General features: G+C 46.4%; 59 protein-coding genes and 1 pseudogene (1 of these 60 cut by a window edge). 32 read left to right on the forward strand and 28 right to left on the reverse strand.

The features are described from left to right. Both ACTF5U_RS01710 and ACTF5U_RS01715 read left to right on the forward strand, forming a co-directional pair. Positions 1 to 126, forward strand: a pseudogene (locus ACTF5U_RS01710) (threonine synthase); the annotation flags it as partial. Further along, positions 127 to 645 carry a hypothetical protein gene (locus ACTF5U_RS01715; protein WP_438969905.1) on the forward strand — a complete coding sequence of 173 codons (519 nt, stop codon included), beginning with the start codon at positions 127 to 129 and terminating at the stop codon, positions 643 to 645. Here ACTF5U_RS01715 and ACTF5U_RS01720 read toward each other — a convergent pair. The 6 genes from ACTF5U_RS01720 to rph form a co-directional block, all read right to left on the reverse strand. Then, entirely contained in the window at positions 636 to 1,289 is a 654-nt protein-coding gene (locus ACTF5U_RS01720; protein WP_438969906.1) for an MOSC domain-containing protein, read from the reverse strand. The two genes, ACTF5U_RS01715 and ACTF5U_RS01720, sit on opposite strands and share 10 nt — an antisense overlap. Beyond that, positions 1,290 to 1,580, reverse strand: a complete 291-nt coding sequence (locus tag ACTF5U_RS01725; RefSeq protein WP_438969907.1) for a hypothetical protein — start codon at positions 1,578 to 1,580, stop codon at positions 1,290 to 1,292. Positions 1,581 to 1,614: 34 nt separating this feature from the next. Further along, positions 1,615 to 2,775: a radical SAM family heme chaperone HemW gene (gene hemW, locus ACTF5U_RS01730; protein ID WP_438969908.1), complete on the reverse strand. Its 1,161-nt coding sequence runs from the start codon at positions 2,773 to 2,775 to the stop codon at positions 1,615 to 1,617. A 1-nt stretch (position 2,776) separates the two neighbouring features. Beyond that, the gene (locus ACTF5U_RS01735; protein ID WP_438969909.1) at positions 2,777 to 3,412 is read right to left on the reverse strand and encodes a hypothetical protein; all 636 of its coding nucleotides are present in this window, start codon (positions 3,410 to 3,412) and stop codon (positions 2,777 to 2,779) included. A gap of 63 nt (positions 3,413 to 3,475) precedes the next feature. Continuing rightward, the gene (gene rdgB / locus ACTF5U_RS01740) at positions 3,476 to 4,081 is read right to left on the reverse strand and encodes an RdgB/HAM1 family non-canonical purine NTP pyrophosphatase (protein ID WP_438969910.1); all 606 of its coding nucleotides are present in this window, start codon (positions 4,079 to 4,081) and stop codon (positions 3,476 to 3,478) included. Next, positions 4,078 to 4,797: a ribonuclease PH gene (gene rph / locus ACTF5U_RS01745; RefSeq protein WP_438969911.1), complete on the reverse strand. Its 720-nt coding sequence runs from the start codon at positions 4,795 to 4,797 to the stop codon at positions 4,078 to 4,080. The genes rdgB and rph overlap by 4 nt, the downstream gene beginning before the upstream one ends. Before the next feature lie 124 nt (positions 4,798 to 4,921). On the opposite strand from rph, the gene ACTF5U_RS01750 reads away from it, so the two are divergent. The 10 genes from ACTF5U_RS01750 to ACTF5U_RS01795 all read left to right on the forward strand — a co-directional run bounded on the left by ACTF5U_RS01750 (position 4,922) and on the right by ACTF5U_RS01795 (position 13,798). Continuing rightward, a complete protein-coding gene (locus ACTF5U_RS01750; protein ID WP_438969912.1) occupies positions 4,922 to 5,776 on the forward strand; it encodes a YicC/YloC family endoribonuclease in 855 nt (284 codons plus the stop codon). A gap of 204 nt (positions 5,777 to 5,980) precedes the next feature. Next, positions 5,981 to 6,592: a guanylate kinase gene (gmk, locus tag ACTF5U_RS01755; protein WP_438969913.1), complete on the forward strand. Its 612-nt coding sequence runs from the start codon at positions 5,981 to 5,983 to the stop codon at positions 6,590 to 6,592. 49 nt (positions 6,593 to 6,641) lie between these two features. After that, positions 6,642 to 6,902: a DNA-directed RNA polymerase subunit omega gene (rpoZ, locus tag ACTF5U_RS01760; RefSeq protein ID WP_438969914.1), complete on the forward strand. Its 261-nt coding sequence runs from the start codon at positions 6,642 to 6,644 to the stop codon at positions 6,900 to 6,902. Between the two features lie 5 nt (positions 6,903 to 6,907). After that, positions 6,908 to 9,064 carry a RelA/SpoT family protein gene (locus ACTF5U_RS01765; RefSeq protein WP_438969915.1) on the forward strand — a complete coding sequence of 719 codons (2,157 nt, stop codon included), beginning with the start codon at positions 6,908 to 6,910 and terminating at the stop codon, positions 9,062 to 9,064. Positions 9,065 to 9,100: 36 nt separating this feature from the next. Beyond that, positions 9,101 to 9,490, forward strand: coding sequence for a RidA family protein (locus tag ACTF5U_RS01770; RefSeq protein WP_438969916.1), 390 nt, complete (start codon positions 9,101 to 9,103; stop codon positions 9,488 to 9,490). Positions 9,491 to 9,515: 25 nt separating this feature from the next. After that, positions 9,516 to 11,600, forward strand: coding sequence for an ATP-dependent DNA helicase RecG (gene recG, locus ACTF5U_RS01775; protein WP_438969917.1), 2,085 nt, complete (start codon positions 9,516 to 9,518; stop codon positions 11,598 to 11,600). A 15-nt stretch (positions 11,601 to 11,615) separates the two neighbouring features. Continuing rightward, a complete protein-coding gene (locus ACTF5U_RS01780) occupies positions 11,616 to 12,158 on the forward strand; it encodes a chorismate--pyruvate lyase family protein (protein WP_438969918.1) in 543 nt (180 codons plus the stop codon). A 5-nt stretch (positions 12,159 to 12,163) separates the two neighbouring features. Then, the gene (gene ubiA, locus ACTF5U_RS01785) at positions 12,164 to 13,030 is read left to right on the forward strand and encodes a 4-hydroxybenzoate octaprenyltransferase (RefSeq protein ID WP_438970010.1); all 867 of its coding nucleotides are present in this window, start codon (positions 12,164 to 12,166) and stop codon (positions 13,028 to 13,030) included. Next, on the forward strand, positions 13,027 to 13,527 hold the full coding sequence (locus ACTF5U_RS01790) for a hypothetical protein (protein WP_438969919.1): 501 nt from the start codon (positions 13,027 to 13,029) through the stop codon (positions 13,525 to 13,527). The genes ubiA and ACTF5U_RS01790 overlap by 4 nt, the downstream gene beginning before the upstream one ends. A 28-nt stretch (positions 13,528 to 13,555) precedes the next feature. Then, on the forward strand, positions 13,556 to 13,798 hold the full coding sequence (locus tag ACTF5U_RS01795) for a hypothetical protein (protein WP_438969920.1): 243 nt from the start codon (positions 13,556 to 13,558) through the stop codon (positions 13,796 to 13,798). Between the two features lie 6 nt (positions 13,799 to 13,804). On the opposite strand, the gene ACTF5U_RS01800 is transcribed toward ACTF5U_RS01795, so the two are convergent. The 4 genes from ACTF5U_RS01800 to ACTF5U_RS01815 are packed head-to-tail and all read right to left on the reverse strand — an operon-like array spanning position 13,805 to position 16,654. Beyond that, entirely contained in the window at positions 13,805 to 14,389 is a 585-nt protein-coding gene (locus tag ACTF5U_RS01800) for a hypothetical protein (protein ID WP_438969921.1), read from the reverse strand. A 20-nt stretch (positions 14,390 to 14,409) separates the two neighbouring features. Further along, complete coding sequence (locus tag ACTF5U_RS01805) at positions 14,410 to 14,838, reverse strand: potassium channel family protein (RefSeq protein WP_438969922.1); 429 nt, start codon at positions 14,836 to 14,838, stop codon at positions 14,410 to 14,412. Then, positions 14,839 to 15,903 (reverse strand): DUF484 family protein, encoded by a 1,065-nt coding sequence (locus ACTF5U_RS01810; protein WP_438969923.1) that lies wholly within the window; start codon positions 15,901 to 15,903, stop codon positions 14,839 to 14,841. 37 nt (positions 15,904 to 15,940) lie between these two features. Beyond that, positions 15,941 to 16,654 (reverse strand): ComF family protein, encoded by a 714-nt coding sequence (locus ACTF5U_RS01815; protein ID WP_438969924.1) that lies wholly within the window; start codon positions 16,652 to 16,654, stop codon positions 15,941 to 15,943. A 43-nt stretch (positions 16,655 to 16,697) separates the two neighbouring features. Between ACTF5U_RS01815 and bioB the strand changes: the two genes are divergently transcribed. From bioB to ACTF5U_RS01845, 6 genes are read left to right on the forward strand one after another with little or no spacing between them, the layout of a single operon-like run. Continuing rightward, positions 16,698 to 17,705, forward strand: coding sequence for a biotin synthase BioB (gene bioB, locus ACTF5U_RS01820; protein WP_438969925.1), 1,008 nt, complete (start codon positions 16,698 to 16,700; stop codon positions 17,703 to 17,705). Positions 17,706 to 17,719: 14 nt separating this feature from the next. Then, entirely contained in the window at positions 17,720 to 18,895 is a 1,176-nt protein-coding gene (gene bioF / locus ACTF5U_RS01825; RefSeq protein ID WP_438969926.1) for an 8-amino-7-oxononanoate synthase, read from the forward strand. After that, the gene (gene bioH / locus ACTF5U_RS01830) at positions 18,885 to 19,646 is read left to right on the forward strand and encodes a pimeloyl-ACP methyl ester esterase BioH (protein ID WP_438969927.1); all 762 of its coding nucleotides are present in this window, start codon (positions 18,885 to 18,887) and stop codon (positions 19,644 to 19,646) included. Before bioF ends, bioH begins: the two co-directional genes overlap by 11 nt. After that, positions 19,639 to 20,532: a malonyl-ACP O-methyltransferase BioC gene (gene bioC / locus ACTF5U_RS01835; protein ID WP_438970011.1), complete on the forward strand. Its 894-nt coding sequence runs from the start codon at positions 19,639 to 19,641 to the stop codon at positions 20,530 to 20,532. The genes bioH and bioC overlap by 8 nt, the downstream gene beginning before the upstream one ends. After that, entirely contained in the window at positions 20,529 to 21,194 is a 666-nt protein-coding gene (gene bioD, locus ACTF5U_RS01840; RefSeq protein WP_438969928.1) for a dethiobiotin synthase, read from the forward strand. Before bioC ends, bioD begins: the two co-directional genes overlap by 4 nt. Then, positions 21,194 to 21,877, forward strand: coding sequence for a transglutaminase-like cysteine peptidase (locus tag ACTF5U_RS01845; protein ID WP_438969929.1), 684 nt, complete (start codon positions 21,194 to 21,196; stop codon positions 21,875 to 21,877). Before bioD ends, ACTF5U_RS01845 begins: the two co-directional genes overlap by 1 nt. On the opposite strand, the gene ACTF5U_RS01850 is transcribed toward ACTF5U_RS01845, so the two are convergent. The 3 genes from ACTF5U_RS01850 to ACTF5U_RS01860 form a co-directional block, all read right to left on the reverse strand. After that, positions 21,874 to 22,530 (reverse strand): glutathione S-transferase, encoded by a 657-nt coding sequence (locus ACTF5U_RS01850; RefSeq protein ID WP_438969930.1) that lies wholly within the window; start codon positions 22,528 to 22,530, stop codon positions 21,874 to 21,876. The two genes, ACTF5U_RS01845 and ACTF5U_RS01850, sit on opposite strands and share 4 nt — an antisense overlap. Before the next feature lie 75 nt (positions 22,531 to 22,605). Further along, positions 22,606 to 23,220, reverse strand: a complete 615-nt coding sequence (locus tag ACTF5U_RS01855) for a PilZ domain-containing protein (RefSeq protein WP_438969931.1) — start codon at positions 23,218 to 23,220, stop codon at positions 22,606 to 22,608. A 197-nt stretch (positions 23,221 to 23,417) separates the two neighbouring features. After that, entirely contained in the window at positions 23,418 to 24,827 is a 1,410-nt protein-coding gene (locus tag ACTF5U_RS01860; protein WP_438969932.1) for a PhoH family protein, read from the reverse strand. Between the two features lie 771 nt (positions 24,828 to 25,598). Between ACTF5U_RS01860 and ACTF5U_RS01865 the strand changes: the two genes are divergently transcribed. Then, positions 25,599 to 25,844 (forward strand): VF530 family DNA-binding protein, encoded by a 246-nt coding sequence (locus ACTF5U_RS01865; protein ID WP_438969933.1) that lies wholly within the window; start codon positions 25,599 to 25,601, stop codon positions 25,842 to 25,844. Positions 25,845 to 25,883: 39 nt separating this feature from the next. Here ACTF5U_RS01865 and ACTF5U_RS01870 read toward each other — a convergent pair whose 3' ends face one another. Further along, the gene (locus ACTF5U_RS01870; RefSeq protein ID WP_438969934.1) at positions 25,884 to 27,608 is read right to left on the reverse strand and encodes a protein kinase domain-containing protein; all 1,725 of its coding nucleotides are present in this window, start codon (positions 27,606 to 27,608) and stop codon (positions 25,884 to 25,886) included. A 127-nt stretch (positions 27,609 to 27,735) separates the two neighbouring features. On the opposite strand from ACTF5U_RS01870, the gene ACTF5U_RS01875 reads away from it, so the two are divergent. Further along, entirely contained in the window at positions 27,736 to 28,062 is a 327-nt protein-coding gene (locus ACTF5U_RS01875) for an MGMT family protein (protein ID WP_438969935.1), read from the forward strand. A gap of 42 nt (positions 28,063 to 28,104) precedes the next feature. Beyond that, positions 28,105 to 28,995, forward strand: coding sequence for an EamA family transporter RarD (rarD, locus tag ACTF5U_RS01880; RefSeq protein ID WP_438969936.1), 891 nt, complete (start codon positions 28,105 to 28,107; stop codon positions 28,993 to 28,995). Here rarD and ACTF5U_RS01885 read toward each other — a convergent pair. Beyond that, positions 28,992 to 29,462, reverse strand: coding sequence for an Lrp/AsnC family transcriptional regulator (locus ACTF5U_RS01885; RefSeq protein WP_438969937.1), 471 nt, complete (start codon positions 29,460 to 29,462; stop codon positions 28,992 to 28,994). The two genes, rarD and ACTF5U_RS01885, sit on opposite strands and share 4 nt — an antisense overlap. 307 nt (positions 29,463 to 29,769) lie before the next feature. Here ACTF5U_RS01885 and leuA point away from each other — a divergent pair, with 307 nt between their 5' ends. From leuA to ACTF5U_RS01930, 9 genes are all read left to right on the forward strand, one after another. After that, positions 29,770 to 31,476, forward strand: a complete 1,707-nt coding sequence (gene leuA / locus ACTF5U_RS01890) for a 2-isopropylmalate synthase (RefSeq protein WP_438969938.1) — start codon at positions 29,770 to 29,772, stop codon at positions 31,474 to 31,476. A 229-nt stretch (positions 31,477 to 31,705) separates the two neighbouring features. Continuing rightward, complete coding sequence (locus tag ACTF5U_RS01895; RefSeq protein WP_438969939.1) at positions 31,706 to 32,131, forward strand: hypothetical protein; 426 nt, start codon at positions 31,706 to 31,708, stop codon at positions 32,129 to 32,131. Between the two features lie 184 nt (positions 32,132 to 32,315). Further along, entirely contained in the window at positions 32,316 to 32,783 is a 468-nt protein-coding gene (locus ACTF5U_RS01900) for an LEA type 2 family protein (protein ID WP_438969940.1), read from the forward strand. A gap of 24 nt (positions 32,784 to 32,807) precedes the next feature. After that, on the forward strand, positions 32,808 to 33,770 hold the full coding sequence (locus ACTF5U_RS01905) for a sensor domain-containing diguanylate cyclase (protein WP_438969941.1): 963 nt from the start codon (positions 32,808 to 32,810) through the stop codon (positions 33,768 to 33,770). 155 nt (positions 33,771 to 33,925) lie between these two features. Further along, positions 33,926 to 35,632, forward strand: coding sequence for a potassium/proton antiporter (locus tag ACTF5U_RS01910; protein WP_438969942.1), 1,707 nt, complete (start codon positions 33,926 to 33,928; stop codon positions 35,630 to 35,632). A gap of 300 nt (positions 35,633 to 35,932) precedes the next feature. Beyond that, the gene (locus tag ACTF5U_RS01915; RefSeq protein WP_438969943.1) at positions 35,933 to 38,038 is read left to right on the forward strand and encodes a methyl-accepting chemotaxis protein; all 2,106 of its coding nucleotides are present in this window, start codon (positions 35,933 to 35,935) and stop codon (positions 38,036 to 38,038) included. Positions 38,039 to 38,186: 148 nt separating this feature from the next. Next, positions 38,187 to 41,885 (forward strand): methionine synthase, encoded by a 3,699-nt coding sequence (metH, locus tag ACTF5U_RS01920; protein ID WP_438969944.1) that lies wholly within the window; start codon positions 38,187 to 38,189, stop codon positions 41,883 to 41,885. Next, positions 41,885 to 42,088 (forward strand): SlyX family protein, encoded by a 204-nt coding sequence (locus ACTF5U_RS01925; protein ID WP_438969945.1) that lies wholly within the window; start codon positions 41,885 to 41,887, stop codon positions 42,086 to 42,088. Before metH ends, ACTF5U_RS01925 begins: the two co-directional genes overlap by 1 nt. A 6-nt stretch (positions 42,089 to 42,094) precedes the next feature. Next, positions 42,095 to 44,125 carry a tRNA(Met) cytidine acetyltransferase TmcA gene (locus tag ACTF5U_RS01930; RefSeq protein WP_438969946.1) on the forward strand — a complete coding sequence of 677 codons (2,031 nt, stop codon included), beginning with the start codon at positions 42,095 to 42,097 and terminating at the stop codon, positions 44,123 to 44,125. Here the strand turns inward: ACTF5U_RS01930 and ACTF5U_RS01935 are convergent. Genes ACTF5U_RS01935 through rluC form a run of 9 tightly spaced genes read right to left on the reverse strand, consistent with a single transcriptional unit; the run spans position 44,106 to position 50,903 of the window. Next, on the reverse strand, positions 44,106 to 45,305 hold the full coding sequence (locus ACTF5U_RS01935) for a permease (RefSeq protein ID WP_438969947.1): 1,200 nt from the start codon (positions 45,303 to 45,305) through the stop codon (positions 44,106 to 44,108). The two genes, ACTF5U_RS01930 and ACTF5U_RS01935, sit on opposite strands and share 20 nt — an antisense overlap. 32 nt (positions 45,306 to 45,337) lie before the next feature. Beyond that, a complete protein-coding gene (locus ACTF5U_RS01940; protein ID WP_438969948.1) occupies positions 45,338 to 45,685 on the reverse strand; it encodes a Rieske (2Fe-2S) protein in 348 nt (115 codons plus the stop codon). Further along, a complete protein-coding gene (locus tag ACTF5U_RS01945; RefSeq protein WP_438969949.1) occupies positions 45,682 to 46,545 on the reverse strand; it encodes a PfkB family carbohydrate kinase in 864 nt (287 codons plus the stop codon). Before ACTF5U_RS01945 ends, ACTF5U_RS01940 begins: the two co-directional genes overlap by 4 nt. 40 nt (positions 46,546 to 46,585) lie before the next feature. Further along, the gene (locus tag ACTF5U_RS01950; RefSeq protein ID WP_438969950.1) at positions 46,586 to 47,233 is read right to left on the reverse strand and encodes an adenylate kinase; all 648 of its coding nucleotides are present in this window, start codon (positions 47,231 to 47,233) and stop codon (positions 46,586 to 46,588) included. A 44-nt stretch (positions 47,234 to 47,277) separates the two neighbouring features. After that, positions 47,278 to 48,129 (reverse strand): HDOD domain-containing protein, encoded by an 852-nt coding sequence (locus tag ACTF5U_RS01955; RefSeq protein ID WP_438969951.1) that lies wholly within the window; start codon positions 48,127 to 48,129, stop codon positions 47,278 to 47,280. After that, entirely contained in the window at positions 48,126 to 48,266 is a 141-nt protein-coding gene (locus ACTF5U_RS01960; protein WP_438969952.1) for a hypothetical protein, read from the reverse strand. Before ACTF5U_RS01960 ends, ACTF5U_RS01955 begins: the two co-directional genes overlap by 4 nt. Continuing rightward, positions 48,266 to 49,249 carry a S49 family peptidase gene (locus tag ACTF5U_RS01965; protein ID WP_438969953.1) on the reverse strand — a complete coding sequence of 328 codons (984 nt, stop codon included), beginning with the start codon at positions 49,247 to 49,249 and terminating at the stop codon, positions 48,266 to 48,268. The genes ACTF5U_RS01960 and ACTF5U_RS01965 overlap by 1 nt, the downstream gene beginning before the upstream one ends. Positions 49,250 to 49,287: 38 nt before the next feature. Further along, on the reverse strand, positions 49,288 to 49,950 hold the full coding sequence (locus ACTF5U_RS01970; protein ID WP_438969954.1) for an HAD-IA family hydrolase: 663 nt from the start codon (positions 49,948 to 49,950) through the stop codon (positions 49,288 to 49,290). Further along, a complete protein-coding gene (rluC, locus tag ACTF5U_RS01975) occupies positions 49,947 to 50,903 on the reverse strand; it encodes a 23S rRNA pseudouridine(955/2504/2580) synthase RluC (RefSeq protein WP_438969955.1) in 957 nt (318 codons plus the stop codon). Before rluC ends, ACTF5U_RS01970 begins: the two co-directional genes overlap by 4 nt. Positions 50,904 to 51,428: 525 nt before the next feature. Between rluC and ACTF5U_RS01980 the strand changes: the two genes are divergently transcribed. Further along, complete coding sequence (locus tag ACTF5U_RS01980) at positions 51,429 to 53,996, forward strand: Rne/Rng family ribonuclease (protein WP_438969956.1); 2,568 nt, start codon at positions 51,429 to 51,431, stop codon at positions 53,994 to 53,996. After that, complete coding sequence (locus ACTF5U_RS01985; protein ID WP_438969957.1) at positions 53,980 to 54,273, forward strand: hypothetical protein; 294 nt, start codon at positions 53,980 to 53,982, stop codon at positions 54,271 to 54,273. Before ACTF5U_RS01980 ends, ACTF5U_RS01985 begins: the two co-directional genes overlap by 17 nt. On the opposite strand, the gene kdsB is transcribed toward ACTF5U_RS01985, so the two are convergent. The 4 genes in view from kdsB to msbA are tightly spaced (at most 9 nt apart) and all read right to left on the reverse strand, a layout consistent with a single transcriptional unit that may run on beyond the window. After that, complete coding sequence (gene kdsB, locus ACTF5U_RS01990) at positions 54,241 to 54,996, reverse strand: 3-deoxy-manno-octulosonate cytidylyltransferase (protein WP_438969958.1); 756 nt, start codon at positions 54,994 to 54,996, stop codon at positions 54,241 to 54,243. The two genes, ACTF5U_RS01985 and kdsB, sit on opposite strands and share 33 nt — an antisense overlap. After that, positions 54,997 to 55,176, reverse strand: coding sequence for a Trm112 family protein (locus ACTF5U_RS01995; protein WP_438969959.1), 180 nt, complete (start codon positions 55,174 to 55,176; stop codon positions 54,997 to 54,999). Beyond that, complete coding sequence (lpxK, locus tag ACTF5U_RS02000) at positions 55,169 to 56,152, reverse strand: tetraacyldisaccharide 4'-kinase (protein ID WP_438969960.1); 984 nt, start codon at positions 56,150 to 56,152, stop codon at positions 55,169 to 55,171. The genes ACTF5U_RS01995 and lpxK overlap by 8 nt, the downstream gene beginning before the upstream one ends. 9 nt (positions 56,153 to 56,161) lie before the next feature. Beyond that, positions 56,162 to 57,069, reverse strand: the 3' portion of a protein-coding gene (msbA, locus tag ACTF5U_RS02005; RefSeq protein WP_438969961.1) for a lipid A export permease/ATP-binding protein MsbA. It continues 847 nt past the right edge of the window; the window shows 908 of its 1,755 coding nt (coding positions 848-1,755); the start codon falls outside the window, past its right edge; the stop codon is at positions 56,162 to 56,164.

Below are 57,069 nucleotides of genomic sequence, written 5' to 3' on the forward strand. Positions count from 1 at the left end.
ACGCTGACGGGCCATGGTTTAAAAGACCCTGATACGGCAATTAAACAAAGTACCTCTTCTGTTGTCACTGTGAATGCAGAACTGGATGCCGTTCGTGATGCCATTATGAATAATATGGCCGATTAAATGACGACTGTACCGGAGCCGACTGAGCAGGAAATCATTGCGGCAAAACGACCGCATGATATTTTTCTGAGTAATCTGATCGGTAATCATATTCTTGTGTTTACTGCAGTTGCAACGTTCGGCCCGAGCTATATTCAGTATATGATGTTAGTGCCGTTTTTCTCATTTTCGGCACTGGCATATACTTTTTACCGTTCTAGTCAGCTAAAGCGCGAAGACAGTGAATTTGTCTGGGTACACTGGCAGGTAGCACGGCGGTGGAGTACCTTTTTCTTCATGATTCTTGTGCTATTGGTCACTGTCTCTACGCTGGGTTGGCTGGGGAAAACGCATTTGGGCATGATGAAAGAAGCCGTCTATGCAATGATCGGTGGTTTGGGCTTATTACCCACCTTGGTGAGCGTGCTAGTGCTGATTGTGATTGAGTCAGACTCCTTGCATCATGCGCGAATGGGGACGGTTCCTAAATGGGCATTACGTCGTTTCTTAGGGATTGAACCCGAACCGACTCAAGACTGAGCGAGTCTTGTTTCTACTTTTTCCCGCCATTCCATTGATAAAGCATCAATTTTCAGAGCACGCTGGAGTCTTCGACGTTTTTCATCTGCGGGCATAGTCTTGTCAAAATAGGCTTTGAATAACTGCTGAACAGTCAGTTCTTCAGGATCGGCTGCAATGCGATATACAGCGTCGCCGGCCCCGACTGAACCGGTTTCAATCACTCGGAAATAAATACCGGTGGCCGCATTTTCAACAAACAGGCGTGGCATCTCGTTCAGTTCAAATGCGAGACCTAACTTGAAGCAGGGAACACGTGGTTGGGTAATCTCGAGCAAACTCTGGCCCACCTGAATCTGATCGCCGATACATAAAACGGTTTCATCAAGCCCATCAATTGTCAGGTTTTCACCAAACTTGCCAAAGGGTAAATTATCTAAAGCCAGCTTGTTTTGCCAGAATAAATAATGATCACTGGAAAATCCATAAACGGCCTTGTGCTCACCACCATGGTTTTTTAAGTCCACCTGCTGATCGCCTTTAAGGTTCAGCGGCGTCACAGTAATTCGCTCATGGACAGCTTGTTTGAAAATACCGGTTAAGATTGTTTTATCTTTGTATTGAACCGGTTTGGGCAGAGAGATGTTGACGGAGCGGACTTTCACTTATCGATTAATGACAGAATGAATCACTTTGTCATATTCAAAGAAAACGTCAAATTCACCATATTGCCAGCGTGAAATAGGTGGCTCACCCACAGCAGGAAACTTTTCTGTAGGCTGACCAAATTTTTGTTCGACCTGTGACATATTCATGCCTTGGGTGGGGCGAATGACGCCAGCGCTGTTATTGGGTACGTCATAACGTGGGTCAGCGATAGAGATAACTTCTGCTTGCGCAGCCGCCATCGATAACATCAGAATGAATCCGGTAACCATAATGCTGATTTTCGGCATTGGCTTGCTCCTTGAATGATTAGTTTTAAGCATACTACGCCGTCAAAAATAGCTCAATCAGGCTGTTAAGGTATCGTTGCCCTTTTTCGGTAGGGTGAATTCGGCTGATAGTATGTTCTAACAACTCCAACTCTTCTGCTCGCTGGAGTGCCTGCTTAACCTTTGATATTGGCACACCGGTATGTTGCTGAAATAACGGGGTTGGAACACCATTCAATAAACGCATTGCGTTAAGCATGAACTCAAATCCAACTTCATTTTCGTGTACAAACACCTGTTCCAACAGCACTTCTTCTGTGCCTGCGGTATCGAGGAAAGCCTGTGGCTGTTTGTGTTTAACCCGACGTTGAATTTGCTGTGGCGAGGCACTGCTGATTTTTCCGTGTGCGCCAGCACCGATGCCGATGTAGTCACCAAACTGCCAATAATTCACATTATGCCGACACTGATGGCCTTTTTGAGCATAGGCTGAGGTTTCATACTGTATGTAACCTGCCTGAGCAAGGCGTGCTTGATTCTGCAGTTGCCAGTCATAGATAGGGTCGTCATCGGGCAAGCTGGGTGGCTGAGCGTAAAACAGGGTGTTAGGTTCAATTGTCAGCTGATAATAGGAAATATGTGCCGGTTCCAAAGCAATTGCCGTTTCTACATCCGCAGCAGCTTTTGTCTGATCCTGGCCGGGTAGACCAAACATTAAATCCAGATTGAAATTATCATAGCCGGCATCATGTGCGGCTTCGACGGCTTTAATAGCCTGCTTACTGTTATGAATGCGACCCAGCTTACTCAATGCATCATCATTAAAGCTCTGTATACCAATCGATAATCGATTGATGCCCAGATCATAAAAATCTTTGAAACGACCTGACTCTAATGTGCCGGGATTGGCTTCCAGTGTGATCTCCGCATCGTGGTGAAGCGGCAATAAGGCACGAATACCTGAAAATAGGCGGTCATAGGCGTCAGCGGATAACAGACTGGGGGTTCCACCGCCGATGAAGATGGTCTGTATCGTTCGTCCCCAGATTAATGGAACCTCTTGTTCTAAATCTCGGAGCAACGCGTCAATGTAAGCCTTCTCAGGTATTTTTTCTGGACTCTTATGGGAATTGAAATCACAGTAAGGACATTTACGTACACACCATGGCACGTGGATATAGAGACTAAGAGGGGGTAGAGCAGTAAAGTTAAACATATCAGTTTTTATCCGGACGCCAACCCTGATACCAATCAGATAAATATATGATTGCCGGTGGTTCGCCATTAGCCCCGAACCAAGCATCTACGGCGTAACGTTGTTTTTGAGCGATATCGATAATTGTGGCTGTGTTATGTGGTGCTTGTCCGGACAAGGGGCCTCGTGATGTGCGTGATGCTGTTTGGTGCCAACTTAATAAGTTTTCGGTTTCGATAAGGCGTAGATAAACACTGGTATTGGTAGCTTCATCAATACAGTCAAGTTGACCCTGCCGGCTGCCAGTCAGATGATTTTCCGCATGATCAACGTCAGTTCCAATCTGCTTTCCGACGATGTTTTCAAGTAAAGCTATTGCCTGTTTAATCTGTTGTCGTTCCATTTCAGCGCTTGTCGCGGCTGGGTTAAATATCGCTTCTACTCGCTGCCATTGTTGTGTGCTGAAATGAACTTGACTAATACTGTGACAGCTCAGGTCGTGACAAACAGAGAATAACTCGGGTGTGGGGAAACCGACAAAAGAGCGAAATGTGGTATCCCAGGCTTCATGAACATTGCTGTTTAAGCGAATCGGGGTGATAGCTTGTTCAGAGTATGGTTTTATTGCACAGGCTGAAAGCAGAAAACTACCTAGCATACTAAACCACCAGAGAGCTTTTCGGGACGGTACTGTCATTTGAGAGCAACCACGTCGTGGTTCTCAAGGCAAATGACGGGCGTACTGAAATTCTGAAATAAAATGACGCATAGCCTGACCGCGATGACTGATGGCATGCTTTTGATCGGCAGTCAGCTCAGCAGCACTGGTTTCAGTTTCGGCAACAAAAAAGATCGGGTCATAACCAAAGCCACCATCGCCTGACTGTTGTTGCATAATCTGACCATGCCATGTGCCCTGACAGATTAGGGGAGTAGGATCGTCAGCATGGCGCATATAGACGACGACGCATTGGAATCGTGCACTGCGCTCTGTGTCTGGCACATCTTTCATCGCCTTTAACAGAGTGTTGATATTATCTTGGTCACTGGCGCCCGATCCGGCGTAGCGTGAGGAAAAAATACCCGGTGCACCCTGCAAGGCATCAACTTCGATACCGGAATCATCAGAAATAGCCGGCAACCCAGTTTGTTTGCAGGCATTACGTGCTTTAATAATGGCGTTTTCGACAAAACTCAGTCCGGTTTCTTCTGCCTCAATAACATTCAGTTCTGACTGAGGCACGATGCTGATATTTAACGGGATGAGTAGCTGCGCGAATTCGCGCAACTTACCCTTATTTCCGCTTGCCAGCACAATCTTTTTCATGATTCAGCCAATGCTTCTCTTTGTTTGACCATCAATTGCTCAATGCCATGACTGGCTAAATCCAGCATGGATTGCAATTCATCAGCACGGAAGGCGTGACCTTCTGCTGTACCCTGTAATTCAATATACGCCCCGGCATCGTTCATGACTACATTCATGTCGGTTTCAGCAGAGGAGTCTTCGGCATAATCGAGATCCAATACCGGCATGCCATTATGAATACCGACAGAAACCGATGCCACCTGACCAAATAGCGGACTTTTTTTGAGTTTCTTGGTTTTAATCAAATGTTGTACCGCATCCTGCAATGCCACAAATGCGCCAGTAATTGATGCTGTGCGGGTACCGCCGTCAGCCTGAATAACATCACAATCGATAGTGATACTACGCTCACCCAGTGCTTTCAGGTTAATAGCTGCACGCAAAGAACGACCAATAAGACGCTGAATTTCCATGGTGCGGCCACCTTGTTTACCTCGGGCGGCTTCACGCTGCATCCGACTTCCAGTGGAACGTGGCAACATACCGTATTCAGCTGTTACCCAGCCTTCACCGGAACCTCTCAAAAAAGGTGGAATGCGTTCTTCGACCGATGCGGTACACAATACTTTGGTATCGCCGAACTCAACCAATACTGAACCTTCAGCATGCATGGTGTAGTTGCGGGTGATGGTAACTTGTCTTAACTCATTTGCCTGACGACCACTAGGACGCATAATTAACTCTTTCCTCAATCAAATTGCGTCATTATACCTGCGAAGCACGACAGCCGCAGGAGCTTTTGGGTAAGATGTACAATTGTCTAACCAAAATATGGAATCTCACTTAGTGACTCGAAGCATGACAGCGTTTGCCCGCCATGAGGAGCAAACAGATCTTGGTACCCTTCAATGGGAAATTCGTTCGGTGAATCACCGCTATCTGGAAGTCGCATTTCGTCTGGAAGAAAGCTTCAGGCCGATGGAAATGACTATGCGAAAGCTGATTTCAGATACATTGAGTCGTGGGAAAGTGGAGGTATCACTACGTTATAAAGCGCCGGAACATCAGCAGGATCAACTCGATATCAATGATGCGCTGGCGAATACGGTCATCAATCAGTATCAGCAACTGGCTGAGTGTGCTGACAACGCCGCGCCGTTAGACTTGATGAAGGTGTTGCAATGGCAGGGTGTAATTCAAACGCAAACGTTGGATCAAGAGGCATTAAATGCCCTGTTGATGGCGTCATTACGAAAAGCATTGACTGATTTGCTTGCTACCCGTGAACGTGAAGGGGCATCACTGCAAAAAATGATTGAACAGCGCTGTGCGCAAATCAATGATATTGCAGAACAAGTGCGTCAACGCATGCCGGAGATTCTGCAAACCCATCGTCAGAAACTACAGGACCGTATTGCGGAGTTGCAGGTCAGCATTGAAGCGGAAAGACTTGAACAGGAAATAGTCTTGCTGGCCCAGAAAAGCGATGTTGCAGAAGAACTGGACCGACTGCAGAGTCATGTCAATGAGGTCAATCTGGTGTTGCAGCGTGATGAACCCATTGGCCGTCGCCTCGACTTTCTGATGCAGGAACTTAATCGCGAAGCCAATACTTTAGGGTCTAAGTCAATTGATACCGATACCACCCGGTTTTCAGTCGATCTGAAAGTGTTGATCGAACAAATGCGTGAACAGATCCAGAATATCGAATAGCCTCAACAAGGGGCTTTTATATCCAGAGAGCTGAGCTCAGACCCGCGCCATATGCTTGAGAGTGCTTATCACTGATTTTTGCGCTACCAAACGTTCATTTACCGTTGCCATGCGTATAATGTGCTGGTGGTCACTGAGAACCATTCACAGACTGTGATTTAATAGTCATCTGAATAATGAATTTAAACGGTTGAGTTGTTGGGCATGAAGGGAAGTTTATTTATTGTTGCAGCGCCATCTGGAGCTGGTAAAACTAGTTTGGTCAACGCATTAGTGGCAGCACATGATGATATTCGTCTGTCGATTTCACACACCACACGTCCACCACGTGATGGTGAACAGGATGGGCGGGATTACCATTTCGTGAGTCAGGATACTTTTGCGCAAATGCGTGATAAAAACGCGTTCCTTGAATCTGCTACCGTGTTTGATAATAGTTACGGCACATCGGCTGAAACTGTCGAAGGACTTCTGGAAGAAGGTCTGGATGTCATTCTTGAAATTGATTGGCAGGGCGCGCAGCAGGTGCGACACAATTTTGCTGATTCAATAGGTATCTTTATTCTGCCACCTTCGAAAGCGACACTGGAACAACGTTTGCGCGATCGCGGTCAGGATAATGAAGAGGTCATTCAACGTCGGATGCGTGATGCAGAAAAAGAAATTTCGCACTATGTCGAGTTTGATTACCTGATCGTGAATGATGATTTCGCTTTGGCGCTGGAAAAACTGACTGCCATTATCCTTGCAAAGCGTCAGACCATCGATACACAAAAGCAAAAACAATCAGCATTAATAGCAGAATTACTGGCTTAAAACGCTGATATTTCGTAGAATTACTTGTTTACCATCCCGGGGAATTAATATGGCTCGTACCACAGTAGAAGATTGTTTGGAAAACGTTGATAACCGTTTCCAACTGGTGTTGGTTGCATCGAAACGTGCACGTGAAATTGCAATGGGTGACGATCCAATGGTCGACGTTGATAACGACAAGCCAACAGTACTGGCATTGCGTGAAATCGCAGCCGGTTTAGTCGGTCGCGAAATTTTGACCAAAACCAGTGCGCGTCAGCATGCTGAAGAAAGTATTGTCAGCGAAGAAGAACTTCAAACCGAAGAATAAAGTTTGTGAGCGCAAAACCATCAGTCGCTTCTGAACTGGATTTTATCCAGGAATCAGAACCAAAACTTACTATTGATGATTTATGTTTTGCTACCTCCAATTATCTGGAAACAGGGCAGGTCGATTCAATTCGGCGTGCCTATCACTTTGCAGATAATGCACATGAAGGCCAAACTCGCCGTAGTGGTGAACGTTATATTACGCACCCGCTTGCGGTAGCACACGTACTGGCTATGATGCATATGGACTATGAATGCATCATGGCTGGTTTACTTCACGATGTGATAGAAGACACGGCGTTAACCAAAAAAGAATTGATTGCCGAGTTTGGCGAAGAAGTTGCCGAACTTGTTGAAGGTGTTACCAAACTGGCCAAAGCGGCGTTCGAAACACAAAAACACGCTCAGGCTGAAAATCTTCGCAAAATGCTGTTGGCGATGTCGCGAGATATCCGCGTTATCATCGTTAAGCTCGCTGACCGTCTCCATAATATGCGTACTTTGGGCCATTTACGTCCCGAAAAACGCCGTCGTATTGCCCACGAAACCCTCGATATTTATGCACCGATTGCCCAACGACTGGGGATGAATCTGATGCGTTGCGAACTGGAAGATTTGGGGTACCACGTGCTTTATCCGATTCGTTATCGGGTTCTGCAGGATGCTGTGCGAAAAGCGCGCGGTAATCGTAAAGAGATTGTCACCCAGATCACTGCTTCAATCCTGAACCGAATGGAACAGGAAGGTCTGAGCGCGGATATTCAGGGGCGCGAGAAAAACCTTTATAGCCTTTACAAGAAAATGGTCAGTAAACAACTGTCGTTTTCTGAAGTGATGGATGTTTATGCCTTCCGTATCATTGTCGACGACGTTGATGCCTGTTACAGAATGCTGGGTGTTGTACACAATTTATATAAACCCGTTCAGGGTAAATTCAAAGACTATATAGCGATCCCCAAAGCTAACGGTTATCAGTCTTTGCACACGGTTCTCTTTGGCCCGTATGGTGTGCCGATTGAGGTGCAAATCCGTTCCCGCAATATGGATCATATGGCGGAAGCTGGGGTAGCGGCGCACTGGCTCTATAAAACGGGTGAAACTGTGGGCAACAATCTGGCTCACCGTAAAGCAAGACAATGGTTGCAGGGTATTCTGGAAATGCAGAAAGGGTCCGGTGACTCAATGGAGTTTCTGGAAAATCTGCGTATCGATTTGTTCCCGGATGAAATATACGTTTCTACGCCGAAAGGTGAGATTTTGACCCTGCCGCGTAACGCTACAGCTGTAGATTTCGCTTATGCCGTACACAGTGATGTCGGAAACAGCTGTGTAGCAGCACGTGTAGGGCGTCACCTGGTACCGTTAAGTACACAACTGGAAACAGGCGCGTCCGTTGAAATTATTACCTCTCCGGCATCTCACCCCAATCCTGCCTGGCTCAACTTTGTGGTGACGGCAAAAGCCCGGACGAATATTCGTCATTACCTGCGGAACTTACAAACAGAAGAGGCCGTATTATTGGGGCGACGTCTGCTGAATAAGCATCTGACGGCATTTTCAACCAGTCTGGATGATGTGCCGGTTGAACGCATTAATGATCTGGTTCATGAGTTTGAACTGAAACAGTTTGATGATTTGTTGCAGGATATTGGTCTGGGTAATCACTCTGCGTTATTAGTTGCACAGAAACTCGTCAATGACTCGACGCCGGATAAAGAACCTCAGGCACTCATGATCGCGGGTACCGAAGGTATGGTTGTCAGTTTTGCCCGTTGTTGTCATCCGATTCCGGGGGATCCGATTCATGGCTATGTCAGTACCGGACGAGGCATCATCATTCACCAGCGTGGCTGTAAAAACACTTCGCATCTGCGTGTGCAGAATGAGAAATGGCTGGATGTGACATGGTCACCGGATGTGGAACGTGATTTCCCAGTCGATATCATGGTTCATGTCAAAAATCAGCGTGGTGTTTTAGCGACGATTGCGTCGACGGTGTCGGAAGCCGATTCTAATATCGATAATGTTGTAGTAGATGAAAAGGATGGTGGTTATTCTGATTTACGTCTAACTATTGAAGTCATGGACCGCCAACATCTTGCTCGTGTTATCCGTCGTCTACGTGGCCTGGAAATGGTTGAAAGAATCACCCGTATTAACTAACTTATGTCGCGTATGCGGCTTTTGATGGAGATTTTAATGACACGCGAAATTATTCATAGTACTGATGCCCCTGAAGCGATTGGACCTTATTCGCAGGCTGTAAAAGTCGGGGATGTTGTCTATATGTCAGGCCAGATTCCTTTGGTCCCTGAAACCATGACTGTGCTGGAGGGTGACTTTTCAGCTCAGGTGCGGCGCGTGTTTGATAATCTTTCTGCTGTGGCGAAAGCGTCAGGTGGAAGTCTGCAGGATATCGTTAAATTAAACATTTTCCTGACAGATCTAAGTCATTTCGGCACTGTCAATGAGATTATGATGGATTATTTCGAGCAACCTTATCCGGCACGTGCCGCCATTGGTGTCGCCTCTCTGCCAAAAGATGTCCCGGTAGAAATGGATGCTGTTTTGCACCTTGGTACTGATTAAACGACGTCAGGATTGAGCGGCTGAGGTGGTCGATAAACTTTTATCGCAGCCCGTTACTGCATTAAAAGGCGTCGGTGGAAAAGTAGCCGAACGCCTCACAAAAATTGGTGTACAGCAGGTGCAGGACCTGCTGTTTCATCTGCCCCTTCGCTATCAGGATCGCACCCGGCTTATGCCGCTGGGGGCTTTGCAACCGCAGCAGGAAGTCCTGATTGAAGGTACGGTTCAATTATCCCAGGTCAAATTCGGTCGCCGTCGCTCGCTGTTATGTCATGTATCGGATGGCACTGGCGCTATTGTTCTGCGCTTCTTTCACTTTTCAAAATCACAACAGCAACAACTGGAAAAGGGGAGGCGTATTCGCTGCTTTGGTGAAGTTCGTACCGGACCGTCCTCACTGGAGATGGTGCATCCTGAATATCAATTACTAGCCGATGCCGGTGTGGTGCCAGTTGATAATGAGCTGACACCGATTTATCCGACGACCGAAGGTTTGCATCAACTATCTTTGCGTAAGTTGATTAAACAAGCGTTGAGTTGTCTCGATCAGGAAAGCATGCCTGAATTATTAACCGCATCCGCCCGTCTTCATCAAAGCGCTGATTATTCACTGGTTGATGCATTGAAATATGTGCATCAACCTCCCCCTGATGCTGCTGTCCAACAATTACTGGAACGTCATCATCCCGCTCAGAAAAGACTGGCTTATGAAGAGTTACTGGCGCAGCAGTTGACCATGAAAAAGCTTCGGGCACAAACCCAGCATCACACATCACCAGTGTTAAAAGCGGAACAAGATAAACGTCAGCAGTTGTTGGATACATTGCCTTTCCCTTTGACCAATGCACAGCAACGGGTAATCAACGAAATCTTGCAGGATATGGTTGAACCGCACCCCATGCAGCGACTTGTTCAGGGCGATGTAGGTTCTGGCAAGACTGTGGTGGCAGCATTAGCTGCGATAGAAGCCGTTGCAGCAGGTTGTCAGGCTGTGATGATGGCGCCGACGGAATTATTAGCCGAACAGCATTTTCGAACATTTTTGAACTGGCTTGCGCCACTAGATATGGAAGTCGGCTGGTGTGCAGGTAAACAGACTGCATCAGAACGTAAGCAGATATTACAGAAATTGCAGTCAGGTGAAATCAGAGTGGCGGTCGGAACCCATGCTTTATTTCAGGATGAAGTGGTCTTTAACAATCTTGGCCTTGTGATAATTGATGAGCAGCACCGGTTTGGTGTGCATCAACGCCTAGCACTGCGTGATAAAGGACGTGAGGTTGATTCAATGCCACATCAATTGGTTATGACAGCAACCCCCATACCGCGAACGCTCGCAATGACGGCGTATGCCGATTTGAACGTTTCCATTATTGATGAAATGCCACCTGGGAGAACACCTGTCACTACCGTCGTGTTGCCTGATAACCGCCGTGAGGACGTCATTAAACGTGTGCATGCTGCTTGTCAGCAACAACGTCAGGTTTATTGGGTGTGCACGCTGATTGAGGAGTCTGAACACCTTCAGTGTCAGGCTGCAGAAGACACCGCTACCACGCTGCAGGCTTGTTTGCCGGATCTGCGAATTGGACTGGTTCATGGACGAATGAAAACCAAAGATAAAGACACCGTTATGACTGCCTTCAAGGCAGGGCAACTGGATATGCTCGTAGCCACCACAGTGATTGAGGTTGGTGTTGATGTACCCAATGCCAGTTTGATGGTGATTGAGAATGCAGAGCGACTCGGACTGGCACAGTTGCACCAGTTACGAGGCCGGGTCGGACGTGGACAGATCGAGAGTCACTGTGTATTGATGTATCATCCCCCGCTATCTGAGAATGGGCAAGCACGTCTCAAATGCCTGCGTGAAACAAATGATGGTTTTAAGATTGCGCAACGTGACTTGGAAATACGCGGACCAGGGGAGGTGTTAGGCACACGTCAGACTGGCTTGCCGCAGTTTCGTGTCGCAGACTTAATTGAAGATCAGGATTTGTTATCGGTGATGGATAAAGCCTCGCAAGTCATGCTACAAGAAGCGCCTGAACAGGCGGATGCTTTGGTTAACCGGTGGTTTGCGCATAAACTCGATTTCGGTAATGTCTAATTTAATAGGATAAAAATGAAGCACTGGACCCGATGGCAGTTGCCTTTGATGCAATCATTACCTCCGGCCTTACGGGATTGGCTGACCGATACTGGTTCGCTGACGCGTTTGTTGCAGCAGTCCTGTCAGCATGATTTCTCTGTGGAATTATTGTCCAGCCAATGGCAACGGCCTTTGCCGGATGAGGCTTTGTTGTTGGGGCAGGCCAGAGAAAAGCATGCTTTTGAGCGGGAAGTGTATCTAATGGACGGTGAAAAGCCACAGATCTATGCCCGTACGGTGGTGCCTATGAATACCTACTTTGCCAGAACTCAGCGGTTCGATTCTCTGGGTAACCAATCTCTCGGAGAGATGCTGTTCAATCAGCCGGGTTTAAAGCGTAGACCGATTCAGGTTGCCTGCCTTCAACCCGGTCAGTTTCTGTTTGAACTGGCCACTAAGCGGTTGACGATACAGCCCGAGTTTCTGTGGGCGCGGCGTTCGTGTTTTTATATTGAGGATAAAAAAATATTGGTTAATGAAGTCTTTCTGCCATCCGATAAATGGAGCAATCAGTGAGCAAAATGAAGCAGACTATCTGGCCTTATATGAGATTGATGCGGTTGGATCGACCGATCGGCATTTTATTACTGCTGTGGCCGACATTGAGTGCGCTATGGATTGCTGCTGAAGGTTTTCCAGATCTTACCGTATTAATAGTGTTTATCTTTGGCGTCATTCTGATGCGTTCTGCCGGCTGTGCGATTAATGATTTTGCGGATCGGGAAATTGACGGCAAAGTATGGCGAACCCAGTCCCGACCTCTTGCAACGGGAGAATTGGAAGCTAAAGATGCTGTGATGTTATTTGTGGTGTTAGCCATTATCGCATTTTTTCTTGTCTCATTATTAAATACCATGACCATTTGGATGTCTGTGGTGGCCGTGGTGCTGGCGGCGAGCTATCCGTTTATGAAGCGGTATACCCACTTACCGCAGCTCTATCTGGGGGTTGCGTTTGGTTGGGCGATACCAATGGCGTTTGCGGCCCAGACTGAGACAGTACCTATTATTGCGTGGTTATTATTCCTGGCAAATATTATCTGGACCACGGTGTATGACACGTTTTATGCGATGGCTGACCGTGAGGATGATTTGCTCGCTGGTATTAAATCGACGGCGGTATTATTTGGTGATGATGACCTGACAATACAGGGCGTGTTGCAGGTGAGTTATATTTTGATGATGGCCGTGATTGGACATCAGTTACAGATGAGCTGGATTTATTACCTCGCTTTAGTTACGGCGGTTGGCTTTTTTACGTATCAGCAATTTTTGAGCAGACACCGCGAGCCTAAGGCCTGTTTACAGGCATTTCTGAATAATAATTGGCTTGGTGGCTGTCTGTTTGCAGGTATTGTTCTTCATTACGCCTTTACGGTGACTGTATGACGCGTTCATTATCAGAGGTGCAGCAGGAACATCGGCAGCAGCAAATAATTGCGCTGGAAAAAGAACTCGATAAAATGCAGCCTTTATTGAAAAAGATGCATCTACTGTCTTCCAACGCGGTGAGTTCCGCAGCACGAGCAGGCACGGAGGGGGATGCTTTCCGCGTTTTGACACAAGCGATACAGCAGTTGGGTCAGGATATTAATAGTGATGTGCAGCAGGCTCATTTCGCCCTGAATCAGTTGCGTAATGGGCTGGATGATGCAGCACAAAAACCACTACTCAGACAGCTCGATAATGCTTTATCAGCATTACCAACCGCGATCAGAAAAGGTGATTATCTGGCGATATGCTCTTCTGTTGAAGCAGCCCATACCGAAACGCATGGGCCGAGTTTTGACTCGGTCGCTTCGATGTTGAAACAGTTAATCAACACTTTACGTCAACAGGTTGTGCAACAACAAGATGCGCTATCTAAATTACAGGCGTTGATGTAACTTTTGCCTTGTTTCAAGGAAGAAGTAGATGCGTATTCTTGTCAGGCTGGTTTTAAGCTTAATGTGTGTGTCGTCCTCCGCAGGACTTCACGCTGAGATTTATCAAAGTGTTGATAAGGTTGGTAATGTTTTTCACGTCGCTTTCAGGAGACAGCTGAAAATCTGTTTAACCGGTATTTATACACTCGAATTTGTCAGTCGCTACAGCGATGCTCTGACCGGCTGGTCAGCTGGCAAAAAGATGGCTGTAAAAAGCGCTTGCTTCATCTAAATTCCCTTATTCTTCTTTAGCGAGCTTTTCTCGATAATTTTCAACCCGCTGGTGGTAATCATTGGCATCGCCGTACTCGATAAATTGGTAATATCGATCGTGTGTGCCCAATACTTTGTGAGCGTGTTTAATGGGACAGAAATATTGTTCAGTACGCGCCAGCACTTCGCGAATATACGCGACAACACCATTGCCATAAGCGCAATAAAGACAGTGTAGGCGTTCAAACATATTGAGAAAGTTTAAACGATGACGATCAAACACAATGTAATCACCACGTTTTACGGTATGGATGCCATAGATCGGAAAGCAGGTGTACTGATAGAAACTGACCAAAAGATCGACCATCAGCAACGGAATGACCATTGTATAAATAATGGGTGCAGTGATGAGATTGAGTGGTCTGACACCGAATAACCAGCGCCATGCACCGAGTTTTCGCCGTTTATGTTCAAGTTTTATTGAACGTTCAAAGGTGACTTTTTTACCTTTAATTTTAAAGCCGATAACCTGACTTCGTTGATTCAGTTCAACTCTGAGCTTCTCTTCCAGTTGTCGGATTTGTTGGAGAAGCTCTTCGGTTCTACTCATGGCTGATACCTGCAATAAAGTTAGCGTTTAGGCCAGTATTTCTGCATTTCTATAAACAGGAACGAGGCTGACCACGTAATCATCACCAGGCCCGTCAATGACTCCATGCCGGTAAGAAATCGCAAATACCCGATGGGTTCAATATCCCCAAAACCCAGCGTGGTATAGGTTGTGAATGAAAAATAGCTGCAATCGATTAGACTGAGATTTGTATTACCCATCAATGTGCCAAAGTCACCAAGATGAACCATTGCATAATAGCCTAATGCAAACAGCGATATTTCGAGAATATGTGCAAGCAGAATGACCATAACGCCCACTAAAATGCGTCTTCGCGGAGAGATGTGCACCACAGGTAATCTTTTCGCTAGTTGATACAGCGTTTCGTAGTGAATTAACACGCAAATAACAACCAGAGAGATATTGAAAGCAAAGGTTGCCAGTAACATTCAGGGTGCCTGCATTAATGTATTACGGCCCGACAGTTTAGCTGCATAAACAGCCTGATCTGCCGCAGCAATGAGTTGTTTTTCATTCTGTATGATGCCATCTTTAGTCATAGTGGCAAGGCCAATTGATAAGGTGACAGTGATCCTCTTTCCATTCGGAATGGAAAAATGGGTGGCATGCACTCTCTTGCGAATTTGTTCCCCAATTTCACAGGCTTCTTTGCTGGCAGTATGCGATAACAGGATGACAAATTCTTCGCCACCATAACGTGCCAACACATCACTATTTCTGAGTCTGTCATTCAAAAGGTCTGACACCTGTTTTAAAACGGCATCGCCCGCCTGATGGCCATACAGGTCGTTGACTCGTTTGAAGTGATCCAAGTCGATAAACAAGCAGGAAAGGTCAGTGTCAAAGCGGTTGGCACGGCTGACCTCTTCAAGCAGGCGCTGATCAAAAAAACGACGATTATTTATGCCCGTTAGAGGGTCGCGTAATCCAACCAGTTTGATATGTTCATGTAAACGGGCATTTTCAATACAGGCTGAGACAACGGCCGCTAAATGTTCCAGAAATTGTGTACCGATATTATTCTCAAACCGTCTAGGGTTTCGACTGCCGAGATTTAAACTCCCTATTAGCTCATTCTGACGAATGAGCGGAAGTAGAGCTACTGAACCGAGTTGGTCATGATCCGGGAACAGGAAAGCATGTTGATGTGGCGAAAAGTTGACCAGACGCGGTTTTTGCTGTGGACTGAAGTACTGGGAAACTAAATGCGCCGACTCGGTGAAGATCAAACGGTTAGGCCAGCGTTGTTTAACTACTTTGGCCTGTATAAGGCGTTGCAGCTCATATTCAGGATCATAGAGTAGTAAGGTGACTTCGGTCAGTTGAAAGCGCTCTTTGTGCTGATCCAGAATAATGCTGAACAATTGCTCCAGACTGGCACTATTTAATAGCGCCAGCTCATATTGCTGAAAATTGTCTTGTTTACGCTCATTACTTTTGGCGATACGAAGCAGTTCATCCAGACGAGCTTGTAAAATGGCGATATCTTGCATCCAAACGCCTTATTTGAGCGAAATTGTGAGCTAAGTCTTAATAATGGCTTATTGCACGTGCAATTGTCCATACTTCAATAATTTCAACACCCTGGCGCTTTAATAGCCTGGCAGCTTCACCGACTGTAAAACCAGATGTCATTACATCATCGATAATTGCGATATGTTTGGGCACCTGAGTGTTTGTGCAAGCAAACGCATTACGCATATTTTTTTTACGTTGTTTAAAGGGTAATTCACTCTGAGACAGAGTAAACCTGACACGTCGCAACAAGTCTGGACGGTAATTGAGGTTTAATGCCAAAGCCAGGTCTTTAGCGACTTCAGCAGACTGATTATAACCTCGTTGACGAATACGTCGGGGATGTAGAGGGATAGAGACAAGACAATCAGGAAGTCGGCTGCGTGAAGACAGTTGTTCAGCCATTTTGTTGGCAAATAAGGGGCCGAGATGGAGTTGTTTGTTGTATTTGAATGCTGTTATGCAACGCCTGACACCTCCTTCGTAGCGGTAAAGGCTGAAACTAATATCCTGATAAGGCGCTGATTGTAGGCAACGACCACATATTTGCGCATTTTCCAATGGGATAGCACAGCGAACACAAGCTTGCCCGACGACCGGTAATTCCGCAATGCAGGCCTGACATAGACTATGTTGATCACTCGCTAGCCCACAGAGCAAACAAGGTATTGGAAATACTTTCCTGTATAATTCCTGCAATTGATGTGTCAGTGAGCTGAATATAGCCATGGCCATTACCCAATTCAATCCATTAAATTAGTGAAGAGTCATCATGCCTGAGAATGTAGCAGAAACCCAAGCGACTATTCGAAACGACTGGAAACAAGAAGAAGTAGAAGCGCTATTTGCGTTGCCATTTAATGATCTGCTTTTTCAAGCACAAACCGTCCATCGCCAAAATTTTGATGCGAATGCTGTTCAAATAAGCACCTTGTTAAGTATTAAAACGGGTGGCTGTGCAGAAGATTGTGGGTATTGTCCGCAAAGTGCCCATCATCCTTCTGCGGTTAAAGCCGAACCTTTAATGCCGTTAGATGAAGTCATGAAATCGGCGAATGACGCCAAAGATGCGGGGGCGAGCCGTTTTTGTATGGGCGCTGCCTGGCGTAACCTGAAAGACCGTGATCTGGAGCGTGTTGCCGAGATGGTTGAGGGCGTAAAAGGTCTGGGCCTAGAAACATGTGTGACGCTGGGCATGCTGGAAGAGCATCAAGCTAAACGCCTGAAAGAAGCCGGTCTGGATTACTACAACCACAATCTGGATACTTCACCGGAATATTACGGCGACATCATCACAACGCGCACCTATGAAGATCGTTTGAACACATTAAGCCACGTGCGTGAGGCCGGTATTAACGTGTGTAGTGGCGGTATTGTGGGCATGGGCGAAGAACGTGGTGATCGTGCCGGCTTGTTGATCAGTCTGGCTAACCTACCCACACAACCGCAAAGTGTGCCTATTAATCTGTTGGTTCAGGTAGAGGGCACTCCGCTCAATGGAATTGAAAATCTTGACTCGCTTGAGTTTGTTCGCACCATTGCTGTGGCACGCATCATGATGCCGAAATCCTTTGTGCGTTTATCCGCCGGTCGTGAAAATATGACGGATGAAATGCAGGCGATGTGCTTCCTTGCAGGTGCCAACTCAATTTTCTATGGTGAAAAACTGTTGACCACAGATAACCCTGACACCAATCGCGATCAACAACTATTCAAACGCCTCGGTATTACACCTTGGGTAGGTGAAGAAAAATCCGAAAAGCAGTGTTCAGCGGCTTAAATTGTTAAGCACGAGTGGCACAGCTACCCTGGCAAAAAGAATTACACGCCGCTTTATCTGACCGTAAAGCGGCGGCGCTTTACCGTCAATCACGCCTGCGCTCGGGTGAGCAGGGCGTTAACGTTGTGGTTGATGGTAAGCCGATGCTGTCGTTCTGCAGTAATGATTATCTTGGTCTTGCGGCCCATCCTGAGATTAAGCGAACCTTCAAACAGGCGGTGGATCGCGAAGGTGTCGGCAGCGGTGCCGCTCATCTGTTAACCGGACATAGCGCCTATCATCAAGCACTGGAAGAGACTCTGGCCGAGTTTACCGGGCAGGAGCGCGTGTTGCTGTTCTCCACAGGTTATATGGCCAATCTCGGTGTGATAGACGGCCTGATGGGGCGGGGTGATGTCGTTATTCAGGATAAGCTCAACCATGCGTCTTTATTAGATGGCGGTCGCATGACGGAAGCGGAGCAATTACGTTTTCCTCATGCGGATATGGGTCGATTGCATAATCGTTTACACAACGCTGCGTCAGCAAAACACCGTCTGATTGTCAGTGACGGCGTCTTCAGTATGGACGGTGATATCGCGCCATTACCTGAACTTCTGTCCTTAGCCGAGCAACATCGGGCCGCCGTTTTGATTGATGATGCGCATGGTTTCGGCGTTATCGGTGAAGGTGGTCGTGGCACGGTATCACATTTTAAGCTTCCCGCAGACAAAGCCCCCATCGTGGTGGGTACGTTAGGTAAGGCCATTGGTACCGGTGGTGCGTTTGTGGCCGCGGATGAAGTCGTGATTGAAACCTTGATTCAACAAGCCCGAAGTTATGTCTACACCACCGCTCAGCCCCCGGCTATCGCCGCGGCAACATTGGCGAGTCTGAAACTGGTGGAATCAGAAAACTGGCGGCGTGAGCATTTACAGGATTTGATTGAGCAATTTCGGTTGGGTGCAAAACAGCTTGGGCTGGATTTAATGCCCTCAATTACACCGATCCAACCCGTCGTCATTGGTGATGATAAACAGGCAGTCGCCGTTGGCAAACAGCTGGAACAGAATGGCCTGTTAGTCGGCGTGATTCGTCCGCCCACTGTACCGAAGAATTCCGCTAGATTAAGAATTACATTCTCAGCTGCTCACACAGCCGAGAATGTAAATAGTCTGCTGTCAGCGCTGGAGCAGGCTTGTGCACATTAAGATCGTAGGTCATGGACCTGATTTAGTATTACTGCATGGCTGGAGCATGCATAGCGGCGTCTGGCATCCGCTTGTTGAGGGGCTGGCGAAACGTTTTACTCTGCATTTAGTCGACTTGCCCGGTCATGGATATAGTGAGTGGCAGCAGGGTCAGTTTGAGTTGTCTTTTTTATTAGCTGAGCTTGAGCAACATACACCGGAAAATGCGGTGTGGATTGGCTGGTCTCTGGGCGGCTTGATTAGTTTAGCCATGGATAAGGCTTACCCGCAAAAAATACGTAAACTGGTTTTAATGGCTGCTACGCCGAAGTTTGTCAGTAATGCTGACTGGCCTGCGGCAATGAAACCTTCAGTGTTTGAGAATTTTGCTTCCAGTCTTGATGTCGATCAAAAGCAGACCTTGCAGCGTTTTTTGATGTTACAGGCGAAAGGTTCGATACAAAGCAGGGAAACAATTCGGGCATTAAGTGATCAGTTAGCGAACCAGCCTCAGCCTCAGCCGGACGCATTAAAACAGGGCTTAGCCCTTTTACTGGATACGGATATGCGTCAAGCCTTGTCCGATGCTTCCTGCCCGATGCAATTGATTCTGGGAACACGTGATACTTTGATTCCAGAGTCAATGGCTGATCAGGCGAAAAAACTTAACCCTGCGCTCCGTGTCGCTATGATTGATGGGGTGGGTCATGCCCCGTTTATTGCACAGCCACAGCGCTGTCAGGAATTAATAGAACAGTTTATTGATGGTTGATTATCGTCCCGACAAATTTAAGGTCGCCCAGTCATTTGCCGCAGCTGCAGGTCAATATGATGATGTTGCTGTATTACAGCGACAAACAGCCGATGAGTTGCTGGATCGTTTGTCTTTGATGAAAATCAAACCACGAAAAATACTCGATTTAGGTGCCGGAACCGGGCGAAATCTTGCCTTATTACATCAGCGTTATCCAGATGCTCAGCTCATCGCGATGGATATTGCTCCGGGCATGTTAAATCAGGCCAAAAAACGGTTCCGGCATGATCTCGGATTAAAACGATTGCTTCCCAAAAATAAACCGCTGCAAACCATTACCGGTGATGCGGAAAGCCTACCTTTAGCCGATAATAGTATTGATCTGGTGTTTGCTAATCTCGCATTGCAATGGTGTGACCCCAGACAAAGTTTTCATGAAATACAACGTGTTCTCAAAGCGGATGGTTTGTTGATGTTCACTTCGCTTGGACCTGATACTTTAACTGAACTTCGTCAGGCTTGGGCTGCGGCAGATGCCTACCCCCATGTGAATGTGTTTTATGACATGCACGATGTGGGGGATGCGATGATGGCAAGTGGTTTAGCCGACTGTGTACTGGATGTTGAGCCATATACCCTCACTTATGAAACCGCGATGACGATGATGCGCGATCTGAAAATATTAGGCGCGCATAATGTTAATGAAGGTCGACGGCGTGGTCTGACGGGAAAAGATGTGATGAAAAATGTCATTAAAGCGTATGAACAGTTTCGTCATGATGGTTTGATTCCGGCCAGTTACGAAGTTGTGTTCGGTCATGGCTGGAAAATCACACAGCGCGGACAACAGTCATCTGATGATGGCAGTGTTCATATACCAATCAATGAGATTCAGCGTCGATGATACCGAACCATGTTTTTGTTACCGGAACCGATACAGAAGTGGGAAAAACCCGTATCAGCGTCGGACTGATCCGCTTACTTCAGCAACAAGGGCTCAAAACGGCTGGCATGAAGCCGATAGCCAGTGGTTGTGAAAAGCGTGATGGCATCTGGAAAAATGAAGATGCCCTGGCCATGATTGAGCAAAGTGATGTGAAGTTGCCTTACACCATGGTCAACCCGTATGCGTTTGAACCGGCGATTGCTCCGCATATTGCGGCCGCCAAGGCGGAAGTGAACATTTGTTTAAATACGATCAAGAAAAGCTACCAACAAATCGATCAACAGGCTGATGCCGTGGTTGTGGAAGGAGCGGGGGGCTGGCTCGTCCCGCTGAATGATGACTTCACCATGGCCGATCTGGCTCAGAAGCTGGATTTGCCTGTTGTCCTCGTGGTGGCGATAAAACTGGGATGCATTAACCATGCTTTGCTTTCAGCCCAGGCAATACAGCAAAAAGGTCTGAAATTGGCTGGTTGGGTTGCCAATCATTTGAGTGATGAGGCGGAGTCTGAGGCAATCATAGAAACGTTGAAACAGCGGATTGATGCGCCATGTATAGGTGTTGTGCCCTATTTGACCCAGCAAGAATCCGTTTTACCCTACCTGCAGAGTAATCTGTGATGATGAGATGGTTGGCATTCATTAGTTTAGCGATATTGGTCGGCTGTTCCTCTTCGCCCAAAAAAGAGTCTGGTATCAATCCCCAGACTCAGGCCACTGTTAATGCGTGGAAACAATTAATTGATTCGGGTCAGGACTGGTCGGATATGCGACGCCTGAAAGCGACCAATGACTTTGTGAATCAATTTAATTTTGTTGATGACATCGTGCATTGGAAGCAGGAGGATTATTGGGCAACGCCGCTTGAAACGCTGGTTACTCGAGGTGGTGATTGTGAGGATTTTTCCATAGCGAAATTTTTCACACTAACGTCAATGGGCATGGAAGAAGATAAGTTGCGTCTCACCTATGTCAAAGCACTGGCATTAAATCAGGCGCATATGGTGGTGAGTTATTACGAAAATCCGAAGGCAACACCGTTGGTGCTGGATAATTTAAATACCAATATTTTGCCGGCGACTCAGCGAGACGATCTTTACCCTGTTTATAGTTTTAATGGAAAAGGACTATGGTTGAATAAAAAGCAGCAATCTGAGCAGTTTGTGGATACCAGCGAACGAATCAGTTTATGGCAAAGGTTATTGAGAAATATGGATGTGGAAGCAGCTGATGAAAAATCCATGATCTGCCTGTATCAATTTTATGATTTACCGAAATCGGAAGCACGGACCCGCTGCCCCTAAGGAAATAAGGCGATGTCATCCCCGGCATGCCATTGCGGGTATTTGCGCATAATGCTTTTAAACAAATCACTTTGCAGAAATTTGTCCAGCCAATGTCTTACAGCGGGATAGGGTGATTGCTCAAACCAGGCCTTGTCCACAAAAGCAAACTGCCTGATAAAAGGTAGAAGTGCGATATCAGCAATAGTCCAGTCAGACTGTAGTAAGCAACCATGCTGGTTCAATAATTTTTCCAGCCTTGTCAGTGTTTTTTCACCTTGTTGACGATAATACTGCTCAGTGTGTTCTGGATAACGGTCTGCGTATTTATATCGGTCCAGATAATATTTAAACTCATCATCGTTATGACGGATTAAGTTATCAGCCTGTTCTTTTTTACCCTTATCCAACGTCTGATACCAGTTATAGGGATCATTATGATTCAAAGCCCAAAACATGATATCCAGGCTTTCGTCAATGATGTCACCATTTACTGTCTGCAGAACCGGAACTGTGGCTTTATCAGAAAGTGTTAGTAGTGCCTCGGGTTTATCTTTGAGTACAACTTCACGGAGTTCACACTGAATCTGACTCGCAGCCAAGGCCAGCCTCGCTCGCATGGCATAAGGACAACGGCGAAAACTGAACAGAATAGGGTGATTTTGCTGAAACATATAAATAATCGACGATTTATAAAACGTCAGTATAGACAAACACTAGGTTGGACAAAAATCCACCCGGATGAATTTTTAAAATTCGCGCAGACTCATGGCGTCGCTGGAGATGCCACCCCGTAGCATTTCGGCTTGACGGTTCAATGTGTGTTTTACCAGTAAGTTACGATCCTGATCATCCATATGGGTGAACACCATGCGCAGATGGTATGGTCTATCTGTCGGGGCCGATAGGATCTTCTCGCAGGAAATGACGGAAGCCAGTGCATGAACTGTATTGGCAGTGGGTAATAGCTGCATATAGAGTTCAACGTTGTCTTTAACCTCTATTGGCTCGGAGACCATAAAGGCGATGCCTCCACCACTCAGGTTGGCTTCAGTTAAATCATCATCTGAAACCGGGTTGTAATGGCGCTGGACGCTTTGCGCAACGAGATTGATTTTTTCATCAAGCATCCGTAGGGCACGTGCAATTTCACGATCCTGATGATTAATTTGATCGAGAATATGAGTGAAGGCAGTTTGAATCGCCCTTAATTGCGCTTTTTCATTATCATCATCATCATCTGTTGATTGTGCAATCCGGTGAGCAATAGCACTGAGGTTTTCTTTTTTAACCGTTCTAAAATCGACAACGACTGTGTCGTTGATACGAAAAAATTCTCGCCTGTCTGAACCAGCGTATTGCATCTTTTTCATCCGATACTATTAATAATTATAATTGTGGTTAGCAGACCATCTTAGCTACTGACCATCTTCCTTTATATCATGTTCTGATTGCTTTGCCAGCCCCGCAAATTGTTTCATAAAAGCATTGGTTAAAAATACCTCCCTAATTATGATGCTTCAGCCTGATATCAGGCTATAAATAATGTGTCTTCAAAAGGTTATAGATGCTCAGAAGCATAATCAGCCAGGCGCGAGCGTTCACCACGTAATAAGGTAATGTGACCACTGTGCTGCCAGAATTTAAAGTGATCGACAACGTAAGTCAGACCAGAAGTCGTCTCACTCAGATAGGGCGTATCAATCTGAGCAATATTACCGAGACAGATGATCTTGGTCCCCGGACCGGCTCGGGTTATCAAGGTTTTCATCTGTTTCGAGGTCAGGTTTTGCGCTTCATCAATAATCAAAAAACGGTTCAAGAAAGTACGCCCGCGCATAAAATTAAGAGAGCGAATTTTGATCCATCGTTGCAAAAGATCATTGGTCGCCTGACGACCCCATTCTCCCCCCTCAGTTTTGTTCAGTACTTCAAGGTTATCCATTAATGCGCCCATCCAGGGCGTCATTTTTTCCTCTTCCGTTCCGGGCAGAAAGCCGATATCTTCACCTACAGGCACCGTTACACGTGTCATGATGATTTCGCTGTATCGTTTATGTTCAATCGTCTGAGTTAATGCAGCGGCTAGTGTAAGAAGCGTTTTACCGGTACCTGCCTGACCCAGCAGGGTAACGAAGTCAACTTCTGGGTCCATCAACAGGTTTAGAGCAAAGTTTTGTTCACGATTTCGGGCTGTAATGCCCCATACAGCATGACTTTCTTTCCGGTAATCGGTCACTAACTGAATATCAGAACTTGTTTCTGTGACAGAACGAACGACTGCTTCGATAGTGTGATCTTCACCGGGTGAGTAGATGAGCTGATTGGGGTACCAGTCTTTGACGATCTCACCCTCAACTTCATAGAAAGTCTGTCCATCAGCTGTCCATGATTCCAGGCGATTCAGATCATCCCAGAAATCGGCTGTGAGTTCGGAGGAACCTCGATAGAGAAGATCGACATCATCCAGTACTTTATCGTTGTAATAATCTTCAGCGCAGATACCCAAAACAGTCGCTTTAATGCGAAGATTGATGTCTTTAGATACCAGAATGATAGTGCTGTCGGTAACGGTTTTTTGCAATGCAATCGCCACGCTCAGGATGGCATTGTCGCCCTGATAGCTTGGTAACTCTTTGGGTAGTTCACTCTGCATCTGTGTGGTTTGAAAAAACAGACGTCCGGTCGCAGAGGGCATTTCACCATTGTTCACACTTGGTAAAGGAATACCACTGGTGATGGCATCATTATCTTCAGCAATGAGTAACATTTCATCCAGAAATCGACTCACCTGGCGAACGTTACGGGAGACTTCTGACAAACCTTTTTTGCCACGGTCCAACTCTTCCAGCACCACCATGGGTAAATAGATGTCATGTTCATCAAAGCGGAAGAGGGCGGTGGGGTCGTGCATCAGCACATTGGTGTCGAGAATAAAAAGGCGTTTGCCGAGGGCGGGTCTTTTGATCATCTGCAAGAAGTCCTCTTGTGGATTAGGAATTACCTGAGTTCGATTATGATCCAGAAATATCCGGCTGCAAAGTGCTGTAAAGGAGATTTTCTTCGCCAGTCATAAGGAATGAAACGGGCTGCTTCACAAGCAAAAAAATAGTGTTAAGATTATAAATCCATCTCCAATGAATTGCTTGGCTGATCTTTATGCCGACGCCAATGCTGGTGGTAGACAAGTCCTTTTTTAAAATTATCTTAAGCAACGATAACTTGGCTGGTCTTCTTAACACGTCTTCCTTATCAGAACCAACTTAATACCCCACCGGCTTAATCTGGATTTATCGTGGTATCAGGTACCAAAAGCGTTGTTTAAATAAAATCGCCTGTGAAGATACTTTTTTTGTGATGGACGCTTTCAGAGAGTAAAAATGCGCGTAATCACTGAAGCCTACCCTCTGGTATTGCCAACATTCCGATAATATTCAGAATGATTGCAAATCAGACAGCGCTGGACGCTTCCCAAAATGCTATATAACAAATGGTGATACTTCTAGAGGGTATTTTATCCATTGGTATTAATTGCCTTCCATGTGAATCAAACCCTTCAAATAAGTTGGATTGCAATCCGGTCTCTGAATACGTAATACGTATGCGTGTTTCTTCTGAAAAATCTGTTGATGTTAGGTTTCGATTTAAGCGATGATGTGTTTGTTCACGCTGAATATCTTTTCTTTAAGAGTCGATGTTATCAGCTGAATATCTTTTCTTTAAGAGTCGATGTTATCAATAGATGAAAACGCAACAACCCAATAATCCATTACATGGCATCACGCTTGAAAAAGTTGTAACAGATCTGGTCGAACATTATGACTGGTCGGGTCTAGCAGACAGAATCAATATCAACTGTTTTAAAAGTGACCCTTCGGTTAAATCAAGCTTGAAGTTTTTACGCAAAACGCCGTGGGCACGAGAAAAGGTCGAAAAGTTATATCTTTCAACGTTCAATGATGCATCACCCTGGTCAAAATCATCCTGAGTTATTCTGGTCATGTAACGTATATGACGCTCAGTCAGTTTAAAGAAAATCAGTGATATTCTGATAGGCCAGAATCATCAATAATCCCACCGAAATACATTTCCAGAATAACACTGGATCTCGCTCTATCAATGGTGGTTTAGCTTTATTAAGGAATATTTTATTGGGATTGCTCAGGTCATACACAAACTCAGCTACCTCCTGATAACGTTTGTGTGGCTGAATATTGACGGCTTTTCTAATGGTGTCATCGACCCAAAATGGAATTTTGCGATCTTCCTGAATAACGGATTTGTATGTCAGCTTTCGCTGGGCTGCAACACTATAAGATTTTGAAATAGCAGTTCCATAAGGCAACTCATGGGTCAGCAGATGATATGTAAGCACACCAAGGGAGAAAATATCGGATTGTGCCGTGCCTTCATAACCCAGAAAATATTCGGGTGCAGTAAATTGCGCCGTACCTAGAATCAGTTCTGTTTCAGTGCCGAGTTCAGCCACACCGGCCACTCGGGTGGAGCCAAAATCGATGATTTTCACCGTGCCGGATGAGTCAATCATAATATTCTCAGGACGAATATCCTGATGGAGCATCTCCCGGCGGTGCATTGCCTGCAGACCTTTGCCTATCTGTTCAATAATTCGTCTCACCTCGTCCATGCTAGGCTGCGAATTATCATGCATCCACTGTGTTAATGTCTGGCCTTCAATATACTCGGTCACACTATAGAGAAAGTTGCGTTGCCGTTTCGTCTCAATCGCTTTAAGGCAATGTACGTTATCAAGGCGACGGGTGATCCACTCTTCCATCAGGAAACGTTCGATAGCTTCCTGATCATTTTCTAAATCGGTGGATAAGACTTTCAGAACAACCTGTTGCTGACTGTCGAGATCCTTGGCCAGAAAAACGTGGCTGCGACTACTGACATACAATTCGCGGATAATTTCAAAGCCATCAAACAGCATCTTGGGCGCCAGCAATGGGGGCGCGGGTAGCTGACTGACCTGCTCTTTCACCATCGGCATACCTAATGCTGGTATGCTCTCTACCCGCACAATTTGCAAAGTAAGGTTGTCATCACTGCCTGCTTCTAAAGCTTGCTCTATCAGTACTTCGGAGGCTTTCTGTAAATCATCTGTATAGGCTTCGATAGTATTAATGATGTGTTTTTCGCTGATAAAGTCATAGACACCATCGGTAGCGAGAATAAATATATCACCTTGATCGGCATCAAACACTTTGCTGTCACAGCGAAACTGTTGTTCCAACCCCATGGCTCTGGTTAGATAGCTGCCTTGCTCATCATTCGCCTTCACATGATCGATAGAAAGTTGTTTTAGCCGCCCATCTGTGAGTCGGAAAATGCGACTGTCACCTACATGAAACAGATACGCTTTATTGGCTTTAAATACCAGGCCGCTGAAGGTGCAGATATAGCCCTGATCAACTTCATAACGAAATTCGCTGTTACGAGACTGGCCATACAGCCAAGAATTAATTGACTGTAAAACTCTTTTTCCAGACGTTTGTGCCGACCATGAGTCCGGCGTAGCGTAGTAGTCTTCGATAAAACTGTTCACCGACGTCGCGCTAGCCTCCTGACTGACGTCACTACTGCTGATACCGTCAGCTAACGCAACAATGATGCCTTTGGTGGTGAGTTCCGGCTCGGGGGGGACAAATAATCCATAACGATCTTGATTAATAGGTTTGCGGCCGGCACTGCTATGCTGACCAACACTGAGGGATAAAGATTTCGTCATGTAATCATTGTCCTATGTTGTTTCATTATTATCATGCAATATCTCATCAGTTTGAACATGTGTCGATAGATCTTAATTTTCACAACCATGCGGATTATTTTTTGCCGTGTGCCAGGTAATATGAGCAATGGTATCGAATGAACTCAAACAAATGATTTGGCAGAGTGTGGCTGCTATACCCAAAGGAAAAGTAGCAACCTACGGGCAGATTGCCAGACAGTGTGGTCATCCGCGACATGCCCGGTATGTCGGAGCAGTTTTAAAACAATTACCGCAAAATAGCTTGATCCCGTGGCATCGGGTTGTAAATGCAAAAGGCAAAATTTCTTTTCCAATCGGTTCCGATGCTTACCACCGCCAACAAACGCGTTTGCAGGGTGAAGCTGTGACTTTAAGTAATGACAAAATTAACTTAAAGCATTTCGGCTGGGATGGTTTTGTCAGTGAATCCTAGAGAAAAATTGATATCATAGAGAATTAATCCATCAGGAACGTTATGCAAGGTCTAGCGCTCGCCGTTCTGGCGTATTCCATCTGGGGGCTATTCCCACTCTTTTTTAGCTACCTGAATCATGTTTCGCCGGTAGAGGTTTTGTCACACCGGATAATCTGGTCTTTAGTTGCGACGCTGACCTTAGGCCTTATTCTGCAACGCGGTCGATTATTAGCGAAAGCATTACAGGATAAGACTACTTTAATCTGGCTGGGAATTTCATCTTTGCTGATTGCCGTTAACTGGCTTGTCTATATCTGGGCTGTGGGCCAGCACCGGGTACTTGAAGCCAGTCTCGGTTATTTCATCATGCCGGTGGTGAGTCTTTTGATGGGACGATTGTTACTCAAAGAACCACTGCATCCACTACAGGCCTGGGCCGGTGTGTTGGCTTTTATTGCGATTGCCTGGGAATTATGGAGCTTCGGTACCTTACCCTGGGTCGGTGTCGTATTAGCATTTGCGTTTGCCTTTTATGGGCTAGTACGAAAAATTCATCCTATAGACGGACTTAATGGACTGACCATTGAAACCCTCTGGTTATTACCCTTTGCGGTTGGCTTTGTGATCTGGCAGTTTGCGACAGCTGATAGTCAGATGGGGTTTGGCTTAAACGACGAAACCACAATTTTACTGATCTGCTCTGGTTTTCTGACTGCTTTGCCATTGGTTTTGTTTGCCATGGCTACCCGACGCATCAACCTGTCGATAGTTGGATTCATTATGTACATCAATCCGACCATTCAGTTTTTAATCGGGGTGTTTGTACTGAATGAGCATTTCCCCGAAGAACGTTTAATCACCTTTATTCTGGTCTGGATTGCATTGTTGTTATTCGTCAGTGGTCTGTGGCAGGTGCAAAGAAATAAGCACCGTGACAGGTCATCTGTTTAATTGACCGGTAAGGCAGTGCTATTGATCGGAGACTTCATCACAAAGGATGTATGAACGCCGGTGACACCCTCAATCCGGGTGAGTTTATTCAGCAAAAACTGCTGATAGGCATCCATGTCTCTAACAATGACTTTTAGCAGGTAATCGGCGGATTGCCCGGTAATCAAATGACACTCCAACACTTCCGGATAGCTCGCCAAGGTTGACTCCAAGGCCTCAAATCGCTCAGGTGTGTGTTTATCCATGCTGATACCGATAAAGGCCATCAAGGTCAGGCCGAGCTTTTTTGCATTCAATAAGGCGACATAACCATCAATCAAGCCTTCTTCTTCCATTTGCCTGACTCGACGTAAACAAGGAGAAGGAGAGAGCTTGATGGCTTCAGCTAATTCCTGATTGGTAATCCGACCCTGTTTTTGCAGTGTGTCCAGAATCATCTGGTCATAGCGATCCAGTTTTTCTGTCATTAAATTTTACTCCTACTTTACATTGCGGTATTTAATGCTGAAATTAATTAAATATAAGCAATTATATGCCTTATATTCGTATATTTCTGAAATTTTGGCAATTTAATTCTGCTGCAACATCTTTATACTATTCTCCATGCCTGAAACCGGCGGCGAATGAGTCACAAGCTCTCGCTGGCACGAAGCTCCCACATCACCACAAGTGATGGTCGATTTTCGTAGCCCTCTGGTTAACCCGACCGGAGATGTCAGTAGCTCGCGAATGGTTTTTAGCAAATAATTTAATAATGACAATCAGGAGTCAACCATGATTACCAATCCCGCTCAGAAGTATCGTCGTTTTGAGCCCATTCAGTTAGCGGATCGCCAGTGGCCGAATGCCGTAATGGAAAGAGCACCAATCTGGATGAGCACTGACTTGCGTGATGGTAATCAGGCACTGATTGATCCTATGTCGGTTGAAACCAAGCTGCGGTATTTTGATGAACTGGTAAAAATTGGTTTCAAGGAAATTGAGGTCGGTTTTCCTTCTGCCTCAGAGACTGATTTCAACGTGGTACGCCGTCTGATCGAAGAGGACCGTATTCCGGAGGACGTCACCATTGAAGTGTTGACCCAGGCACGTGAAGATTTAATCTCGCGTACGGTAGCGTCACTGAAAGGTGCACGTCGGGTTATTTTGCATATGTACAACCCGATATCGCCGACTTTTCGTGAAGTTGTTTATAAAACCGATAAAGCTGGCGTCAAGCAAATTGCCGAGCGTGGCACGCGTTGGGTTAAACAGATGACGCAACAGCAGCCGGACACTGAGTGGGTCTATCAGTATTCACCGGAAGTCTTTTCCAGCACGGAAGTGGCGTTTGCAAAAGAAGTCTGTGATGCGGTTTCCGCTGTGTGGCAGCCGACGCCAGACAATAAAATGATTCTTAACCTGCCGGCAACGGTGGAGATGTCGACTCCCAACACCTATGCCGATCAGATTGAGTGGATGCATCGTAACCTGAATAATCGCGACAGCATTATATTGAGTGTTCACCCGCATAATGATCGCGGCACTGCAGTGGCGGCAGCTGAATTAGCTGTCATGGCTGGTGCCGATCGGGTTGAAGGCTGTTTGTTTGGTAATGGTGAACGTACCGGCAACGTCGACTTGGTAACGTTGGCATTGAACCTATATTCTCAGGGCATTAACCCGGAATTGGATTTCAGCAACCTTGATCAGATTCGTCAGATGTATGAAGAAACGACCCAGTTACCGGTACATCCACGTCATCCTTATGCCGGTGAATTAGTATTCACGGCATTCTCAGGCTCACATCAGGATGCGATTAAAAAAGGCTTCGCGGTTCAAAAAGACGATGTTCACTGGCAAGTGCCTTATCTGCCCTTGGATCCTGCCGATCTTAACCGGAGCTATGACGCTGTGGTGCGTGTGAACAGTCAATCCGGCAAAGGCGGAGTAAGTTTCTTGTTGCAACAGGCAGCTGGGTTTGAATTGCCTCGTCGTTTACAGATTGAGTTCAGCAAAATTGTGCAAAAGCGCAGTGATGAAACCAGCAAAGAGGTAAATAGCAGCAATATTGTAAGCCTTTTTGAGTCATCTTATTTGCATGTGGCAGCGCCTTATAACTACATGAGTAGTCATGTGATTGATGAGGAAACCAACGATGTCGTGACCAGGATTGTGGTTGACTATAATGCACAACGAATCGAACTGAGCGGACTGGGTAATGGGCCTTTGGACGCTGCCGCTAAAGCGATCAGTGAGCATTTGGGTGAGACGGTCACGGTAGCGGATTACCATGAGCATGGTATGAGCTCAGGATCGGATGCCGCAGCAGTCAGTTATGTTGAAGTGAAAGTGGGTGATAACAACACCTTGTTTGGTGTGGGTCAGGATAAAAACATCACGTCAGCGGCAATCAAAGCTTTAATCAACGGTGTTAATCGTGTTTTAGAAGGTGATAGCAGTATGGAACGAGAGCTCAAACTGAAGTCGAAACAGGCTTGAATGAGTCTTTAGTTTCAAACAGGTGAAATCTCTTGGATTGTATCAGGATAATTCTGAATAAAGCCTAGTATTAAACAGTAAAGCATTGATAAACATATCATTATTACAGAACTGTTCAGATTTGATCTCTCGCAACGTATTCGTTATGGTGTAAATAAAGCTGATAAAAAAATTCTTTTTTATCAGTCTTTAACCCAATGTTTGACTTAATCAAACAAAGGAGGAAATGATGTTAAAACAAGGAATTTTAACACTCTTACTGACAATGCTATTTGCAATCAGTCCGGCGATGGCCGCCGATGAACACAAAGGCTCAGAACATCCAGCTCATGAAATGGGTGAAGCAGCTTTATCTGACTCTGATAAAACAGAGCAGCTCAGTGATGAATATAAAGAAAACCTGAGAGAAGCAAAAGATACTGAGAATATGCCTCACCCAGCTCATAAAATGGGTGCTGAAAATACGCATAAAGGCTCTGAGCACCCAGCCCATGAAATGGGTGATGCAGTAACATCTGAAGAGTATAAGAAAGAAAAGGATGTTAGTGAAAAATACAAACAAAACCTAGAAGAAGCCAAAGCGTCTGAAGGTAGCAAACATCCCGCACATGAAATGGGTGAAAGCGAAGAAGCGCTTGACCAGCGCGGTCAATAAAAGCGTTTTTAAACACCTTCTATTTTAGATTAAACGCTGCATCCTCGTAATTGAGGGTGCAGCGTTTTTTTTGCGTCGTCAGACAGTATTTTATGACATTTTTATTCATATGAGAAAAAATCATCATCGGTTTAAAAGCAGGTCGGTTACACTCGACTTAATCAATGTGATCAGAGGTATAAAGATGAGCGCACCCAAACAGATTTTGATGTTATTTGTGTTTCTGCTATTGAGCGCCTGTGCCAGTTGGTCGCCTTCCTATGAGAAACCACAGGTGAGCATCACCTCTTTTACTCTGGCTCCTGAGTCCACGGGTATTGCACCCACTTTCTTGATTGGACTGCGTGTGGTTAACCCCAATCGGAATACGCTACCTTTGAAAGGGATGAGCTATGCGGTAGAAATTGAACAGCAACGAGTTTTAACTGGCGCCGAGCCTGATCTACCGCAAGTGCCAGGATATGGTACAGCGGACTTTACCATCAAAGCCTCACCCGATTTGCTCGGAAGCGCCCGCTTAATCAATCAATTGCTATCAGGACAGCGCGGCAGTCTTGATTATTTGTTCAAAGCTCGGTTCGATATCGGTCGTTTATTGCCTTTTGTCACGGTTGAAGAAAAAGGGAGTTTTGGTTTGACTGACTTTCAATGAGTTAATCTTGAATGATGACATTTTATGAATAAAAAACGCTTATTCAAATCGCTTAAACAGCAAATCATCGAATCATCCAGAGGTGACAAAGAAAAATTTCTGTTTGAGCTGGGTTTGCGCGATGCGTTGGAATTATGGCGCGTGTTGTTCGAACAATCAGCAGAAGGCATGGTGGTTATTGATCTGTCGGGCAATGTTGTTGAAGTCAATAAGCGCTATGCCGATATGCTGGGTTATACCATCGAAGAAATGTTGCACTTGCAGGTATGGGATTGGGATACCCAGTTTGAGCAGGAAGAAATCAAAAAAATGCTGCTCGAGGTTGATGATAAGGGGGCTTATTTTGAGACGAAACAGCGGCGTAAGGATGGGACTGTTATTGAGGTTGGTCTCAGCAATAACGGCGCTACCTATAAAGGGGAAAAGCTGATTTTCTGTCTCTGTCGGGATATCACCCAGCAAAAGCAGGACCAGGCAAAAATATTACGATTGGCGATGATAGATAATCTAACCGGGTTGTTCAATCGGCATGCTTTTGAAGCCAAACTCGATAATGAAATAAATCGAGTTTCTCGATATAGCAAACCGCTCTCAGTATTGATGTATGACTTAGACCATTTTAAGAAAATTAATGACAACTTTGGTCATAACGCTGGCGATGCTGTTTTGCTTAAAGTGGCAGAGCTGGTCCGTGACAATATTCGCGACGTTGATATGGCTAGTCGCTGGGGAGGCGAAGAATTTTTGGTATTAATGCCTGAAGCCGATATCGATGAAGCAAAAGTTGTGGCTGAAAAACTGCGAAAAGTCATAGCGGAGCACCCGTTTGAAGAGGTGAAATCGGTTACGGCCAGTTTTGGTGTAACGCAGTTTGTGGCCGATGAAAGCCCCGAGTCATTTTTAAAGCGGGTAGATGATGCAATGTATCTGGCAAAGCAGCAGGGACGTAATTGTGTTGAAACGATCATTGAACATCGACATCAGTAGCAACATTTAATCAGCATGACATAAAGATAGAACGAAGCCTTCTATGGGGACTGGATTTTGATATTTAGCTTTCGTCGGAGTCACGGCATGCGGAATTTTCAGTTTCTCAAACCACCTCTGTGATAATCTGAACTTACATTACAACTGTGTGAAATATGGATTCCATTAACACTTTATTCCTGCTCAGCGGGTTACTTATAGCGCTCAGTATTCTGGCGAGTCGCCTCTCTTCCCTGTTTGGTTTACCGATTCTGATGATCTTTCTCGCGCTGGGCATGTTAGCCGGTGAAGATGGTCTGCTCGGTGTTCAGTTCGATAATTATTCGCTGGCTTTTACAGTTGGTCATCTTGCTTTGGCCATGATCCTGCTGGATGGTGGACTCAGGACGCGTCTGAAAACATTCCGTGTTGGATTTAAACCGGCGCTATCACTCGCAACTTTTGGTGTCTTATTAACCAGTGGTATTGTGGGTGTCATTGCCATGTGGGTGTTTGATTTATCCCTGCTGGAAGGCATGCTGATTGGTGCTATTGTCGGTTCAACCGATGCCGCTGCTGTCTTTTCGATGCTGCGTGGTCAGGGCATTAATATCAATGAACGGGTTGGAGCGACCCTGGAGATTGAATCAGGTACCAACGATCCGATGGCGATTTTCCTAACATTATTACTGATTGAGGTCCTCATTGGTGAGTTCACTACACCGTTAGATTCACTGGTCTTTTTTATCCAGCAATTTGGTCTGGGAATCGCGGTCGGTCTGGCTGGCGGCTGGCTAACCTCAAAGTTACTCAGCAAGGTTGAATTAGCGCCGGCGCTTTATTCCCTACTTGCTCTGGCAATGGGGTTTTCCACCTTTGGTGTGGCCAGCGTGATTGGTGGTAGTGGTTTTCTGGCGATTTATCTTTGTGGTCTGTTGATAGGTAATCAGCCCGGACGACATATTCAACATATTCTGCCGGTACATGACGGGCTGGCATGGTTAAGTCAGATTGGTTTGTTTCTGGTACTGGGATTATTAGTCTCGCCGAGTCAGCTGATGGAATATGCTTTGCCGGCGTTATTGATTGCATTGGGACTGATTTTTATCGCCCGTCCATTGGCTGTTATTTTGACGGTAAAACCGTTCTTTAAATTCCGCTGGCGGGAAGTTGGTTTTATTTCCTGGGTCGGCTTGCGTGGTGCTGTTCCTATTGTGCTGGCGATATTTCCAGTGATAGGCGGGGTAGAGAATGCAACGCTCTATTTCAATGTGGCCTTTGTGGTTGTGCTGCTATCGCTCCTGATTCAGGGGGGCACTTTGTCTCCTATGGCCAAGTTAATGCGCATTCAGGTACCCACTACCGTCAGCCCAAAACAACGCGGTGCTCTGGGAATTTTGCCGGATCAGGATTATGAAATGTTTGTCTATAAGGTTGAAAATCCAGCATTAGATGGACAACCTATCCGTTTGTTGCGGTTTCCATCCGGGGCGCTGATTTCGGCCCTGTTTCGCGGCAGAGCCATGATTCATCCCAAAGGCAGCACAGAGTTGAGATCGGGCGATATATTGTGTGTTATTAGCCGCGAAGAAGATCTGGAAACGCTGAACCAGCTGTTTAATGGCGAAATGCAGCTTCGTAAGGTTGAAGCTTTTTTTGGTGCTTTCGTGCTGAACGGTGACGCTTTGCTAAAAGATGTGGCGAAAGCCTATGGTCTGACGATGAGTGGTCGTCAAGAGCATTTGACCCTCGATGAATTTATTTCACGCCGAGTCGGGGGGCATCCCGTAGTCGGAGATCAGGTTGATTGGCACGGGATTCATTGGGTTGTGAGTGATGTCCAGGGCGACACAATAACAAAAGTCGGTATGCGACTTTATTAATTGTGCCGGCTTCCTAGCTGTCATTTTATGAACCTGATTGTTACTGATTGCTATCTGATAATAATTGTGGCAAATTTGCACCTGTCGCGGGCTTTCGTGGCATCCACGTGGATTATGCTGGGAATCGGATACGTCGATTTATTTCTCGCATTTACATGTGGACAAGGGGTATAGCCAAATAGAGATTAATCTCAGTTTTTTGAAAACTGGGGCGATTTTTATATGGCATCTGGTCTTCACCAATGATGGTCATTATGGCCTGAATAGGTGAGTGATATTTATCCCTTGGGAGAGAACAGGATGCACTTATCCATTCAACAACGCTTCAGTCTCTGGGCAGGTCTAAGTCTGCTCAGTGTCGTGCTGGTCACTGCGCTTATCGGCGTTTGGCAGTTCGGCAATATCAAACAGTCTCTGTCCAGCCATAGTTACGATTTGACCCGTGAGCAGGTAGAAGATTATCTGGCGGTGACGGCACACGATACTTCAGCACAATTGTCGATACCGCTTGAGCGCGCTCTGCAGACAGCACAAGCAACAGCCTCCGCGATGTCTGCCGTTATTCAGATGCCCAATGATTCAGGTAAACGGAAACTGGCGCTGAATATACTCCAGCAAACACTCACCGATAATCCCGATTTTCTGGGCACCTATGTCGCGTTTGAGCCGAATGCATTCGATGGCAGTGATTATCTGACCATGCAATCACGAGGCAGTGACAAGACAGGACGCTTTTTGCCCTACGTAGTAAGGACCGATACTGGTTTTGTTGTTGAACCCCTGATGGGTCTGGAAGATAGCACGATGGATGAAAACGGCGTACGCGCGGGAGAGTATTACTTGTGCTCTAAAGATACCCTCACGAGCTGTGTCATTGATCCCTATTTGTATCCTATTGATGGCGATGAAGTATTACTTAGCAGCCTGGTGTCACCCGTCATTCATGATGGTCGATTTGCGGGTATTAGCGGTGTCGATATCACCGTCAGCTTTCTGCAGTCCAAAATCAAAGCGGTGGCTGAGAGCTTGTATAACGGACAAGGTAAAACTTTGCTGGTCAGTCCCAGAGGTGTTGTTGCCGGACACAGCCATCAGGCAGATCTGATTGGGAAAAACTTGTCTGCATTGGATGATGAACTACAGGAAAATATTACAAAGACATCAGTCAGTGGTGAAAGGCGAATTATTTATGCCAATGACCAGTTCATCGCCCTTGAGCCTTTTAATCTTCCCGGCAGTCAGCGTCATTGGGTGACCTATATTGAAGTTCCCGAACAGGTGGTGCTAGCCACAGTGGCTGAACAGGAGCAGTTTCTGAGTACTGCCCAGAAACACTTTATCACCACAACCACGTTACTAGGACTTTTGTTGGCGATATTAGGTGTTATCACCGTTTGGTTTGTTGCCAGAAACAGCACGCGACCCTTGTCAGCGATGACAGAGCTTGTCGCTTCAATTGCAGAAGGTGAAGGCGATTTGACGCGCCAATTAACAGTATCCAGCCGTGACGAAACCGGCAAGTTATCGGGACTGCTCAACACCTTTATCGATAAATTACGTTCGCTGGTTCAACAATTACTTCCAGTGGGCAGTCATGTCAGTTCTCTTTCTGCTGAAGGGCGAAGAATCAGTGAAGAGACTAATGCACAGATGCTGGAACAGCAAAAGCTGATTGAAGAAATGGTGTCTGCCGTCACTGAAATGGCGGCCTCTGCACAGCAGATTGCCGGTAACGCCGAGAGAACGTCCCAATTTGTGCAGCAGGCCAATGATTCTACAGAGTCTGGTACCAGCCTGGTGAAGCAAACTGCCCTATCTATTAATCACGTAAGTGATTCTGTCAGGCAATCTGAATCGGCGATGTTGGAACTGGAGAAAAATAGCGATGGTATTGCAGAGGTATTGACCGTTATTCAGGGCATAGCTGAGCAGACTAATCTGCTTGCTTTGAATGCTGCGATCGAAGCGGCGCGGGCAGGAGAAAAAGGGCGCGGGTTTGCTGTAGTTGCAGATGAAGTCAGGGCGCTGGCCAGTCGAACCCAGGATGCAACCATTGATATTCATGACAAGCTCAAGACACTTCACCAGGGTAATCAGGAAGTCACGGAGGCGATGCAGACAAGTGGTCAACAAGTCGCTGAGACAGTGAGATTGGCCCAAGCAGCAGAAGCAGCATTACTTGAAATCAGTAAGGCGATTGAAGAGGTTACAGAGATGTCGCTGCAAACAGCCTCAGCAACGGTGCAGCAGAGTGCCGTTTGCGAAGAAGTGAGTAATAATCTGTCTCAAGTTTCGCATCTGGTTCAGAAAACGACTGAAGGTGCTCAGCAGTTAAGTCGTGTCGGCAATGATCTGGATGAGGCCGCCAATGGACTGCAAAATAGGTTATCGCTTTTCAAAGTTTAATACGTCACTAAAAAACAGGGTGCGTCGTCAATGCACCTTGTTTTTTCATATGTAAAAAACAGGTCATTGAAGACGGTAGATTCAAGTTTATCTGCTATAATTCAGCGTTTTTCTATAGTGTAACTGTCTGACAGGAAAACCGTTTTAAATGAGCGCTTACCACCAACTTCGCACCCTGCTTGAGCAAAAAATTCTTATCCTCGATGGTGGGATGGGAACGCTTATCCAGAGCTATCAACTGGAAGAGAAAGATTTCCGTGGTGAGCGGTTTGCTGATCATCCCTGTGATGTAAAAGGTAATAATGACTTATTAACCTTAACCCAACCTCAGATTGTGCGTGATATTCACCGCGCTTATTTTGAAGCCGGTGCGGATATTGTTGAAACCAATACCTTTAACGGTACTTCAATCGCCATGGCCGATTATCAGATGGAAGATCTGGTATATGAGCTGAATAAAGTTTCGGCAGAGCTGGCCAAAGAAGTCGCGGATGAGTTCACCGCTGAAAATCCGGATAAGCCACGATTTGTCACTGGGGTTTTAGGTCCGACCAACCGTACCGCCAGTATTTCACCTGATGTGAACAATCCTGGCTATCGCAATACTAATTTTGACGAGTTAGTGGTCGCTTACACCGAAGCCATTCGTGGTCTGGTTGACGGTGGCGTCGATCTGTTATTAGTAGAAACGGTCTTTGATACGCTTAATGCCAAAGCGGCCTTGTTTGCCATCGACAAATTCTGTGAAGACCATAGTATCCATCTGCCGGTCATGATTTCCGGTACGATTACTGATGCCAGTGGCCGTACGCTCTCAGGCCAGACAGCAGAAGCCTTCTGGAATTCTTTATCGCATATTCAACCGCTTAGTATCGGCCTTAACTGTGCGTTGGGTGCTGAACAATTACGCCAGTATGTGGAAGAGTTATCCAATGTTGTCACGAGCTATGTCAGCGCGCATCCGAATGCGGGATTGCCCAATGAATTCGGTGAATATGACGAATCACCGGAAGTCATGGCCGAACAAATTAAGGAATGGGCTGAAGCTGGGTTTCTGAATATTGTTGGCGGTTGCTGTGGTACTGCGCCAGCACATATCAAAGCCATTGCCGATGCGGTCGAAGGTATTAAGCCGAGAGTCCCCAAAAAAGACCTGCACCATTGCCGCTTGAGTGGTCTGGAGCCACTAAACCTTACTGAAGATAGTTTGTTTGTGAACGTCGGTGAGCGCACTAACGTGACGGGTTCACTGCGGTTTGCGCGACTGATTAAGGAAGACGATTACGATACTGCGCTGGAAGTGGCCCGACAGCAGGTTGAAAATGGTGCTCAGATTATCGATATCAATATGGATGAGGGCATGCTTGACTCGCAAGAGGCGATGGTCACCTTCCTCAATCTTCTGGCTGCAGAACCGGATATCAGCCGGGTGCCAGTGATGATTGACTCATCTAAATGGGATGTTATCGAAGCCGGTCTGAAATGCATTCAGGGTAAAGGCATTGTTAACTCGATAAGCCTGAAAGAGGGTGAAGAGAAATTCATTGAACAAGCTAAGCTGGTTCGTCGTTACGGTGCAGCAGTGATAGTAATGGCGTTTGATGAAAGCGGACAGGCTGACACCCGCGAACGTAAACGTGAAATCTGTACCCGATCGTACGAGATTCTGACCGAAAAAGTGCATTTCCCGCCGGAAGATATCATCTTTGATCCCAACATCTTCGCTGTCGCCACCGGTATTGAAGAACATAACAACTATGCGGTCGACTTCATTGAAGCGACCCAAGACATTAAACAAAGCCTGCCACATGCCATGATCAGTGGCGGTGTGTCTAACGTGTCGTTTTCCTTCCGCGGTAACAATGTAGTTCGTGAAGCCATACATGCGGTCTTTCTTTATCACGCCATCAAAGCGGGTATGGATATGGGGATCGTCAACGCCGGTCAGTTGGCGATTTATGACGATTTACCCGACGACCTGCGCGAACAGGTTGAGGATGTGATTCTCAATCGCAGAGATGATTCCACCGATCGTATGCTCGAAATGGCAGAAAAATACAAAGGTGAAGGTGGCACTGCGGCCAAAAAAGAAGATCTTAGCTGGCGTGAACTGCCGGTGAGCAAGCGACTTGAACATGCTTTGGTGAAAGGGATCGCAGATTACGTTGAAGATGATACTGAAGAAGCGAGGCAAGCTTTCCCTAAACCACTGGAAGTGATTGAAGGTCCGTTAATGGACGGCATGAACGTGGTGGGTGATTTATTTGGTGAAGGTAAAATGTTTCTGCCACAGGTGGTGAAATCCGCACGGGTAATGAAAAAGGCCGTTGCCTATTTGATGCCCTATATTGAAGCCGCCAAGGAAGAGGGTGATACCAGTAAAAATAATGGCAAGATCCTGATGGCCACGGTCAAAGGAGATGTTCATGATATTGGTAAAAACATTGTCGGTGTCGTACTGCAATGTAATAATTTTGAGGTCATTGATCTTGGCGTGATGGTACCTGCGCAAAAGATTCTTGATGTCGCCAGAGAAGAGAACGTCGATATTATCGGCTTATCGGGTTTGATTACGCCATCACTGGATGAAATGGTGCATGTCGCCAAGGAAATGGAACGTTTGGGGTTTGAAGTGCCATTGATGATTGGCGGTGCCACCACTTCTTTGATTCACACTGCTGTGAAGATTGAGCCGAATTATCATGGTTGCAGTATTTATGTAAAAGATGCTTCGAGAGCGGTTGGTGTGGCCCAGAAACTGGTTAGTAAAGAAGCCAGCGTGCCATTTATTGCCGATCTGAAAAAAGATTACGAAGACAAACGTTCCCGTCACAAAGGCCGCAAGAGCACGCGGAGACAATTACCGATTGCCGAAGCGCGAGCCAATAAAACCAAGATTGACTGGCAAGCCTATCAACCGACAAAACCGGCTAAATTAGGTCTGGAAACGTTTGATGATTATCCGTTGGATGAGCTGGTCGAACGTATCGACTGGACACCCTTTTTCCAATCATGGGAGCTGGCGGGTAAATACCCACGGATTCTGGAAGATGAAATTGTTGGTGAGCATGCCAAGCACTTGTTTGACGATGCGAAAAAAATGCTCAAACAAATCGTTGATGAGAAATGGTTGAAGGCCAGAGCGGTTATCGGTTTATTCCCGGCGAACAGTGTCAACGATGATGATATTGAAGTGTATCGCGATGAGGAGCGCAAAGAAGTCTTAATGACACTTCACAGTCTGCGTCAGCAGACTGAGCGTCCACCCGGCCGACCCAACGCGGCACTGGCCGATTTTGTGGCCCCGAAGGACAGTGGCGTAGACGACTACATTGGTGCCTTTGCCGTCACTGCTGGTATTGGTATTGATGAACATGTTGAACGTTTTGATGCCGATCATGACGATTATCACAGCATTATGATCAAGGCTTTGGCAGATAGATTGGCAGAAGCCTTAGCTGAACGAATGCATGAACGGGTTCGTAAAGAATTCTGGGGTTATGTGCAGGACGAGCAGCTTGATAATGATGCATTGATTGATGAAAAGTATCAGGGTATTCGTCCAGCGCCGGGTTACCCCGCATGTCCAGACCATACTGAAAAAGGATTGCTGTGGGATTTGATTGACCCTGTCAACAATGCCGGTATAACGATTACTGAGTCTTATGCCATGCTGCCTACAGCCGCAGTAAGTGGTTTCTATTTTGCGCATCCGGAATCACGTTACTTTGGTTTGGGCAAGATTGATCAGGATCAGGTGGAAGACTATGCCGAACGCAAAGGGTGGGATAAACAAACCGCTGAGCGTTGGTTAGGACCCGCCCTGTCATATGATGGAGATATCTGATGAATGACGATATTGTTGACCTGCAGACACGTCTGGCGTTTCAGGATGGCCTCTTAGAGGAACTCAATGAGGTCGTCACCGATCAACAAAAACAGATTGATCGTCTGGAACGCTCTTTGACAACCTTTAAAGCCCAGTTAGAAAGTGTCCAGCATACCCAGATGTTGGTTCAGAATGACGAGCCACCACCACCGCATTATTAATTAAACATGCACATACCTCAACGCCATTGTCTGATTCTGCAGGGAGAAAATGACTGGCTGGATCATCAGGCAGGGGGTGTTTACCTACAAGCTGATGAGGGTATGCGCTGTTGGTTATCCGACCAGGCAAAACGCCCTAATGATGCAATTAGCACTAAACAGGCGCTGCAACATTTGGGACGCAGCAATCAGCTGATTATCTTTGACGGTCGCGACCATTTCTCAGCTGATGCTTTCGGGGCTTTAATCGGCACGCTTAAAGCGGGCGGCTGGATACTAGTCTTGCTCCCGAAGAAGCAGAGTGGGTCTTTATGGCTGCAGCGCTTCCTTAAAGTAGCTGAACGTTATTATTCGGTTCAGCACTGCTATCAATCAGAATCATTACCCGAGATTGTTTTACCTTCGTATGCCTCATCAAATACTGTAACACCGACGCAGGAACAGACCTTTGCGATTGAAGCTGTAATGCGTGTGGTCAGCGGACATCGCCGTCGTCCGCTGGTGATTACCTCTGATCGAGGTCGTGGCAAAACGGCCTTGCTGGGTATGGCTGCTGCTTCTCTCTTAAGTCAGGGTAAAACCCGCATTATTATCACCGCGCCTGCAATCAGCAATATTCAACCTCTGCTGGCTCATGCGGCCATGGCACTTCCAGATGCCAAACTAACCCACACCAGCCTGCAATGGCAACACAAAGAAATCCGCTTTGTCGCCCCGGATGCCTTGCTTACCGAAAAAATCACTACGGATTTACTGATAATAGACGAAGCAGCGGCCATTCCGGTGCAGATGCTGGATACGATGCTCAAAGCCTATTCCCGGATTGTGTTCTCCACCACCGAGTACGGTTATGAAGGGACCGGTCGGGGCTTTGCGGTGCGGTTTAAGAAAACCCTTGAACAGCTGACACCGAATTGGCGGTCAGTGACTTTATCTCAGCCGGTACGTTGGGCGGAAGACGATGCGCTGGAACAGTTCAGTTTTGATGCCCTTTTACTGGATGCTGAGCCGGCAAATGAGCGCGAACTTGCCTCGTTACTGCCTGAACAGGCTGAATTTGAACTGCTGAATAAACAACAACTGGCTAATGATGAGCCGCTTTTACGTGAAGTATTCGGCTTGATGGTGCTGGCGCATTATCGTACCCGGCCGTCTGATTTTCAGATGTTACTGGATAATGATGATATTTCGGTCTTTGTATTACGTTTCTCTGGTCACATCATCGCTAGTGCCTGGCTGGTCAGGGAACAACTCGATGAACCGCAGCTTGCCCGGCAGGTGTTTGATGGTAACCGTCGGCTTAAAGGGCATTTATTACCACAGACGTTGTTGGCTCATAGTGGTGTGCTTGAAGCCGCTGTTTGTCGTTATCAGCGTGTGATACGTATTGCTGTACATCCGGCTTTGCAGGGGCAGGGACTCGGAAGCCGGCTATTGAAAAAGCTTAATAGTCATTATCAGGGGCACTGTGATGTGATTGGAACCAGTTTCGCGTTAGATGCGGATCTACTCCGGTTCTGGTTCAATAACGATTATCTGCCGGTCAGGGTGGGTCAGCAGGCAGACGAAGTCAGTGGCCAGCGTGCCGGTATATTATTGCATGCCTTATCCGAAGCGGGGGAACGGGTCGTCACCCAGGCACAACAAATCCTTAATCGTGCATGGCCGTTTCTGTTACTTCAATCGCAACGCGAACTCAATTATAGACTGGTTATTTTGTTGTCACAGCGTCTGCCGATCGCTAAACAGAGTCTGACTGAGGCGGACGAGCAGAAGAGAGCATTAGCGAGTTTTGCCTACCAGCAACGTGCCTTTGAATCGATCGAGCCGTTGCTGTGGCAGTGGTTGCAGGCAAGACTGATGACGGACCAACTGACTCAGCTTGCAAAAGAACAGCAGGCAGTGCTGATCAAGAAAGTACTTCAGGGGCAGTCTTTCAGTCAGGTAGCTGATGCATTGCAGCTCACTGGGCGTAAAGCAATCATTCAGCAATTACGACAAGCCGTGGCAGACTTGCTTAAAACAGACTCAGAGTAAGGCCTGTTGCCAACCAGATGCCAGCAACCACACACAGCGTATTTATGATTGGCTGACCGCCGCCATGACTGTGATGGTGTTCATGACCATGCTGTTGACGCTTCCAGCCGATAAACATCCATAGTGATGCCAGTCCGAAGAATACGTTCAGCCAGAACTGATAATTAAGTTTGAAATGATCCTGCTCTGCTGGCGATGTCCACTGGCTCTGATCGGGCAGCAAGTCGAATACCTGTAGACCGTAATGCAGTAACAGTGATGTTATGACCAGGCAGCTGAACAGCATCACAAGAATATACATTGCCATTTTCCAGCCGTAGTAACGGGCATTAATACGTAGTATTGGCAGTACGACAAGATCAGAGAAAATAAAGGCCATCACCCCCGCAAACGCGACACCCTCACCGAACAGCACTGCAGCCAGTGGGATATTCCCCATCGAGCCGATGAAAGTGAAAAATGCGGCAACCGGTCCGATCAAAGTCTGTTGTAATAAGGCCCAGAATCCCGGGTCGTTATTACCTGCGCCTATGAACATCCATTCGAAGAAGGCTGTGGGCACAAAAGCGGAAATGACACCGGCAACAGTAAAGCCAATTAACACATCTTTCCATACCATCTGCCATTCCATCATGTACTTTTGACTGATTGCTGACCAGATATCCTTGTCCAGAATAAGTGACCAGTTATGGCCTTTATTATCGCCGTCATTACCCTCTTCGCGATTACGCTCCCGGGCTTGTTTTATCAGTTTCTTGGGGTTGGTCAGTAGTATAAACAGCCAGGCTAGGAGGATAAGAATAATACCACCGACATATTCACCGACGACGAATTGCCAACCCAGAAACAGGGCGATAACAAATCCCAGCTCAATAACCAGGTTGGTCGAGGCAAGCATAAAGGCAATGGAAGGCGCGAAGTTGGCCCCTTTCTGAAATAAAGCGCGCGTTGTTGCAAGGGCAGCGAAACTGCAGGAGCTGGATATAAAACCGAAGACGCTACCGATGGTGACCGACTTAACACCATCGTCACCCATTAATTTACGCATCTCGCTGCGCGATACCATTACCTGAATAATACTGCTGATGAGGTAACCGAGTACGAAGGCCCACAAGGCCATCCAGAAAAATCCCAGACTGGTAATGGCTGCTTCTGACCATTTATCAAGCAAATTAGCCATGCGAGCTCCTTTTGCTGAATAGTGTTGATAGCCTATCCGTCAGTGGAGACGAGGTAAATTTTCTGCTGGTCGGTGACTTCCAGATTGAGTCGGGTCAGGCTTTCACCACGACAAGGGCCGGAAAAACAATAACCATCTTCTAACTGGAACAAAGCGCCATGAGTAGAGCATTGAATATGGGTCCCTTCCATCGACATGAACTCATCAGGCTGCCAGTTAAGCGGAATCCCCAAGTGCGGGCATGAATTCAGGTAGGCGCGTACCTCGTCATCTTGTTTAAGAATAAAAAAGTCCAGTGAACTATCGCCTAGCTCAACGGTAAAACCACGCGTTTGGTATTCTTCCAATTCGTCTTTCTGACACAGATAAATTTTATTCATGATGCTGTTAATAAGTTGTCGTAACCCATCTGGCCACACTTTTTGCCTGCAAGTTGGCAGGCTTCCGTTAATGCTTGTTTCGGTGTCTGTTTTTTAATTAATGCTGAGATGAGACCGGCATTAAAGGTATCTCCGGCGCCAAGCGTATCAATGATCTTTTCAGGAGAAAAGGCCGGGCTATGGAAAATTTCTTGTTGATGTTTAAGCCAGGCACCGGCACCGCCCCAGCTACAACTTATGGTGGCAGTGAGAGCAAGACTTCGAAGAAAGCTTTCAGCATTGTCATAACCGCAGTGCTCCGCATAGGGTCGTGAAAACAGTAATACATCGGGAATATCAAATAAGGATTCTATACAGTCACGTGGTTTTTCTACTTCTAGGGAGCAGGGTAAAGAAGGATAATTTTTTTTCAGCCATGACAGCATTTTCTTTAGCTCGTTGATGTTACGACCTTCAAAGTGCACCCAGTCAAACTGATTCAAATCCAGGGTCTGAAAGTGATCAAAATCAAGCTCCGGACAGTCTCTGTGATGCACAATCGTGCGACTGCCGCTTGTACTGCTTAGCGTGATGTAAGACGTCGGCATTTTACCTTCAGACACCGGCTGGCACAGGCTGAAATCAATTTGCGATTGATGTAATGCCTGTTTAACAATGTCGCTATCAGGCTCATCAATCAAAACACCTGTCCAGTAGCAGCGATGCCCGAGCTGACTCAGCACAGTCAGCGTATTGGTAGCATTGCCGCCCCTGACCTGCTGTTGTGACAATGCTCTGATTTCGTCATCTTCGGCAGGATAGGCTGCGACAGTATTGATGATATCAATGGTAGCAATGCCGACTGCAAGAATAGTAGCCATGTAAAAATAATCCGGCTTCACGAGGAAGCCGGTTTAAAGTTTAGATCTCGTCGAAAATAGCGCCGACATCGTCGGTAATCTTATCAATATCACCGGTACCGGCAATGCTATGTAGTTTATGCTGCTTCTGATAATAACCAATCAAAGGAGCCGTTTGTTCTTCATAAACTTTTAGGCGATTTTCAATGGTCGCTTCATTATCGTCTTCACGCTGGAACAGTTGGCCGCCACAACTATCACATTGGCCTTCTTCCTTAGGCGGTGACAAATGAATGTTATAAATAGCACCACAGTCTTTACACGTACGGCGGCCGGTCAGTCGTTGCATAAGTTCATGAAACGGTACATCCAGCAACACAACACCCTGTAAAGGCTGACCCAGCTGGTCGAGCATCGCGTCCAAGGCTTCTGCCTGGGCAATATTACGTGGAAAACCGTCCAGAATGTAGCCGTTTTGCGCATCTTTTTCTGAAAGGCGTTCACGAATAAGGCCAATAACGATATCGTCTGAGACCAAAGCGCCGGCATCCATTGCTGTTTTGGCTTTTTTACCCAATTCAGAGCCCGCTTTCACTGCTGCGCGCAGCAAATCACCGGTTGAAATTTGAGGAATATTAAATTTTTTGGATAGCACAACACCTTGTGTGCCTTTACCGGAGCCAGGGGCACCAAGTAGAACGGTTCTCATTGTTAGCCTCTTATAGTTGTTGAATTAAACCCGATCATAAAAGATTAGTCCTCAGATAGCATGACCGAAGTTAGTTGATTAATTTGCTGTGAAACCTGCTGGAGTAAATCCGGAATTTGATTTTCATCCAAACCGAGTAATTTCCAAGCAGCGGGATCCAAAGGGGGCACATGTTGATCGCCACTATGGCCGAATGGAACCGATGACACCAAAATGTCAGCGATATGCACAATGGCTACATCAAACGGGAAGTGTTCCGCATCGGAGGGAGAATGATGATAGCGTGCTACTTCTTCCAGTGAGGGCGGTAAACGCCATGCTTTGATCAGTGCCTGACCGACTTCGGTGTGGTCAAAACCAAGCACACGTTGTTCGGCTTTGAAAATCACCTCATGACCAAACTCGGCACTGCGAATAGCCTCACCGGCAAGCTCTGGTACAGATTTATACAATACAAGACTACCGATATTGTGCAGTAGACCTGCAATAAAAAAGTGTTCCGTGGCACGTTCACCACATTCTTCTGCCAATAGTTTGCTGGTGATAGCACAGGCAAAACAGTGTTGCCAGAACTCATCCATATTGATGAGAGAGGCTGGAATACCTTTAAACGAGTTGAGCACAGAAGTAGCTAATACCAGGTGTGTTAGCTCGCGTGTACCAACGATGGTAATGGCCCGGGAGATGGTGTTTATTTGTGATGGGAACCCATAAAAAGGACTGTTAACGATTTTAAGCAGGCGGGTAGCCAATGCGGGATCGGTGTTGATCACCGCACTGATATCATCAATAGCGCTATTGGGATCCTGAATCAGTGCGTTGAGTTGCAAATATGTGTTGGGTGGAGAGACCAGTTCCAACGATTTATTGACTAAGGATTCCGGTGTCAGGCTCACGGTTCTGACTCCTGTGATTGGTCGGTCTCAATCTCAATATGAAACAGGATCTGCATCAGAGGATGATTTAAATCAACGTATCGGAAACGTTCTTTTCTTTCTGCTTGTTGAGCTTCAGTCAGTCTTGCCTGAGTCATTACTGTAGGCTCCATGTTGCTTTTGATGACATCACATTCCCTATTGTGGCACCCAACTTGCCGGCAAAAAGATCCAGATAGCTTGGGCGGGGAGTGTAATCAATAATATCTTCGGCACCAATAATGTCACGTGCCACTTTACTGCTGTTGGCAAGCCCATCAATCAACCCGAGCTCGAGCGCTTGCTCACCAGACCAGAACAGGCCTGAAAATATATCATCATTATCTTTGAGACGCTCGCCACGACCTTCTTTGACAACATTAATGAATTGCTGGTGAATGTTATCCAGCATCTCATGCGCGTGTTCGATATCGGCTGGTTTCATAGGGAGGAACGGGTCCAGGAATGCTTTATGTTCACCTGCTGTCAGGGATCGGCGTTCAACACCCAGCTTATCGATGGCCTCGGTGAAGCCAAAGCTATCCATTCGCACTCCGATCGAACCAACGATACTTGCCTTGTCGGCATAGATTTCATCAGCCGCCACCGCGATGTAATACCCGCCCGAGGCACACACGTCCTGTACGACGGCATAAACAGGAAAGTCAGGTCTTTCTTTTTGTAGCCGCTGGATTTCATCATTAATGATGCCAGCTTGGACCGGACTACCTCCAGGCGTGTTAAGTCTAAGAATAAGGCCTTTGGCAGTTTCACTTTCAAATGCTTCACGAATACCAGTCACCATCGCATCGGCATTGGCTTCGGCATCCGCTGCAATCACACCGTTGATATCAACCAAGGCGGTGTGTATTTCGGTAACCGATTTCAGACCGGCGGGTTTAAAGCTTAATATCAGAAAGGCCACCAGGTAGAGTAGAATGAAGCCCTTGAAAACATAGCCCCACCGACGTTTAGCACGTTGTTCTTTGATGGCAGCAAAGGCGAGATCGCGGAGGACATTGCGTTCCCAACTGATATCGTCAGTTGATGACCGACGCTCGTTTCCACCTTGTTCTGGCGGAAAGTCTCCAAATGTTGCCATGTTTTCTGCCCTAAAATAATTAAAAAGACTACATCATATCAAAAGTCTGAGCGGTGGTTGTTTAACCAACTCTCAACTTGATGCAGATCATGCAGAATGGCTTTCGGTTCACAGGCCTGAAGTTTGGTTTCATCGTGGGCGCCATGGGTGATGCCGATGCTATCAGCTCCGGCGCTTTTGGCCATCAATAAATCAAACTCGGTATCACCAATCATTAACGTGTCGACGCCATTAACACCGACAAAGTCCATCAATTCCATCACCATTTGTGGATGAGGCTTTGAGTGACATTCATCAGCACAGCGGGTCGAGATAAATAAATCGCGCAGTCCTGTGGCATTAAGCACCTTATCCAGACCGCGACGACTTTTTCCGGTAGCGACACCAAGGAAAATATCTTGTTTGACCAGTTGTTCAAGTAACTCGCGTGCGTTCTCAAAAAGCGGTGATTCTTCCGGATTGTTGAGCCAGGTTTGTCGATAGCAATCTGCCAGACTCGTCCACATAGTTGCATTGCCAGCCGGATATAAGGTTTGTACAGCCTCATTTAGACCCAGACCAATGATGTGACTGATTTGTGTGTCGGCAAGCGGTTCAAGTTCAAGTTTGGTAATGGCCTGTCGCATACAATTGACAATGTGACCGGTGGAATCCATCAGCGTCCCATCCCAGTCAAAAACGATAAGTTGATAATTGGTCATGCTTGTTCCAAATTCGTTATTACCTGCTCTAACTTCTCGGGCAGCGGCGCTTCGAGCTGCATCGCTTCACCATTAAGTGGGTGCTGAATACCCAGCCGCCACGCATGTAAAAACAGGCGCTTTAAGCCAAATGTTTTGAGCAGTTTATTAAAGTCCCTATCACCATACTTATCATCACCAGCAACATGATGGCCACTCCAGGCTGCATGAACCCGAATCTGATGGGTTCGGCCTGTGTATAATTTGACTTCAGTCAATTGAGCAATAGACAGGTTTTGTTGACGAATAAATAGGGTTTTGGCCCACTTGCCATCAGCATCAACGCGGACCATGCGTTCCCCCGAGGAAACGCTGTTTTTCTGTAACGGCTGTTCTATCAGTTGTTCTTTTTGTGACAGCTGACCTTTGAGTAAAGTGAGATAGCGTTTATCGATTTGGTCAGATATCATCTGCTGCTGGAGGTTGAGCAAGCTTTCACGGCTTTTTGCCAATAACAGACAGCCGGATGTATCACGATCGAGACGATGGACCAGCTCTAAAAAAGGTAATTCCGGCTTTATGAGTCTCAGTGCTTCAATAACACCGAGTTGAATCTGACTTCCAGCATGTACTGCCAGACCTGATGGTTTGTTAAGTACTAACATACTGTCATCTTCAAAAATGATATCGTGAAGCAGTTGCTGAGTCAGTGATTCACTGACATGGGTCGGCGTTTCACGTTCAGCGACACGTAACGGTGGAACACGGATGACATCGCCGGCCTGAATTTTGTAGGTTTGCTTTATTCGCCCTTTATTGACTCGCACTTCGCCTTTTCGAATAGCGCGATAAATGCGGCTTTTGGGGACACCTTTTTCGAGGGTGAGAAGAAAGTTATCAATACGTTGCCCGGATTGAGCTGTATTTATCTCGATAAACTGAACTTTTTGCGATTGCGGTTTGTTGGCTGCCATAGGATAGGTTAATTTGAGTTGCTGAGATGGCAATAGACTGCTATATTCGAAAGTTGGTCCGTGCGTAAAATGAGGTTAGTATACCGACATTCGGCCACGAAGACCTAAAAATGCGTCGCGCCCTCCGGTTGAGGTTGATGCGGCGCTCGGTAAATAAAAAATAAATCGGCTGAACAGGGGTTCAGCAGGCGGACTCATCAGGAGTCCTTGAAGAACATCAGGTTCCCATGTCTTGATTGCCAACCAGAATGAATAGAAAGACGCAACAGACAGGGCGACATAGTAATTAATTAAGCGGCGGAATAAAGCCGATAGCAACGTTAATATCGCAGAACCCTATTGCGACAACGAAATGAAATGAAACGGGATAACTCATGACTGCCTTATGGAGGGCGCATGATAGGAAACAAAATTTTCAATTAATTACTGAAAACAGACAGCGTCGTTCTGTACAGCCCATTTGGCTCAAGCGTCCACAATAAGTGGTATGCACATGACATGCGAATCTCAATTTGAGGTTAATGCATGAAACGAATTTTAATTAACGCAACCCACGAAGAAGAGTTGCGTGTGGCAATGGTCGATGGCCAGCGCCTGTTTGATCTGGATATCGATACGCCTTCGAGGGAACAAAAGAAAGGCAACATTTATAAAGGTAAAATCACCCGTGTAGAGCCCAGTCTTGAGGCTGTTTTTGTTGAATATGGCTCAGAGCGCCAAGGTTTTTTACCGCTCAAAGAAATTTCAAAAAGCTACTTTAAAAAGCGTGATCAGGGTGATGATTCCAATGGTCGCTTTAACGTGCAGGATGTCTTGTCAGTCGGACAGGAGCTCGTTATTCAGATTGAAAAAGAAGAGCGTGGTAACAAAGGCGCAGCCTTAACTACCTTTATCAGTCTGGCTGGACGTTACCTGGTTTTGATGCCAAACAGTCCACGTGCTGGCGGGATCTCTCGCCGTATTGAAGGTGACGATCGCGCTGAATTGCAAGATGCCCTGCGTCAACTCGAAGTGCCTGAAGGTATGGGTATGATCGTGCGCACCGCAGGTGTAGGTAAACAACCTGAAGAACTGCAATGGGATCTGGAGTATCTGGTCCAGTTGTGGACAGCCATCGATGTTGCGACCAAAGATCGCAGCGCGCCGTTTCTTGTGTATCAGGAAAGCAATATTATTATCCGTGCATTACGTGATTATCTGCGTAAAGACATTGGTGAAATTCTGGTCGATTCTCCTGAGGTGTATCAAACAGGCTATGACTTTATGCGCATGGTCATGCCGCATGAACTGAGCAAGTTCAAGCTGTATCAGGACAGAGTGCCGCTGTTTACCCGTTATCAGGTTGAAAGCCAGATTGAGAGTGCCTTCCGTCATGAAGTTCGTTTACCATCAGGTGGCGCACTGGTCATTGACCCTACTGAAGCACTGATCTCAATTGATGTTAACTCTGCTCGTGCTAACAAAGGCGGTGACATTGAGGAAACAGCATTAAATACCAACTTGGAAGCGGCCGAAGAGATTGCACGACAATTACGTCTTCGTGACTTAGGCGGTCTGGTTGTTATTGATTTCATTGATATGGGACCAAGTCGCAATCAACGTGAAGTGGAAAATCGTCTGCGTGATCATTTGAAAGCGGATCGTGCCCGCGTTCAGGTGGGTCGGATTTCTCGTTTTGGTCTATTGGAGATGTCGCGTCAACGCTTGCGCCCGGCTTTAGGTGATGCGCATCAGGAAATTTGCCCGCGCTGTGCCGGCTTGGGACATGTGCGTGGCGTAGAATCGCTTGGACTTGCTGTATTGCGTCTGATGGAAGAGGAAGCGACCAAAGATAAGGTTACGCAGCTCGTGGTGCAGTTACCTGTACCGGTGGCGACTTTCATTCTCAATGATAAGCGTATGCAGGTAGAAGCGGCAGAACAACGTCATAACGTTAAGATTGTGTTGATTCCCAATCCGCATCTGGATACGCCGCATTATGAGATAGAACGCATTAAAGATGGCAACGTGAAAAATGATGTCAGCCATGAATTAATCTCCTCGCCAGAGCAGGAAACGCCAGTCGTATTGCGTGATAAGCCTGTAATGGAACAACCCGCGGTAACAGGAATTTCGCCGGCAGCGCCAGCACCGATCATGCAACGTGAAAAAGCCGAGGACAAAAAACCAAGCCTGCTGAAACGACTGATGAATGTGCTCACAGGTAAGCCGGTTGAGGAAGAAAAGGTCGAAACCCCAGCGACAGAAAACAAACCCTCACAGGATAGCGAAAAACGCCCTCAGAACCGTCGTAGTCGTGGTGGTGGTCGCGGTGGCAATAGTAAGAACGACAGTTCTTCCAATAACAATGAGCGACGTAAGCCGCGTCGTCAAAATGACAGAGTTCAGGAATCAGCTGACACGGAAGAGAATAAAACTCAGACATCAAACAAGCCTAAAACGGCGGATGCTGATGATAAAGACAACAAGCCGCGTAGCAATAATGGCAGACGGTCACGCCGGGGTGGTCGTCGTCGTCGTCCACGTCCTGAAAATGGTGACAATGCCACTCAGAATGATACTCAAAAGAGCGATACTCCGAAGAGCGATACCCCGAAGAGCGATACCCCGAAGAGTGATACTCAGAAGGGTGGTACTCAGAAGGGTGGTACCCAGAAGAGCGATACTCAGAAGAGTGATACTCAGAAGAGCGATACTCAGAAGAGTGATACCCCGAAGGGTGATGCAACATCTTCACCAAAACCTCAAGCGGATAAGGGCAATGAAATACCTGCTCCAAAACCTGAGGTGGATGGCAATGCCGTTCCCAACCCTGAGCCAGAGATTAACGGTAATCTGATCAAGTCAGATAAAGAGCCGGAGGTTGATGGAAATAAGGTTCCTGCAAACAAACCGAGACGTTCACGCTCTTCAGGTAGCACGAATCGTCGCCGTCGTCCAAGTGATAAAGACAAGGCTGATGCAGCGAAAGCCAATGCTGAGAAGAAACAAACTAGTCCAAAAGTAGAAAAAAAGTCCGCATCGGATGATAATGACAAGCAGGACAAAGTCAAAACCGAAGCGAGTGCTAAAACACATGCCCAGGAAGAGTAATATTCCAACAGAAGATCTGCTGGCCTTAATTGGCCAGCAGGTTACATATCATCAGCATCGCTGTGAAATTATAGAGTTGCTTGATGGGTGCGAGCTGGTATTACAAGTTCTCGAAGAGGACCATAATATCCAGCCCACTCAATATGGTGAAGGGCATCGGACAGTGCCTAAAACGTATACTCTGCCGGTGTTTGATGGCGAGGGTGATCTGCATACAGAATTAGTTGCTGCAGGACTTGATAAGTTACTGACCAAGCATGCTCCGGACTTCAAGTAGATCCGCTTCAGTATCGACACCATGCCCGGCGCTGATTAATGCCTCTGACATGTGAATTTTTCTACCGTGAAATAACACTCTTAACTGTTCCAACGATTCCTCTGTCTCAAGTGAGCAGGGTGTCATTTCCGCATAATGCTTCAAAAAACTAGCACGATAACCGTACAGCCCGATATGACGGTAATGCGGTAACTCCGGGGGTAATGTTTTATCCTGATGGAAGTGATTGCGCATCCACGGAATAGGAGCACGACTGAAATACAGCGCATAACCCTGTAAATCCATCACTACCTTGACCACATTTGGGTCAAACACCTGTTTTTCCTCATGAATGTGGCTGAATAACGATGCCATGTCCGCTTGAGGATATTCCGCCAGATCCGCTGCAACCTGATTGATAAGCAGGGCGGGTAAACAAGGCTCATCACCTTGAACGTTAATCACGATATCGTCATTATCAAAATCACGAAGCATCGCAACCTCGGCTAGCCGATCAGTTCCTGAGCGGTGTTCGGCAGATGTCATGCATACATCCGCACCAAATGCTGTGGCTGCATCAGCAATACGTTGATCATCGGTAGCGATAATTACAGTGCCTGCATCACTCTCAGATGCCCGGTCGAAGACATGTTGAATCATGGGTTTACCTGCAATATCCAGTAATGGTTTACCAGGTAATCGACTCGATGCGTAACGCGCAGGAATGACTATCTTGAACGGCATTTAGACCTCTTCATCGGAAGCCATTTCGCGGGCTTCTTCAGTCAGCATGACCGGTATGTCATCTCGAACAGGATAGGCGAGTCGACAGCCTTTACAGCCCAATTCCTGTTTAGCTTTAAGATAGACCAGACTGCCTTTACAGGCAGGACAGGCGAGAATTTCCAATAAAGCGTTATCCATGTGATGGATCCTTTAATTTGTCGATTATAGCTTTCAGTAAAGACGCGTCAATATGAGCGGAAACGGGTAAATACCAGTAATTTTCTTGAGCGAATGAAAGACATTTTACCGCATCCTTTTCGGTCATCAGAAGGGGTAAATCATCGCCGAAGTTCAGATCCTGAACCCGGTAGGCATGATGATCGACGAATGCATGCGGATGTACAATTATTTTATGCTCGCATAAACGGTCAAAAAAGCGCTGGGGATTACCAATACCTGCGATAGCATGAACTTCTTTTTCAGCAAAAGCATTCACTGGCAGCCGCTTTTCAGGGTCTTTGAGATTAATCCAGGCATCTGCATTAAGTTGCATCTGATACAGCTGGCTTGATCCATCACCGTTATGGACAACAAAATCCACAGCTTTAAGCCGGGACATTGGCTCTCTCAGTGGCCCGGCAGGCAGACAAAGTTTATTGCCAAAGCGCCGTTCGCTATCGACCAGGGTGATTTCTATGTCACGCTGCAAGGCATAATGTTGCAAACCATCATCTGAAATAAGCACATCACAATGATGACGGCTTAACAGGTGAACCGCTGCCTGACTGCGATTTGGATCAATCACCACCGGGCATGCCGTTCTCCGGGAAATAAGCAGAGGTTCATCACCTGCCTCTCTGACATCGGAGTCAGCCTTTACCTCAAACGGATAGGCTGGTGCTTTACTGCCATAGCCTCGACTAATAATACCGGGATGAAAACCGGCGAGTTGAAGTTGTTCCGCAAGCCAGATAACGAAAGGTGTCTTACCGGTGCCACCAACACTGATATTGCCGACAATAATGACTGGAACCGGCATTTTATGACGCGTCAGAATATCTCGCTGATAGGCTTGTTTCCGGAATAAAATAATAAGCCGATAGAGGAAACTTAATGGCAGCAACAGCCAACGAAGCGGGTGTTTCTGATACCAACTGTCAGTTAGCCATTTCATGACTAATATTCACTGTTCCTGAAACTGAAGACGATGTAAATCTGCGTAATGTGCGCCGTTGGCTAATAACTGCGAATGCGTGCCTGTTTCCAGAATTTCTCCGTTATGCATAACAACGATCAAGTCGGCCTTTTCGATGGTTGACAGCCGGTGCGCAATTACGAGGGTGGTACGTTGTTGCATCAACGTTTCCAGCGCAGCCTGAATATGACGTTCCGCCTCGGTATCAAGGGCGGAAGTGGCTTCGTCAAGAATCAGAATAGGCGCATCACGTAACAAGGCACGCGCTATCGCTAAACGTTGCCTCTGACCACCGGACAACAACACGCCGTTTTCGCCCACTTGGGTGTATAAACCTTCCGGCAGGCGTTGTATAAAATCCCAGGCATGCGCCGATTTAGCCGCCTGAATGATTTCTTCTTCCGTCACATCAACGGTTTGACCGTAACTGATATTGTTAGCAATGGTGTCGTTGAAAAGCACAACTTGTTGATTGACCAACGAAATCTGGCGACGTAAGTCGGTCAATTTGAGTTGCTTGATATCAATACCATCTATCTCGATCTGACCCGTGCTGATGTTATACAGGCGTGTGAGTAGACTGACTAGGGTCGTTTTACCACTTCCTGAATGACCCACAAAAGCGACGGTCTGCCCCGGTTTGGCTTCAATGCTGACATTCTCCAGTACGTTACCTTTATCGGCACTGTAGCTAAAGCTCACATTTTTATATGCAATATGGCCTTTTGCTCGGTCCAGTCTTAATGGTCCATCATCGATTTCAGGCTTTTCATCCAACAAGTTAAAAATGCTTTCTGCTGCTGCTACACCAGCCTGAAGTTTGGCATTTACTTTGGTCAACCGTTTCATAGGGGTTAACAACATCATCATTGCTGTAATGAATGAGATAAATCCGC

The organism is Methylophaga sp., from assembly GCF_965655755.1.
GTDB lineage: Bacteria > Pseudomonadota > Gammaproteobacteria > Nitrosococcales > Methylophagaceae > Methylophaga.

What these genes read in the sequence shown, in the direction of transcription:
- ACTF5U_RS01715 (WP_438969905.1), top strand. Translation starts at nt 127, where the DNA reads ATGACGACTGTACCGGAGCCGACTGAGCAGGAAATCATTGCGGCAAAA.
- ACTF5U_RS01725 (WP_438969907.1), bottom strand. Translation starts at nt 1,580, where the DNA reads ATGCCGAAAATCAGCATTATGGTTACCGGATTCATTCTGATGTTATCG.
- hemW (WP_438969908.1), bottom strand. Translation starts at nt 2,775, where the DNA reads ATGTTTAACTTTACTGCTCTACCCCCTCTTAGTCTCTATATCCACGTG.
- ACTF5U_RS01735 (WP_438969909.1), bottom strand. Translation starts at nt 3,412, where the DNA reads ATGCTAGGTAGTTTTCTGCTTTCAGCCTGTGCAATAAAACCATACTCT.
- rdgB (WP_438969910.1), bottom strand. Translation starts at nt 4,081, where the DNA reads ATGAAAAAGATTGTGCTGGCAAGCGGAAATAAGGGTAAGTTGCGCGAA.
- rph (WP_438969911.1), bottom strand. Translation starts at nt 4,797, where the DNA reads ATGCGTCCTAGTGGTCGTCAGGCAAATGAGTTAAGACAAGTTACCATC.
- ACTF5U_RS01750 (WP_438969912.1), top strand. Translation starts at nt 4,922, where the DNA reads ATGACAGCGTTTGCCCGCCATGAGGAGCAAACAGATCTTGGTACCCTT.
- gmk (WP_438969913.1), top strand. Translation starts at nt 5,981, where the DNA reads ATGAAGGGAAGTTTATTTATTGTTGCAGCGCCATCTGGAGCTGGTAAA.
- rpoZ (WP_438969914.1), top strand. Translation starts at nt 6,642, where the DNA reads ATGGCTCGTACCACAGTAGAAGATTGTTTGGAAAACGTTGATAACCGT.
- ACTF5U_RS01770 (WP_438969916.1), top strand. Translation starts at nt 9,101, where the DNA reads ATGACACGCGAAATTATTCATAGTACTGATGCCCCTGAAGCGATTGGA.
- ACTF5U_RS01780 (WP_438969918.1), top strand. Translation starts at nt 11,616, where the DNA reads ATGAAGCACTGGACCCGATGGCAGTTGCCTTTGATGCAATCATTACCT.
- ubiA (WP_438970010.1), top strand. Translation starts at nt 12,164, where the DNA reads ATGAAGCAGACTATCTGGCCTTATATGAGATTGATGCGGTTGGATCGA.
- ACTF5U_RS01790 (WP_438969919.1), top strand. Translation starts at nt 13,027, where the DNA reads ATGACGCGTTCATTATCAGAGGTGCAGCAGGAACATCGGCAGCAGCAA.
- ACTF5U_RS01795 (WP_438969920.1), top strand. Translation starts at nt 13,556, where the DNA reads ATGCGTATTCTTGTCAGGCTGGTTTTAAGCTTAATGTGTGTGTCGTCC.
- ACTF5U_RS01800 (WP_438969921.1), bottom strand. Translation starts at nt 14,389, where the DNA reads ATGAGTAGAACCGAAGAGCTTCTCCAACAAATCCGACAACTGGAAGAG.
- ACTF5U_RS01805 (WP_438969922.1), bottom strand. Translation starts at nt 14,838, where the DNA reads ATGTTACTGGCAACCTTTGCTTTCAATATCTCTCTGGTTGTTATTTGC.
- ACTF5U_RS01810 (WP_438969923.1), bottom strand. Translation starts at nt 15,903, where the DNA reads ATGCAAGATATCGCCATTTTACAAGCTCGTCTGGATGAACTGCTTCGT.
- ACTF5U_RS01815 (WP_438969924.1), bottom strand. Translation starts at nt 16,654, where the DNA reads ATGGCTATATTCAGCTCACTGACACATCAATTGCAGGAATTATACAGG.
- bioB (WP_438969925.1), top strand. Translation starts at nt 16,698, where the DNA reads ATGCCTGAGAATGTAGCAGAAACCCAAGCGACTATTCGAAACGACTGG.
- bioC (WP_438970011.1), top strand. Translation starts at nt 19,639, where the DNA reads ATGGTTGATTATCGTCCCGACAAATTTAAGGTCGCCCAGTCATTTGCC.
- bioD (WP_438969928.1), top strand. Translation starts at nt 20,529, where the DNA reads ATGATACCGAACCATGTTTTTGTTACCGGAACCGATACAGAAGTGGGA.
- ACTF5U_RS01845 (WP_438969929.1), top strand. Translation starts at nt 21,194, where the DNA reads ATGATGAGATGGTTGGCATTCATTAGTTTAGCGATATTGGTCGGCTGT.
- ACTF5U_RS01850 (WP_438969930.1), bottom strand. Translation starts at nt 22,530, where the DNA reads ATGTTTCAGCAAAATCACCCTATTCTGTTCAGTTTTCGCCGTTGTCCT.
- ACTF5U_RS01855 (WP_438969931.1), bottom strand. Translation starts at nt 23,220, where the DNA reads ATGCAATACGCTGGTTCAGACAGGCGAGAATTTTTTCGTATCAACGAC.
- ACTF5U_RS01860 (WP_438969932.1), bottom strand. Translation starts at nt 24,827, where the DNA reads ATGATCAAAAGACCCGCCCTCGGCAAACGCCTTTTTATTCTCGACACC.
- ACTF5U_RS01865 (WP_438969933.1), top strand. Translation starts at nt 25,599, where the DNA reads ATGAAAACGCAACAACCCAATAATCCATTACATGGCATCACGCTTGAA.
- ACTF5U_RS01870 (WP_438969934.1), bottom strand. Translation starts at nt 27,608, where the DNA reads ATGACGAAATCTTTATCCCTCAGTGTTGGTCAGCATAGCAGTGCCGGC.
- ACTF5U_RS01875 (WP_438969935.1), top strand. Translation starts at nt 27,736, where the DNA reads ATGGTATCGAATGAACTCAAACAAATGATTTGGCAGAGTGTGGCTGCT.
- rarD (WP_438969936.1), top strand. Translation starts at nt 28,105, where the DNA reads ATGCAAGGTCTAGCGCTCGCCGTTCTGGCGTATTCCATCTGGGGGCTA.
- ACTF5U_RS01885 (WP_438969937.1), bottom strand. Translation starts at nt 29,462, where the DNA reads ATGACAGAAAAACTGGATCGCTATGACCAGATGATTCTGGACACACTG.
- leuA (WP_438969938.1), top strand. Translation starts at nt 29,770, where the DNA reads ATGATTACCAATCCCGCTCAGAAGTATCGTCGTTTTGAGCCCATTCAG.
- ACTF5U_RS01895 (WP_438969939.1), top strand. Translation starts at nt 31,706, where the DNA reads ATGTTAAAACAAGGAATTTTAACACTCTTACTGACAATGCTATTTGCA.
- ACTF5U_RS01900 (WP_438969940.1), top strand. Translation starts at nt 32,316, where the DNA reads ATGAGCGCACCCAAACAGATTTTGATGTTATTTGTGTTTCTGCTATTG.
- ACTF5U_RS01905 (WP_438969941.1), top strand. Translation starts at nt 32,808, where the DNA reads ATGAATAAAAAACGCTTATTCAAATCGCTTAAACAGCAAATCATCGAA.
- ACTF5U_RS01910 (WP_438969942.1), top strand. Translation starts at nt 33,926, where the DNA reads ATGGATTCCATTAACACTTTATTCCTGCTCAGCGGGTTACTTATAGCG.
- ACTF5U_RS01915 (WP_438969943.1), top strand. Translation starts at nt 35,933, where the DNA reads ATGCACTTATCCATTCAACAACGCTTCAGTCTCTGGGCAGGTCTAAGT.
- metH (WP_438969944.1), top strand. Translation starts at nt 38,187, where the DNA reads ATGAGCGCTTACCACCAACTTCGCACCCTGCTTGAGCAAAAAATTCTT.
- ACTF5U_RS01925 (WP_438969945.1), top strand. Translation starts at nt 41,885, where the DNA reads ATGAATGACGATATTGTTGACCTGCAGACACGTCTGGCGTTTCAGGAT.
- ACTF5U_RS01930 (WP_438969946.1), top strand. Translation starts at nt 42,095, where the DNA reads ATGCACATACCTCAACGCCATTGTCTGATTCTGCAGGGAGAAAATGAC.
- ACTF5U_RS01935 (WP_438969947.1), bottom strand. Translation starts at nt 45,305, where the DNA reads ATGGCTAATTTGCTTGATAAATGGTCAGAAGCAGCCATTACCAGTCTG.
- ACTF5U_RS01940 (WP_438969948.1), bottom strand. Translation starts at nt 45,685, where the DNA reads ATGAATAAAATTTATCTGTGTCAGAAAGACGAATTGGAAGAATACCAA.
- ACTF5U_RS01945 (WP_438969949.1), bottom strand. Translation starts at nt 46,545, where the DNA reads ATGGCTACTATTCTTGCAGTCGGCATTGCTACCATTGATATCATCAAT.
- ACTF5U_RS01950 (WP_438969950.1), bottom strand. Translation starts at nt 47,233, where the DNA reads ATGAGAACCGTTCTACTTGGTGCCCCTGGCTCCGGTAAAGGCACACAA.
- ACTF5U_RS01960 (WP_438969952.1), bottom strand. Translation starts at nt 48,266, where the DNA reads ATGACTCAGGCAAGACTGACTGAAGCTCAACAAGCAGAAAGAAAAGAA.
- ACTF5U_RS01965 (WP_438969953.1), bottom strand. Translation starts at nt 49,249, where the DNA reads ATGGCAACATTTGGAGACTTTCCGCCAGAACAAGGTGGAAACGAGCGT.
- ACTF5U_RS01970 (WP_438969954.1), bottom strand. Translation starts at nt 49,950, where the DNA reads ATGACCAATTATCAACTTATCGTTTTTGACTGGGATGGGACGCTGATG.
- rluC (WP_438969955.1), bottom strand. Translation starts at nt 50,903, where the DNA reads ATGGCAGCCAACAAACCGCAATCGCAAAAAGTTCAGTTTATCGAGATA.
- ACTF5U_RS01980 (WP_438969956.1), top strand. Translation starts at nt 51,429, where the DNA reads ATGAAACGAATTTTAATTAACGCAACCCACGAAGAAGAGTTGCGTGTG.
- ACTF5U_RS01985 (WP_438969957.1), top strand. Translation starts at nt 53,980, where the DNA reads ATGCCCAGGAAGAGTAATATTCCAACAGAAGATCTGCTGGCCTTAATT.
- kdsB (WP_438969958.1), bottom strand. Translation starts at nt 54,996, where the DNA reads ATGCCGTTCAAGATAGTCATTCCTGCGCGTTACGCATCGAGTCGATTA.
- ACTF5U_RS01995 (WP_438969959.1), bottom strand. Translation starts at nt 55,176, where the DNA reads ATGGATAACGCTTTATTGGAAATTCTCGCCTGTCCTGCCTGTAAAGGC.
- lpxK (WP_438969960.1), bottom strand. Translation starts at nt 56,152, where the DNA reads ATGAAATGGCTAACTGACAGTTGGTATCAGAAACACCCGCTTCGTTGG.